Here is a 57,671-nt window from a genome sequence, read left to right as displayed (position 1 = left end):
TCCAATTTTTTTACTAATGTTTCCTCGGGAGTTCACGTAGTTTATGTGAACGACAAAAATGGCTGTGGTTATGTTACGCAAGAAGTTGTACTTGTAGGCGTTTCCAAATATTTTACCCCAAATAATGATTCTTTCAATGATGTATGGGAAATTAAAGGAATGATAAAGTATCCAAATGCTGAAATCACCATTTTTGACCGATTTGGCAAATACATAACTAGCCTAAATTCCAAAAACAAAAGCTGGAACGGGACATTAAATGGTGCATCTTTACCCGCAGATGATTATTGGTATACATTAAATTTAGGAGATGGTAACGCAGAGATAAAAGGTCATTTTAGTTTAAAACGCTAAACCGTTTTATACTGTTAAAATCGTAACAATAAATAGTTTACGAATACTAATTTTAATAATTCCATTTGAGAAAACGATTTAAAACATGAAATTTTTAAAACGCAGCTGTATTTTCATATCATTTCTAGCTCTTGCTTATACTAGTTCTGCGCAAAATTTTAAGGAACAAATCAAAGCCACGTCTGATTCGATAGTAAGTATTTCATCGCTTTCATTTCAAAAAAAAATGACCAATGCTTTAGCAATTTTAAAAGCTACTGGAGATCAAATATATTGTCCACAAACGAGCCTGCCTATTGTTACTGATTTCACTATTACTGACCCCGATAATACTAGTACAGATACCATTTTTATTCAAATTTCCATAGGATATAACGAACAATATGATCTTTTATCGCTTACTGGAAATCATCCATCAATAGTTTCAAAGTGGGATTCTAATTCAGGACGTTTAACCTTAACGAGTCCAAATCCAGGAGCATTAGTAGCATATTCTGACTTTATAAAAGCAATTAAAGACGTAGTATACATCAATTCATCGCTAAAACCAACAGGCAATCGTTCTTTTTCTATAAGTATAGACAAAGCTAGTTATTTCCCAACCAACAAACATTTTTATGAATTTGTAGACGCTAAAGATATCCTTTGGGATGGTGCACTAAAAAATGCTGAAACCAAAACGTATTTTGGATTAAAAGGATATTTAACAACTATAACATCTACAGACGAACAACAATTAGTGGGCGGACAAATTGATGGAGCAGGTTGGATTGGTGGTTCTGATTTAGAGGTTGAAGGACAATGGAAATGGATGAGTGGCCCAGAAAAGGGCACCGTTTTTTTTGACAATCGACAAACGACTCCAGCACCTGGTGTTCTAATATCGAATCCGAGATATATTGGGAATTATCCAGGATACGCCTTTTGGAATAGAAGTAGCCCTAGATGGTATGAAGGAATACCTATTTACGAACCAAATAACGATACAGACTTGTTTGGATTTAGCGAAAATTTTGCACACATTTGCGAACTGGGAACTGGCGAAAAAGGGTCTTGGAATGATTTGAGTTACAACGGCTCTCCTAGCGGATTAAACCAACAAAAAGGCTATATGATCGAATATGGCGGCATGCCCAATGACCCAAAAATAGATATCGCAACTAGCACCTCGATGCGCATTCCTCAAATTACACAAACAACTCCAGATTCTAGATGTGGAACAGGAAGCGTTACCCTACAAGCAAGTACTAATTTAGGAATTGTTAATTGGTATGAAAATGAAACTGGAGGTACCGCCATAGCAACTGGAAACATTTTTACAACTCCCAATATAACAAAAACGCAGACGTATTACGTGGAAACAAAATATTCTGGTTGCGAAAAAACATCTTTAAGAACCCCTATTATAGCTACAATATATAATGTTCCTGTTCTAATTCCAACAAAGTCAACATTCAAATTATGTGGCTCAGGTACCATTACAATGGAAGCCAAAACTACTGAAGGAACCATATATTGGTATGAAGATCCACTAGGAAGTAGTCTAATATCAGTTGGAACTACTGTGACAAGATATGTTACCGCAAACACCACTTTTTATATAGAAGCCGTAAATCAATACTGCAGCAACGGAGTTAAAATACCTATTGACGTAATTGTATACGATTTACCTCCTACAGAAAATCAAGAAGTTGTCATTTGCACACCAAATCCTCTCACCATTGAAACCAAGTTGAGTGGCGAAAAATACCTTTGGTCTACTGCGGAAACAACCAAAACCATAACTGTTACTGCGCCCGGAATTTATACTGTATCCATTACAAGACCAGATCCAGCAAGCTGCACCATCACCGAGACCATTAATGTAATAGAACATCCTGCGCCTGAAATAAAACAAATAAACATTGAAGACAATACCATAACTATTCTCTTGAAAAACAAACAACCGTTTTTCGAATATTCAATTGACAACATTCATTATCAAGCATCAAATGAATTCACAAATGTACCCAGCGGATTGCAAACAGCCTATGTGCGAGAAATAAATTCCTGCAGTATCGATACTGAAACTTTTATTATTGTACTGGCACCAAAGTATTTCACCCCAAATAATGACAATTTCAATGATGTCTGGAAAATTAAAGGAATCGAAAACTATCCAGAAGCCCAAATTACAATTTTTGACCGTTACGGAAAATTCATCACTACTTTAAATGCAACAAATCCTTCTTGGAACGGGACACTAAATGGTGCTCCTTTACCTGCTGACGATTATTGGTATGTTCTAAAGCTTGACCCAAATAGTCCAGAAAAAAGAGGTCATTTTACTCTAAAAAGATAAGTGTTTATCCAATTAATTTTTGTTGAATTTCATTTAAAATAAAAGTATAATCTTCCTGTTTTTTTACAAAATCAAGATCTGAAACATCTATAATCAAAACATTCAAATCGGTTTGGGATTTAATATAATCGAGATAGCCCGTATTTATTTTATCTAAATATTCTTCGGTGATCGTTTGCTCGTAACTTCTACCGCGGCGTTTTATATTTTGCAACAAACGGGCGGTGTTTTGATATAAATACACATACAAATCTGGTTTAGGCATTTCTTTGTAAATAATATCAAACAAGGTGCGATACAAGCGAAACTCGTCTTCCGCCAAGGTAATCTTGGCAAAAATCAGCGATTTAAAAATATGATAATCAGCTACAATAAAATCTGTAAACAAATCAAATTGTGCCAAATCATCCGATACTTGCTGGTACCGATCTGCTAGAAAAGACATTTCCAGTGGGAAAGCAAACCGGTTTTGATCCTTATAAAACTTGGGCAAAAAAGGATTGTCAGCAAACCGTTCCAAAACCGTTTTGGCATTAAAATCTTGAGCAATTCTGGTAGTCAAAGTAGTTTTTCCAGCGCCAATATTCCCTTCAAAAGATATGTAATTGAATTTTTGTAACGGAATAGCGTCCAAAGGATTTTCTAAATCCCGAATGGCAACACAGCGACTTTCATCAGGAGAAATAGCCAGTAAATCAGCAATAGATTTTTTTAAAATGGGATGTTTCCAATCTAAATTCAAATCTTGAAAAGGCAACAAAACAAAATTTCGATTTTGCATCGACGGATGCGGAATTTGAAGTGTTTGGGTCGCTATAATTTCATCATCAAAAGCAATCAAATCAATATCAATTACTCGTGCTTCATAGCCTGTTATTCCTGATCGAATACGCCCTAGTTTTTTCTCTATTTTCAATACCTGACTCAAGACTTTGGTCGCCGAACTAAAGGTGTGCAACAGCAAAGCACAATTGTAAAACGCATCACTTTCAAAACCCCAAGACGGCGTTTCGTACAACTTGGAAACCTTGATTATTGTCCCTATTTCTTGATGAATAATCTGTAAGCAAGTCTCGATATTCCTGAATCGATCTCCTTGATTACTGCCTAACGATAAAACGACTTGATGCTGTGCTTTCATATTAAGCACAAATTAAGTAAAACAATTTTAGAATTACAGTATATTTGTAGCAGGTGTTGATAATTAATTCTATCACCATAATTGTAACACAACAAGTGTTTTTGCGACTTATTTAAAAAAAATAATATGAGATTTTTAGGAAATGTGCTGGCCACGATTATTGGTATTTTTGTGTTTTTTATGTTATTCTTTTTCGGAATCGTACTCATCGGAGCTATTTTTGGGGGCGAATCCGAAGGTGTTGAAGTAAAAAACAATTCGGTAATCGAGCTTAATTTAAGTGATATTACCAATGATTATGCGGGAAAATACAAAGATCCTTGGATGGATGTTTTTTCTAAAAACAAAAAAATTGGTGTTACTGATGTTATAAACGCCATCGAAATAGCACAATCAGACGATGCTATCAAAGGCATTTCGATTCTCAACAACAACTCCGAATTGGGAATGGCGCAAAGCAAAGAATTGCGAAATGCACTAGAAAGTTTCAAGAAATCCGGAAAATTTGTCATGGCCTATGCCAATGCCTATTCGCAAAAAGAATATTATTTGAACTCGGTTGCCAATACCATTTATCTCAATCCTGTGGGCGAATTAGATTTCAAAGGACTGTCTACCGAAGTGATGTTTTTTAAAGATTTTCAAGATAAATCTGGTTTAAAAATGGAAGTCATTCGCCACGGAAAATATAAAAGTGCCGTTGAACCTTTTCTAGAAAATAAAATGAGCGATGCCAATAGAGAACAAACCACGGCATTATTAAACTCGGTTTGGAGCAGTGTTGTTACTGATATTTCAAAAAGCCGTAATATTCCCGTAACCAAGCTAAACGAAATTGCAAATGGACTTTTGGCACGCACACCCGAAATGGCAAAAGCGCAAAAACTAGTCGATGTTGTCGCCTATGAAGATGTTTATCATGACGCCATCAGGAACGCCTTAAAAGTAGCTAGCGACGAGGACTACAATAGCATTTCAATTTCGGATTATACCCAAAATACAATAACTACGGGCACGGATACGGATACGAGCAACCAAATTGCCGTTATTTACGCCCAAGGCGAAATACAAAGTGGCGAAGGCGACGTAACCGTTATTGGCGAAGGTTCTATGCGACGTTCGTTGCAGGAAGCTAGAAAAAACAAGGATGTAAAAGCCATTGTATTGCGTATTGACAGTCCAGGCGGGAATGCGTTGACCTCTGATTTGATTTGGAGAGAAATAGAACTGACCAAAAAAGTAAAACCTGTAGTAGTTTCTATGGGAAATTATGCAGCTTCGGGCGGGTATTACATTGCTTGTAATGCCAATACCATTTTTGCCGAAGAAAATACTATAACTGGTTCGATAGGCGTTTTTGGAATTTTACCTAATTTTGCCACTGCCGCAAACCGCTACGGAATCAATACCGAGCAAATACGAACACACGAAAACGCTCCTAATTACAGTCCGTTTGTACCCTTGGACGAAAAGTTTAAAGCCGTTACTCTTGCAGGTGTCGAACAGATTTACAAAATATTCGTGACCCATGTTGCCCAAGGGCGAAAAATGACTTTTGCACAAGTAGATGCAATCGCTCAAGGGCGAGTTTGGACTGGTGCCGAAGCATTGAAAATAGGTTTAGTTGACAAAATTGGAGGTTTGAATGATGCCATTAGCCAAGCGGCGGCTCTTGCCAAAATTAAAACGTATTCGACTCAAAATTATCCTGAATACGAGAAAAACTTCAACGACCTTCTAGCAAACTTCCCTTTCGCACAATCAAAAGAAAACTTTATAAAAGAAGAAATTGGTAACGAAAATTATAAATTAATGCAACAAGTAAAACAATTTCAATCTCGAACAGGAGTTCAAGCCTTGATGCCGTTTGAAATTGACATCAATTAAATGTAATATAAAAACGAAAAAGTCCGTTCGAGAAATTCTTAAACGGACTTTTTTATTACTATTTCCCATAAAAAGGCATCGTTTTTGTTTTAATGATAATCCAAAATTAAACAATTATGTTCAAGAAAATTTTAAAAGTAGTAGGAATACTAATCGTACTCTTCACAGTAGCTTTGTTTGCAATTCCGTATTTTTTTAAGGACGAAATCAAATCCAAAATTGCTAGTGCCATCAACGAAAAAGTAGATGCAAAAGTATCATTTGCAGATGCAGATTTAAGTCTTTTCAAGAATTTTCCAAATGCAACCATTACGTTAAACAAACTACTTATCATCAACAAAGCACCTTTTGAGGGAGATACGTTAGTTTCGCTTGGCGAATTGAATCTAAAAATGTCCATAAAAGAATTATTCAATGGCAAAGACGAAGCCATGCAAATTCAAGGAATAACTTCTAAAAATGGATTTATAAATATCCTTTTCAACAAAGACGGAATCGGGAATTATGATATCGCTTTGAAAGAGAAAAACCCCAAAGACGATGCGAAAAGTAAGCCTTTGGCACTTAAAATTCAGAATTATAAAATAGAAAATTTTAAGTTTCAGTATTTTGACGAAAGTTCTCAAATAAAAATGGTTATCGATAGTTTGAACCATCAAGGAACAGGCGATTTTACCAATTCGATATTAGATTTAGATACGAAATCGACTGCTAAAATCTCACTAAATATGGGAAAAGTTAATTATATGAACAAAGTACCCTTGACATTAAACGCAGTTTTGGGCATAGATTTAGAAAAAAGCAAATACACGTTCAAGCAAAACAAAGCACTCATCAACCAACTACCATTAGAATTGGACGGATTTATTCAAATGGTCGATGCAGGTCAGAACTATGACTTGAAATTTAAAACACCTACCTCATCGTTCAAAAATTTTCTTGGGCTGATTCCAGCAGCGTATGCTTCGAATTTAGACAATGTAAAAACAACGGGAGATTTTACCGTTATTGGCTTTGCAAAAGGACTGTATTCTGCAACAACAGTTCCTAAATTTAACATCGCAATTGCATCAAATAATGCGTCGTTTCAATATCCAGATTTACCAAAATCAGTCAAAAATATTATAATTGACACCAAAATTATTAATGAAACTGGAATTCTAAACGATACTTATGTTAATCTTGATAAATTGTCCTTTACCATAGATCAAGATATTTTTAATGCCAAAGCCAATGTCCGAAACATTACACAAAACGCACTTGTTGATGCCGCTTTGAAAGGGACAATCAATTTAGGAAATCTTTCAAAAGCGTATCCAATAAAATTAGACAAGCCTTTGTCAGGAATTTTAAAAGCTGATGTAACCACGAAATTTGACATGCAATCTGTTGAAAAAAGCCAGTATCAAAACATCAATAATGCGGGAACAATGAGCTTGTCAGGCTTTAATTATGCGGACGAAAACGGAAAAATAATCCAGATAAGCAACGCCTTGGTGCAGTTCAATCCAAGTCAAGTGAATCTAAAACAATTTAATGCCACGACAGGAAAAAGTGACATAAGCGTAACAGGAGTTTTAGAAAATTTTTATGGTTTTATGTTCCGAAACCAAGAATTAAAAGGGAATTTCAACATGAATTCAAATCAACTTGCGGTAGCTGATTTTATGACAACTGGAGCAACTACAGTAACCAAAAAAACCGAAGCTATGAAAATCCCAGCTTTTTTAAATTGTACGCTTACCGCCAAAGCCAAATCAGTATTGTATGATAATTTAACACTTAAAGACGTGTCTGGAAAACTAATTGTAAAGGACGAAAAAGCAACATTACAAAACATGAAAACAGCTATTTTTGGAGGAGTAATTGGTGTAAATGGGGACGTTTCTACAAAGGGGAAAACACCCATTTTTGATATGAATTTGAATTTGAGTCAAGTAGACATCGCTCAATCTTTTACACAACTGGACATCCTTAAAAGCATTGCTCCAATTGCAGGAATCATCAACGGAAAATTAAATTCGACTATAAAACTTAACGGAAACCTTGATGCCAATTCAATGACACCAGACTTGAAAACGATAACAGGAGATTTGCTTGGGCAACTACTTTCAACGACAGTAAATGCAAATAATTCGACTTTATTAACCGCTTTGACAGCTAATATTAAGTTTTTGGACTTGAAAAAATTGAATTTAAATGACGTGAAAGCAGCACTTTCGTTCAAAGACGGAAAAGTTACTGTAAAACCTTTTGATATCAAATACCAAGATATTAAAGCGACTATTGGAGGAACACACGGTTTTGACCAAAGTATGAATTATAGTTTAAAATTTGATGTTCCTGCAAAATATTTGGGTGCAGAAGCAAATGCTTTACTTGCTAAATTAAGCCCGTCCGACGCTGCAAAACTGGATAATATTCCAATAAATGCCTTGCTTACAGGAAGTTTTACTAACCCAAAAATTACAACCGATATAAAAACGGCTATTACTCATTTGACAACGCAAGTCGCCAATCAACAAAAAGATAAATTGGTAAAAAAAGGATCGTCAGCACTAACAAATTTGATTAATAAAAATACAAAATCAAGCGATACTACTAAAACTGGTGCTCAAAAAGAAGATATAAAAACCAAAGCAACCGACTTGATTAATGGTTTGTTTAAGAAAAAGAAAAAAACAGAAGAACCTAAAACGCCATAGCTTGCTCTTGTTTTAATCAAAAAGCCTAAAAGAACAATACCTTTCTTTTAGGCTTTCTTTTTTTATACTTCAATTTGTACCACATATCCTTCGGAACTGCGTACATTAAAAACAGTTCCATCCTCAAAAATCAAGTATTGCCCTTTGATTCCTTTGAGTTTTCCTGAAAAATCAGGCGTTTTATCAAGATTTAAACTCGTGACTTTTTTTGGATATTCAAGAACAGGAAAGTGCATTTGGGTAATGGCACTGCTATTCATGTCGTAAAATTCCTGGGCTTCTTTTGGAATTAAAAATTTCAAACTAGCTTTTTCTTTAAATAAATCGGCTGGAGCGACATCGTTTTTAAGCATTTTTTGCCAATTGGTTTTGTCCGCATACACTTTTTTTAAGGCAACTTCGGTAATTCCTGCTAAATATCGGTTGGGAACTTCTACAACGGGAATCGCTTGCGTTGCGCCTTGGTCAATCCATCGAGTTGGCACTTGCGAGCCACGAGTTACCCCCACTTTTACTTCGCTTGACAAAGCCAAATACACAATATGCGGTTGCAATTGTACTTTTTGTTCATAGACCAAGTCACGATCTTCAATCCCTAAATGTGCTGTTGAAAGTTCAGGGCGCATAATCCAATCGCCTGCTGATGCACTCGACATAAAACAATCGTAACAAAATCCTTGACGAAATATTTTCTTTTTTTTACCACAATGCAAACATTGATACCCAATAAAATGAATCGCAATATCTTTGTCAAGCAACTGATTTACATTCAAAAAACTATGCTCAAAAACCAAATAATATTGAATTGGATTTCCAAATTCGGTTTGCATTTTTGTCAAAACACCTTCGTATGTCATTTTTGATTTTAGATTTTAGATTTTTTTAAAATTGGAAATAGAAATTGGAAATTTCCATAACTTTAAAAAAAAATACTATTTTTGATAACGATGTAAAGTTAGTATTTGTTCCTCGTTTTACAAATCTAAAATCCTAATTCCTAAATCTAAAATCTGAATGCCTTTACCAATACTAAATTCTTTTGCTTCTTGGGTTCTTAAACAGCGAATTCATCAAATTGAACTTTTTATAAAATACCCAAATGAAGTTCAGGAAGAATTGTTGCTGAATCTCATTCGAGCCTCGGAAAACACAGTAGTTGGAAAGCAATATGATTATGAATCGATACATTCCTATGCCACTTTTGCCAAAAGGATTCCCATTTCGACGTATGAAGAATTGCAACCCATGATTGAACGTACGAGGCAAGGCGAGCAAAATGTTTTTTGGGAAACGCCTATCAAATGGTTTGCAAAATCCAGCGGTACAACTAATGCCAAAAGCAAATTCATTCCCGTAAGTTACGAAGCATTAGACGATTGCCATTACAAAGGCAGCAAAGATTTGTTGTGCATGTATTTGAACAACAACGAAGATTCTGAAATGTTTTTAGGAAAAAGTTTGCGGTTAGGCGGAAGCTCCCAAATTTACGAAGACAAGAATAGTTTTTTTGGGGATTTATCAGCTATTTTGATTGAAAATATGCCTATTTGGGCCGAATTTAGTAGTACGCCAAGTAGCAAAACCTCCTTAATGAGTAATTGGGAAACCAAAATTGCAGCCATTATAAACGAAACCAAAAATGAAAATGTAACCAGTTTTGCTGGCGTTCCATCATGGATGTTGGTCTTGATGAACAAAGTTCTAGAAGAGACTGGAAAAGGAAATTTGCTGGAAGTCTGGCCCAACTTGGAAGTTTATTTTCACGGTGGCGTAAATTTTGAACCCTATCGAGAGCAGTACCAAAAAATACTTCCCAAAAAAGAATTCAAATATTACGAAATATACAATGCTTCCGAAGGTTTTTTTGCCATTCAGGATTTGAATAATTCCAGTGATTTACTTTTGATGTTGGATTACGGGATTTTCTATGAATTTATTCCCATGGACACTTTTGGCACTCCAGAGCAAGAAACCATTCGCCTGGCAGATGTGGTGCTTTTCAAAAACTATGCTTTGGTAATTACCACTAATTCTGGATTATGGCGCTATTTAATTGGTGATACAGTGCGTTTTACCTCCTTAAATCCATATCGAATTCGAGTTACAGGAAGAACGAAACACCACATCAACGTATTTGGTGAGGAATTAATGGTTGAAAATACCGATCAGGCCATTGCCAAAGCCTGCAAAATAACCCAAACCGAAGTCGTCGATTATACCGTTGCGCCAGTTTTTATGAAAGAAAAGGAAAAAGGAGCCCACGAATGGATGATTGAGTTCAAGAAAAAACCTGCCGACATAGGCCTTTTTCATAAAGTACTCGACGAGACCCTACAATCCTTAAACTCGGATTACGAAGCAAAACGACACAATAACATGACTTTGAACCCTTTGATAATAAATATCGCTCGTGAAAATTTATTTTATGATTGGCTCAAAGAACGAGATAAATTGGGCGGGCAACATAAAATCCCGAGATTATCCAATCAACGAGATTATCTAGAACAACTAAAAAACATGTAATTCATTCAAATTGAAAAAACTATCCCTACTCCTACTTTTAATCCTGATCACTTCTTGTTCTACCTCGGGGAGAATTTGTGGTGGAAGTAACGGAAAACGTTGTGTTCAAGCGACTATTGTACGGCATTATACTAAAATTTCTTAATTTTTTTAACAGTAGTTGTAACATTTTTTGATTTTGAAAGTCTTGTAGGTAATCAATCAAAATCAATCAACTTATGAAATTACATTTTATCCCTTTGACTTTTCTTGTCACTGTATTTACCTTGGCACAAGAAACCAAAAACAATCCTGAAACCCCATCCAAAGTCGTCTTGGATACTGTAAAACCAAAAGCAAATTCGCTAAAAGAAGTTACTGTTTACGGCAACAAAAAGCAGTTTTTAAAGGTTGAATCAGACAAAACCACCGTTAGCGTAAAGGACAACGGAATGCTCAATAGCGGTAGCAGTCTCGATGCTGTAAAAAAACTACCTGGCGTAATTACTTCTCCTACAGGCAGTTTATCACTAAATGGCAAAAGCGTGAAAATTTATGTAGATGGTGCACCGAGTACGTTAAGTGGCACTGATTTACAAAATTATTTATCTAGCCTTCCGGCAAATGCTATCGAGAAAGTAGAATTAATTTACAATCCTGGTGCTTCCTTTGATGCTAATTCTAGTGGCTCTGTAATTAATATTATCACGAGTTCTAAACGATTAAAGGGAATTAATGCTAGCTTTAACATCAACTATAATTTTAATAAATACCAAAAACCAAGTCCGCAAATTTTACTCAACGGAAAGGAAAAGAATTTTAGCTGGCAAACTATGGCAGGTTTCAATTATATTGATAGTGATAATTTGTCTAGAAACGGCCAAGCTTTTACCGCATTTGCTCCAGTAAAAAACCTATTTCAAGAAAACTTTTCCGTTTCTACCAATAGGAATCAGTATTTTAGGGTGGGAGTAAATTATAAAGTAAGTACCAAATCCAATGTGTTATTTAATTACAACGGCAATTTTGGCAACGACCGAAATGTATACAACGCAACCACACTGGGCGAAGGCATTGATTACAAAGACAACGGAACAACCAAAAACAAAAACAACAACCACGAATTTAGTTTACAATACAAAACCAAATTGGATACCATAGGAAGAACGCTGGATGTAACCGCTTTCTTGAACACCTTTGGCAAAAATCCTTTGACCGAATCCAGTGGGTACAACACCACAAGTGGCAACTCCTTTAACAACGGAAATATCGATTTTGGATTGACGAATTATTACCTGAAATATGATTTTGCAATCCCTTTTGGGAAAAAAGATTTCTCGATTAATACTGGCGGAAAATTCAATTCAATACAAGTGAATGATTTAGGAAAGTATAACATTAACAGTCCTAATAATGCTATTTTTGGCACCAACCAATATGCTCAAATTATTAATTTTAATTACAACGAAACCAACTTGGCTTTTTATGCCGAAGCCCGAAAAAAAATAAAAAAATTCAATTTTACGGCAGGTTTGCGTTTTGAAGATTTTGATGTAAAACGGGACGCCAGCACCATTACGGATAAAATTGAATACAAAAATACCAATTTTTTCCCCAACATAAGTGCCTTGTACGAACTGACTTCGCAAGTAAACTTGAGTACTTCCTACTCCAAAAAAATCTCGCAACCCAATTACAATACAATTGACCCAAACAACAGTTCAAATTTTAATCAATACAATTCATCGAACGGAAATTTGACTTTGCAACCTGTTTTTTACGACAATTTTGAGCTAAAACTTACAGCATTTCAATTTGTACAATTAGGTGCCAATTATACCATTGCCAAGGACGATAGTCGGTTTATTTTTAGTGCCAAACCGGGCGAATTAATCAGCAATCAAACGTTTCAACAATTTGATAAAATCAAGACTTTTAGTGCCTTTGCGTCGTTTCCAATTCCGTTAGATTACTTTTTTAAAGGAAAAGAAGAATTCCAAAAACGCATGAATACCATTGACAAAATGAATTATATTTTCATCAATGTCAATTATGTCAAATCGAGTATTGACGGTTATACCTTTCCCTACACGAACAAAGCAATTACTAATTATAGCGCACAAGCACAAATTATGTTGCCGTGGGATATTACCAACTCGATCTCGTATTTTATTTTGCCAAAAGGGACTTGGGAAATTTACCAAATCGAAAAACCAATACAAGAATTTGACATTTCGTTCAACAAAGATTTCATGAACAAAAAATTGAAAATTGGCTTGCATTGTTTTGATGTTTTCAACAAAAACGAGGTAAACGCTTTGATTGCAGGCGAAAATTTGGATACGCGATTTTATCAAAAACAAGATTCAAGAACCTTCCGATTTTCATTAACCTACAATTTTGGAAACTTAAAACTGGAAAAAGAAAACACCGACATCTCTACCGAAAAAGTAAAACAAGGTGGTGGTATGATTAAATAAAGTTTATTTTAGTAAACACAAAAAGCCCTTCAAATTTGTCATTGAAGGGCTTTTTGTTTTTAGGAATACGAATCAAAGTTTACCTCATGGTTCACATCAGGAAATTTTATGCATTCGCCGTAACCGCTTCTTTATTAATTTTCCCAATTAATCCTGCTAATACTTTGCCTGGGCCTACTTCGGTAAACAAAGTGGCTCCATCGGCAATCATTTGTTGCACAGATTGCGTCCATTTTACAGGAGCTGTCAATTGGGTAATAAGGTTTTTCTTGATTTCGGCTGGGTCAGAAACTGCGCTTGCTGTCACGTTTTGGTATACGGGGCAAATAGGCGTGGAGAATGACGTTGCCTCAATAGCTGCGGCTAGTTCTTCTCTTGCAGGTTCCATCATTGGGGAGTGAAAGGCACCGCCAACAGGCAATAACAACGCCCGTTTGGCACCAGCAGCTTTCATGGCTTCGCACGCTTTTTCTACCGCGGTTGTTTCGCCTGAAATTACTAATTGTCCGGGACAGTTGTAATTGGCAGCCACTACAATCCCGTCTATAGAAGCACAAACTTCCTCTACTATATTGTCCGCTAATCCTAGAACTGCCGCCATAGTCGAAGGTTTGATTTCGCAGGCTTTTTGCATCGCCAAAGCTCGTTTTGAAACCAATTGTAATCCATCTTCAAATGACAAAGTACCATTAGCAACCAATGCCGAGAATTCACCCAAGGAATGTCCCGCTACCATTTCAGGATGAAAATTTTCTAACGTTTTCGCCAAAATAACCGAATGCAAGAAAACCGCTGGTTGGGTCACTTTGGTTTCTTTCAACTCTTCGGCAGTGCCTTCGAACATGATATCTGTAATGCGAAAACCTAAAATTTCATTTGCTTTTTCGAATAACTCTCTTGCTAATGCGGAGTTTTCGTATAACTCTTTTCCCATTCCTGTAAATTGTGCGCCTTGACCCGGAAATACGTATGCTTTCATATTTTTAATTTAAAGATTGAACGGTTGTAAAGGATTGAAAATGGATTTCAATCCGGATGCAAAAATAGTATTTTTTGAGATAATGCTATTTTAAACTTTACTTTCTTTGCTTATAAGTAAGTCGAAAGTTTTAATGTCGTAAAGTCAAAAGAAGCAATAGTGTCAATAATAATTCAAAATCAATCCATTACTCCATTTTGTCTAATTTTTAAGACACGTCATCATACGATGATTGTTACTTAAAAGTACCACTATTTTAATACATTTACTACTCGGTTTGAACTCCTTAAAAATTGTAAAAAATGACTGAAAAAGAGAAAATGCTTTTGGGCGAAATTTACTTTGCCAATGACAAACAACTTGCCGAGGAACGCAACAAAGCCAAAAAATTGCTTCACAAACTCAACGTTACCGAGTATTTGATGAACGGAAAATCACGTGCTATTTTAAGAGAATTACTCCCCAATTCGCACAAGCGTTTGTACATAGAACCGCCATTTCATTGTGATTATGGGTATAACATTCATTCCGGAGAGAATGTATATTTCAATGTCAATTGTGTGGTTCTCGATACTATGAAAGTAACCATCGGAAATAATGTTTTCTTTGCGCCTGGTGTGCATATTTACACAGCAACACATCCGCTTGATGCGCTAGAAAGACGAACGGTTGAGTTCTCCAAGCCCGTAACTATAGGCAATGATTGCTGGATAGGAGGAAATTCCGTTATTTGTCCGGGAGTTACTATTGGTGCGGGTTGCGTAATTGGTGCAGGATCAGTGGTGACCAAAGACATTCCCGAAAACTCCTTGGCAGTTGGAAATCCAGCTCGAGTAATCCGTAAATTAAACGAGAAAATCCTATCGAAAAGCTAGAATTCTAGGGTTTCAATAGGATTTATATTAAACTATATTCGTTATTACTGTGCCATTGGAATTTCCATTAATAAAAATTTCGCATCGGTTGATGCTTTGAAATCCAAGGTTTTAAAATCAGTAATTCCCAGACCATCACGAGTTTCTAATTCCTGACCGTCAACGGTAATTGTTCCTGAAATCACGAAAACATACATTCCGTTTCCTCCTTTTTTCAATTCATATTGTTTGGTAAATCCAGCGCTAAAATCAGCTAAATAAAACCAAGCATCTTGATGAATCCAAACGCCAGCATCATCAGGATTTGGCGATAGTATTTGAGCAAAATTATTTTTTTGTTCTGCTGTATCTAATGTAATTTGTTGATAACGAGGGGTTACGTTTCTCACTTTTGGAAACAACCAAATCTGAAATAATTTAGTACGTTGATCTGCATTTGGATTAAACTCACTGTGTTGAATTCCCGTTCCAGCACTCATTACTTGCACATCGCCTGTTTTTATAGTCGATTCATTTCCCATGCTGTCTTTGTGCGCCAAATCACCCTCTAAGGGAATGGTAATAATTTCCATATTGTCGTGTGGATGCGTGCCAAAACCCATTCCGCCAGAAACGGTATCGTCGTTTAAAACACGTAACATCCCAAACTGCACTCTATCCGGATTGTACCAACTGGCAAAACTAAAACTGTGATACGCGTTTAACCATCCGTGATCTGCGTGTCCTCTTGTAGCTGCTTTGTGTAAAACTGTAGTTGCCATAATAAAATTTTTAGTGATTATTGTTACACAAATTTACGATGGAAGTAAGCAAAAGGTACTTAATGTAGATTAAGAAAATAGTGGTCAGTGTTCAGTAATTTAGTGACAAAACTGTCTGTTTTCATGAGACTGTTTACTTAATACTAACCACTGATCACTTCCTTAAAAGCTTACTTTTCATTTTACTGAAAAATTCGGGGGTTACTCCTAAATAGGAGGCAATTTGTTTTTGAGACACTTTCTGGATTAAATCTGGATTTTTTTTGCAAAATTTCTCAAACCGTTCCTCCGCCGAAAGACTCAAATTATCCATCAAACGCTCCTGATGGGCTACCAACGAATTTTCGGTCAAAATCCTAAAAAAGCGTTCCAATTTGGGAATTTCTTGGTACAGGATTTCCTGATTTTCTTTAGATAACAAAACAATTTCGGCATCTTCTAGGACTTGTATAAAAAGGTTTCCTGGCTTTTGCGAAAGCAAACTGTACATATCCCCAATCCACCAGCCACTACACGCAAAACTCAAAACGTGTTCTACTATATTGTCATTGATGTTAAAACTCCGCAAAACACCCGAATTTACAAAATACGAAGTTTTACACACTTCGCCAGCATGGAGCAAAATGGTTTTGGCTTTGTAATGGCGGATTTCAGTTTTAGACAAAAAAAGTTCCTGCTCTTGGGGAGTCAGCGCAATATGCTTGGAGAGATTGTCTATTATTTGAGGCATTGTTTTTATTTGACCACAAATTACGAGAATTCGATTGTTATTTTGTTTTCCTGCAAGGTCTTTTTCAGACCTTGTAGGTGTTTTAGTTTTAAATAACATACCTACAAGGTCTGAAAAAGACCTTGCAGGAGTATAAACAGAATTGAAAATCAGTATTGTAAAATCGAATTCATGCCTTTATAATCCATGTGAAATCTTTTTAATAATTGATTTGTACCAATGCAGCAGCATTTTTAGCTTTTTCGATAACTTCCTCCAAAGGAGTTCCGAGACTGTCGTTGACTAATGCGACTCCCATGCGACGATAGGGGCGCGAACTTGGTTTTCCGAAGATTCTGAAATCGGTTTTGGGTAAAGCAGCAATTTCTCCTATTCCCGTGAATGTTGGATTTGTAGAGTTTTCCGAGGCTAGAATAACAGCACTCGCAGCTACTTTTTCTAGAGTGATTTCGAAAATAGGCAAGCTCAATATCGCTCGCAAATGCAATTCGAATTCGTTGAAGTTTTGTGTTCCTGCCAAAGTCACCATTCCGGTATCGTGAGGTCTTGGAGATAATTCAGAGAAATAAACGCCATCATCGGCAAGGAAAAATTCGACTCCAAAAAGTCCTGCGCCACCCAAGGCTTCGGTTACTTTTTCGGCCATATCCTGCGCTTCGTATAAGTCTTTGTCGGAAATCAGTGCGGGTTGCCAGCTTTCTTGATAATCGCCACGTTCTTGACGGTGACCAATTGGTGCACAGAAAAGAGTAGGATTATTATTTTGAGTAACGGTCAATAAAGTAATTTCGGAATTGAATTTGACAAATGCTTCTACAATAACTTCGATCACATCGCCACGTGAACCTTCAACGGCATAATGCCACGCTTTTAGAATGTCTTCGGGAGTTTTGATAGTCGATTGTCCTTTTCCTGAAGAAGACATCAAAGGTTTTACTACACAGGGAATACCAACTTCTGCAACAGCTTTTGTTAATTCTTCGGCGGTGGTGGCGTAACGGTAATTGGCTATTTTTAGTCCGAGTTCTTTGGCAACCAAATCCCGAATGGCTTTACGGTTCATAGTAAAGTTGGCGGCTTTTGCAGATGGAACTACAGTAATGCCTTGTTTTTCGTAATCATAAAAACGTTCGGTGCGAATGGCTTCTATTTCGGGAACGATAAAATCGGGTTGGTGTTTGGCAACAATGCGGTCTAATGCCTCGCCATCTAGCATATTGATGACTTCAAAACCTTGAGCTACTTGCATTGCAGGTGCGTTTTCATAATTGTCTACTGCAATTATGGTTTGCCCGATGCGTTGGGCTGCGATTGTAAATTCTTTTCCTAATTCGCCGGAGCCGAGAAGTAGTATTTTCATTGTTTTAGTGTGTTGTGCGATACCTATTTGTATTTTTTTATTATTTTTTTTCTTTGTTGCAAGGGATTAATTTCGCTTACTTCGTAGTTAATTAATGGATAGTAGTCTTTAGCAAGAATACAATTAATAATTTTTTCATTAGGAATGTTTTTTACTAAATTATATTTGGTAATCAATCCTTTGTTGATTTCATCATAGTTATCTAATTCCCATTTCCTTCCAATTGATGAAATACTATTTAAAAAAAGTAATATTTGCTCATAATTTGAAAAATGAACTCTTAATAATTTTATGTATGAGTATTTTTCGTCGTAGGTAAGATATATTTGATTATTTATGAAGTTTATATTTTGAAATATATTTCTATAATAATGTCCTAATCGAAATTGATGTCCTCCATAATATTTTTCGTAGTAATCGTTATAAAAAACTGTTTTTCCTTGAGGATTTAAGAATAAATCATTTATTGGATTCAATTTTAAATTGTCATCCCTTTGCTCATAAAAAGATTTTATAATCTCACATTTAATTCCGAAATCATTAATATCATTAATTCTTATCCATTGGTTCCAATATTTTGATTCTCTTTTCGGCTTTAGAATTGCAATTAAGATGATGTTTTCAAGAAATTGTTCTTTATATTTATTTTTAAATAATGTTTTGATTGTTATAATATCTTCTTTCCCTAACCCAAAAAAAACTATTAAATAGACTATATCAATTTGTGCTAATTGTTTGTAATCTTTGAATATATTTTTTGCTTTTACTTCATTTAAGTATGTGGTGCTATAAATTCCTTCTATTTCGGTATTTTTAAAAACAGAATTTAATTCTTCCCATAATTCTTTAAATTGAGAATAAATAATTTTAAAAACTTTTCGTTTTTCTGCGGTTACTTTTGTTTCTTTATTTTCATAGTATGAAAATTGTAGCTCATTAACGTTTTCTCTATGAAATTTTATCATTTCAAAAAAATTGTTTTCAAGTCTTTCTTTATTAAAATTTTCTCTTTGCTCTTTTAAAGTTAGATACAGAAAAAATATACCTGCTAATGAAAATAAAGTACCTATAAATCCTCCAATAAAATCGCCAAAAGCACCAAAATTTGTAAGATTCAGTATTTGACCTTCTTTTGGTAAAGAATGTGATTGTGTAACTTTACATATGTAGTAGATGAGTATTACTATTCCAAAAAAAGTAGAAGAAATAGCGCCAAAAACCATAAAGTTTTTATTAAATTCACTTCTCTCTAATGGTGTATGTTCTTCACCGTAATTTTCTTCCATTTCGTTTTTTTAGTTATCGCAAAACTTGCGAGTTGTCTGTACTGAATGTGTTTTGCGTGAGGGATAGAAGCGACATCCTTTTGTGAAGCGATAGCGGAACAAAAGATATAGCGTATAGCCCGACCCTTGTGGTCACGCCCAAATTTAATAAAAAAACCGATGCCTTTTTGAAGTAAAGCATCGGTTTTAGTTTTTAATGAAAGTGGTCTTCCTCGATTTCGAATTCGGCATCTTTCTCCCAAATTTCCATTTCGCAGGGTTTGCATTTGAATTTGAGTTTGTATTCTAATTCGCCTTGCTTCAATACTAATGGTTCTTTTAGTTTTTCTCCCATTTTATCTTTTTGATGTATAGGACATTTTTCCAATTCGTATTTGATGCAATATTTAGTGGTCATTACACGAGATTTTCCGGGATCCCATTGCAATTCGAATGCTTTTTCGATTTCGGTAACACCGTGACGTTCGTAAAATTTACGCGCCATTTTATTGGAAACATTGTACATAAAATCCAATTTGGTTTCCGGATACGGATGCGATGTTTTAACCAATTGGTGTTCGTGGCGCTTGTAATTGTCCAAACGAATTTCGGATAATTGTTCGAAAGCAGTTCTTCGCATTTCGTTGATTTTAGAAATAGGAAGGAACCAATTTTCGGTAAACATAATCGTTATCTCATCGGCAGTGTAAGGCGTGAAACCTGTTTTTGCCAAATTAATTTTGAAATTTTCTGCAATTGATTCGTTGTTTTTGGTTTGCTCTTTTGGATGAACCAAATTCACGGTGCTAGCATTGCCATCTTCGTCGGTGGCTATTAATTCAAAACCAGTTTTGGTTTCGATCAGCAATAAAGTCGTGCTGATTTTCCGAACGGCACTGTCTTCACGTTCTACAATTTTGATGAAAGCCGTGTCGTTATTTCGGTAAATGAAGGTTCCGGGTTTGATTTCTTTCAATACATTTGGATATGCCAAGCCGTTTTCGACTTTGTTGACATAAATTCCGTCAGCTTCGTTGTTTTCGTTGATGAAACACAATCCGTCACCATTGTTTAGGAATTCGCCGTTTTCAATTTCATAGGCGTTTCCAGAGGTTTTTATTAGTTTACCAATGTATTGCCCTTTGGATTTTGGACTTTCCCAAGAACCAATCGCTTGGTGTCTTTCGTTGACAAAATAATCAGTATAACCACGGTTGAAACTTTTGTTCAAAGCCGAATCGAACGTAAAAGTACATTTTCCCGAAGAGGCTTTTTCGTATTTCCCGCTGGTGTCGTTTTCTAAAAAAGCATCCAGTTTTTGTCGCAAATACGACACGTTATTTTTTACATACACAATATCTTTCAAGCGACCTTCGATTTTAAAGGATACCACTCCCGCTTCAACCAGATTTGGAATTTGATCTGAAACGTCAAAATCTTTGATGGAAAGCAAATGGCTGTTTTTGATTAAAGTCTCGCCATTTCCGTCGATAAGATTGTATGGCAAACGACAGTTTTGGGCGCACGAACCGCGGTTGGCAGAGCGTTCGCCATTGGCAACACTCATATAGCAATTTCCGCTGAACGATACGCAAAGCGCACCAGTTACGAAAAATTCCAATTCCACATCGCTCGCTTCGCTGATTTGTTTGATTTGATGCAGGTTCAATTCGCGTGCCAAAACCACACGTTTCATTCCGGCATCTTTCAGGAATTTGATTTTGTCGGCATTGCGGTTGTTGGCTTGTGTGCTGGCGTGCAAAACGATAGGAGGCAATTCCATTTCCATAATCGCCATATCCTGCACAATCAAGGCATCGACACCAATGTCGTACAATTGATAAATCATTTGGCGGCAGGTTTCGAGTTCGTTATCGTACAAAATGGTGTTGATAACCACAAAAACCTGTGCGTTGAACAAGTGTGCATATTCTACCAATTTCGCCACATCTTCAATCGAATTGGTGGCATTGGAACGGGCTCCAAATTGTGGCGCTCCTATATACACGGCATCGGCACCGCTGTTGATAGCGGCCATTCCGTGAATTAAATCTTTGGCTGGAGCGAGTATTTCTATCTTTTTCTTCATCGGGTTGCTGCTGATTTTTGCTGTTTTTATTTTATTTTCCCTTTTACTTAAAAGCTGCACTAATTTTGCTAAAAAACAAAACAATTGGGATTTATACTATGCTTTTTTGGATAAAATACCACTTGAAAAGTAAGTCCAAATAGCGTTGGCTTTTTGGGAGACCTGTACCTTTTGCTAAAAAAATTACTCTTGTGTCATATCAATATGACGGTCATGATAGCCCAATAAATACAAAATACCATCAAGACCCAAACTAGAAATCGAGGTCGAAGCACTTTCCTTTACTTTGGGTTTGGCATGAAAAGCAATGCCTAAACCCGCCAAATTCAGCATGGGTAAGTCATTAGCGCCATCGCCCACCGCGATAGTTTGGTTGATGTGAATGCCTTCTTTTTCGGCTATGGCTTTTAGGTATTCGGCTTTCTTTTGACCATCTACGATTTCGCCAAGGTATTTGCCTGTTAATTTACCGTCTTTAATTTCCAATTGATTCGCATAAACGTAGTCAATTCCCAATTCTTTTTGCAAATATTCCCCAAAATAAGTGAATCCTCCTGATAGTATTGCTGTTTTATATCCGTAGTATTTCAAGGCTTTCATCAAGCGATGGGCGCCTTTGGTAATGGGTAAATTTACCGCAACGTTGTGCAGCACCTCTTCACTCAATCCTTCGAGCAACGCCATTCGTTTTTTGAAGCTTTCGCTAAAATCGATTTCGCCATTCATCGCCGATTCTGTAATGGCTCGCACTTGCGCTCCTACTCCAGCCAACTCGGCAAGTTCATCAATAACTTCGGTTTGAATTAAAGTAGAATCCATATCAAAACACACCAAACGACGGTTTCTTCGGTAAATATTATCTTCTTGAAATGAAATATCCACATCTAATGCGCTAGAAATTTCCATAAAACTGGCCGTCAGTATCGTTTTGTCGACAATATTTCCTGTTACCGATAATTGCACGCAGGAACGAGGATATTCCTCTTTCTCGACCACCGAAACGCGACCTGTTAACCGAATGATAGAATCGATATTCAGATTTTGGTCAGACATGATTTTAGTCACTGCGGAAAGTTGTGCTGCAGTAAGCCTTTCACCTAAAATATTGATTATAAAACGTTGTTTGCGTTGCCCTTTGACCCAACTTTCGTAATCTGGAATTGTGATGGGGATAAATTTAACTTTGATTCCCAACTCATAGGCTTTAAACAATAAATCTTTTAAAACGGGCGCCGAACTGGAACCGGCTTGTATTTCGAATAAAATTCCCAAAGATAACGTATCGTGAATATCGGCTTGACCAATATCTAAAATAACGGCATCGTAATTGGCCAATATGGAGGTTAAACCAGCAGTTACTCCTGGCTTATCCTGACCAGAAACCTTTAATAAAATAATTTCTTTATCTTCTAATGTCATTTTTATTCCAATTGATTTATGTTGCGCAAAAATCGACAATCTAATGTAGATAAAAAAGGATATTGGTTGTTTTTTTGGGAAGAGGAAAATGCAGAAAAATAGGTGTAATTTATCCGCAAAAATTTAAGCTCACACCCTAAACGAATAAAGCTCAAAAACATCCGTTTTTGAGCTTTATTTTGCTTTTTATTGCGCTTGAAATTTACTTACGAAGCAATTTCCAAACGTTTCAATAAATTTTTATTCAAGGTTTCTTTGGCGTAATCCACGTCTATTTCGAGTGTTTTATCCTCTGAACTTGGCAATTCATACATCGCATCGGTTAGGATGGCTTCGCACAAAGAGCGCAATCCACGAGCTCCGAGTTTGTATTCCAATGCTTTTTCTACAATAAAATCCAAAGCTTCATCGGTAATGGTAAACGCGACTTCATCCATCAAAAACAACTTTTGGTATTGCTTGATTAACGCATTTTTAGGTTGTGTCAAAATCGCACGCAAGGTTTCCTTATCCAAAGGATCCATGTGTGTCAAAACTGGCAAACGTCCAATAATCTCCGGAATCAATCCAAAATCTTTGATATCTTTTGGGATAATGTATTGCAACAAATTGTCTTTGTCGATATTATCCACATTTTTAGATGTCGAATACCCTACTGCTTGGCGGTTCAAACGTTTGGATATGATTCTCTCAATTCCATCAAAAGCACCACCTGCTATAAACAAAATGTTTTGGGTATTGACCTCAACAAATTTTTGATCCGGATGCTTACGACCTCCTTTTGGCGGTACATTAACCACAGTTCCTTCTAATAATTTCAATAAAGCCTGTTGCACACCTTCGCCAGAAACATCCCGAGTAATAGAAGGATTATCGCTCTTGCGGGCAATTTTATCAATTTCGTCAATAAAAACAATTCCTCTTTCAGCTTTGGCTACATCATAATCCGCAGCTTGCAGCAGCCGCGTCAAAATACTTTCGACATCTTCGCCTACATAACCTGCTTCGGTCAAAACTGTGGCATCCACAATAGCCAAGGGTACGTCCAGCATTTTGGCAATGGTTTTGGCTACTAATGTTTTTCCAGTTCCAGTTTGTCCTACCATAATGATATTGGATTTTTCGATTTCCACATCATCGTCTAATTGCTGTTGCATCAAACGCTTGTAGTGGTTGTAAACTGCCACCGACATTACTTTTTTGGTTTGGTCTTGCCCTATAACGTATTGATCTAGGAATGCCCTAATCTCTTTGGGTTTTTTCAAAATCAAATCCCCAACTAGTTTCGAGTTTCCGTGTGATTTTATTTCTTCCAGAACGATTCCGTGGGCTTGTTCGATACATTTATCACAAATGTGAGCATCGATTCCTGCTATAAGTAAACTCGTTTCTGGTTTTTTCCTTCCGCAGAAAGAACATTGTAATACTTGTTTTGCCATTTTTAATGTGTCTAATGTCTTAATGTCAAATGTCTAAAGTCAAAAATATTTGTAGAAAATATTTTTTACGAACCATTATGACTTTTGTAAATACTTTATAAAACCACTTAATAATTTTGATATATTGGTAATTTCAATAAGTAAATCCTCCAATTCTTGTTGTGTAATATATTCTAAATCGAATGCTAAATATAATTGAGATCTAACTTCCCCTGCTGAAGCTTTGGCTACAAATAAGAAATACACAAATTCTTTGTCTGTATTTCTTTCAAAACCTTCGGCTATATTGGAAGTTACAGATACGGATGCTCGTCTAATTTGTCTAACAAAATCAAAATCTTTCTTGAAATTTACATTATCTGTAATTCTATAAATTTTTTTATTGAAAACCCTCGCTTTTTGCCAAGAGTTAATTTCCTCAAAAGAATTAAATTTTCCCATATCTTTAGCCAAATATCAAAAGTCTGAATGTCAAGTATCTAAATCTTTCAGCACTCGACATTCAGACTTTTGACGTTAAAACTTTCGACAAATTTATCTTCTTAAAACTTCATCAATCATTCCGTATTCTTTGGCTTCATCGGCAATCATCCAATAATCGCGCTCGGAATCTTTGTGCACTTTATCAAATGTTTGTCCAGAATGGTGCGAAATAATGGTATACAATTCGTCTTTTAGTTTCAACATTTCACGCAAATTGATTTCCATATCCGTTGCTACGCCTTGTGCGCCGCCTGATGGCTGGTGAATCATTACACGGGAATGTGGCAAAGCCGAACGTTTTCCTGCAGCTCCTGCACACAACAATACCGCTCCCATAGAAGCTGCCATTCCCGTACAAATAGTTGCCACATCTGGTTTGATATATTGCATCGTGTCATAAATTCCCAATCCTGCATATACGCTTCCGCCTGGAGAATTCAAATAAATCTGAATGTCCTTGGACGCATCAGCGCTTTCTAGAAACAACAATTGCGCTTGAACAATATTAGCAATTTGATCGTCAATTCCGGTTCCTAGGAAAATAATCCTGTCCATCATTAATCTCGAAAAAACGTCCAATTGCGAAATATTCAACTGACGTTCTTCTATAATATAAGGTGTCATATTAGTAGGATTCATTGCCGCAACGATTTTATCGTAATACATGGCATTTACTCCTTGGTGCTTTGTAGCAAATTTTTTAAATTCTTTACCGTAGTTCATTTTTTTATGTTTAAAAGTTTGAAAGTCTAAAGTCCGAAAATCACTTAACCACAAGGCAAAGTTCATACCTTTGTGTAAATGATGCCAATTTGTCTTGTTTTGTAAGTTAAAAAAAAATCAAGCTATTGCATTTGAAACCTGAAATTTTTAAACAAAAGAGCGTCAAAAAAATATTTTTCTGACGCTCAAATATAACTATTTTTTATTGTTTTGCATTTGTAATAAAATCATAAATTTTAACTCTTGACTTTTCGCACTTGGCATTAAGACTTTCGACGTTATGACTTTATGACTCCGTTTATTCTCCGTAAGAAGCTGCAATAAATTGGTCGTAAGTTACTTCTTTGGTGGTTGGATTTGCTTTTTCTTTGAACATTTCCAATAATTTCTCACCAACAACTTGATCCGATAATTTTTTTACTTCATCTTGGTTCGACAACACTCTTGCTACAATTCCTTGAACTTCGGCGTCAGTAGGATTGGTTTGCCCAAATTGTGCCATTTGCTGACGGATATTTTTGGCTGTAAATGTTTTCAAATCTTCAAAAGTGATTTTGATGTTGCTTTGCGCCATCGCCAAACCTTCGATTAATTGAAAACGCAATCCTCTTTCGGAACGTGCATATTCTATTTCGGCTTCTTCGGGAGTCAATTGTTTTTCACCAACCGTTTGCAACCATTTTTTTAAGAATGCGGCAGGCAAATCAAATTTGGTGCTTTCTATCAAAAAGTCTTGTACATCAGCCAATAATTTTTGGTCTGCTTGTTGTGCAAATTGCGATTCGGCATCTTCCTTGATTTTTGCTTTCAACTCCTCAAGAGTCGCTACCGTTCCAGCTCCAAAAAGTTTATCGAATAAATCTTGGTTCAATTCAGCCGCTTCGGCACCGTTGATTTGCTCGATGGTAAACGTTACATCCACTTCTAGACCATGAACATTGTCGTGTCCTACTTTTAGGTAATCCATCAATTGGTGATCATCCTCGAACAATCCTTTTGTGTTAACGGTAACCACATCACCTACTTGCTTGCCAATAAAAGCATCTGCAGTCGCTTTGTCTTTAAAAATGGACAATGCAATTGTTGTGGTATTAGTAATTCCTTCGGCTTCGTTAGCAAAAGTTCCAGTAATATCCGAGTCAGCAACCACAGCTTCTTGCGGAATTGCTTTCCCAAATTGTTTTTGGATGCGTTCCACTTGACCGTCAATTAACTTATCATCGGCAGTAACTACATATTTCACAATGTTGTTTTCGGCTTCAAGATTCAATTCAAAACTTGGCACTAAACCTATTTCATATTCAAAAGTCAACTCCTCGGCATCCCAGTCAAAGTTGTCATTTACTTTAGGAAGCGGCGTTCCCAAAAGGTTCAAACGCTCTGATTGCACAAAACGCTCCAAGGCCAAGTCAACTACCTTTTTTACTTCCTCTTGCTTAATCCCTTTACCGTATTGTTTAGCAACAAGATCTTTGGGCACAGCGCCTTTTCTAAATCCTTTTACAGTTGCCAAAGGCATTTTTTCGTTAATTCTTTTAGCTACTTGTCCTTTGTAATCCATGTGAACAACAGTCATTACAATCGTTTCATTCACAGCGTCTATTGCTACTCTTTTGATATCCATCTTCTTCGTTATTTTACATTATAAAATTGGGTGGCAAAATTAAGAATTTTTTGCAACCCAAACAAGTATTTTACCACATTGAATTTTAGACCATTCTTCGTCCTAACCCAAAGCACAATAAGAAACTCATTTTGGGCGTGACCCTTCGTAAAAACTTCGGGTCAGGCAGTACGTTCCCGCTTTTTTTTGACTACCCTGTCAGGGTTATGAACCCTGACAGGGTAGTCAAAAAAAGAGCTCCACTGCCATCCTTCACGCTACTCCCGTTGCCCAAAAACAGTACAAACATCCCCAACGACAACCGTACCTAACCCCAAACCAATTGCATTTTGACCAAACAATACTTTGTTTTCAAACTTTCGATACGTGGCCAAGGTTTTCAAGGGATCTTTTCCTGAAAGGGTTCCTTTTTCTTGGTCAACGGTGGTCATGATGCAACGCTCGCAAGGCTTTACCCCTACAAAATCAACACTACCAATCCGAAACTCGCGCCACGATTCCTCCTCAAAAGCGACTGTGTTCGTCATCACAAAATTAGGTCGAAACCGATTCATAGGAACAGGATTTGCCAATCGTGCATTCAAATCATCTAGCGCCGATTGCCCAATGAGTAAAAACGGATACCCATCCGAAAAGGAATTAATAGCACTAGGAGCAACAGCATATTCGGGCGCTACCAACCGCCTGCTTTCGTGGGGCATGTAGACCAATCGAGTAGGAAAACCTAGTTTTTGGGTAAACCAGCTCGAAATACTGCTGCTTACCTCAAAAGCCACAATGGAATCGTCCCAAACGGTAACTTCTGTTTTATTTTCTAAAGCAATGGGATGGTGCAAAAACGCAATAGAATCGCCTTGTTCTCGATCAATAACCTGCAAGAAATCACCAGCAATCTCGGGTTGAAAAAGCGCTAATTTGGGGTATTCTCTTTGTGACAAAAAACGGCTGTTACCATCCACAAGTAACCAACGGCGATCCAATTCCAGTCCGCGATCTGTGACTTTGGACTCCTGCAACGAAATGCCTCCCAACGATTTTATAGGATAAATCCAAATTTGAGAAAGTTGTATCATGCCTTATTTTTTTTCAAAAATACCAAAAAGGAATTAGTTGGTGGCTTGAAAATATTTTTTTCGGAACCAAAAAGCCACATTCACCAGCGCAATCAAAGCTGGAACTTCGACCAAAGGTCCTATCACTCCTGCAAACGCTTGACCGCTATTGATTCCAAAAACACCAATAGCGACGGCAATCGCCAATTCAAAATTATTTCCAGTAGCAGTAAATGCAATGGCAGTAGCCTTGGAATAATCGGCACCAAAATACTTGCCTATAAAAAAACTAATCACAAACATAATCGTGAAATAAATCACTAAAGGAATCGCAATCCGAACCACATCCATTGGGATTTGAACAATCAATTTGCCTTTTAAACTAAACATCAGTACAATGGTAAACAATAACGAAATCAGCGTTATAGGCGATATAAAAGGCACATATTTAGTTTGAAACCAAGTCGCTCCTTTCCAAGCAATCAAAACATACCTACTGATAATTCCAAGTGCAAAAGGAATTCCTAAATAAACACCCACACTTTGTGCAATTTGAGCAATACTAATGGCTACGGCAAAACCTTTGTAACCAAAATACGGAGGCAAAACGGTAATGAAAATATATGCATAAACGCTGTACAATAGCAACTGAAAAATACTGTTCAAAGCGATTAAGCCCGCAGCATATTCCCGATTCCCATCGGCCAAATCATTCCAAACGACCACCATGGCAATACATCGCGCCAACCCTATTAAAATCACACCAATCATATACTCTGGATAGCCGTTCAAGAAAAGTAAAGCCAAAGCAAACATCAAAATAGGCCCAATGATCCAGTTCAAAAACAAGGAAGCACCCAATACTTTTGTGTTTTGGAACACTTCGCCCATTTTGCCGTAATCGACTTTTGCCAGTGGTGGATACATCATCAAAATAAGTCCTATCGCCAACGGAATATTCGTAGTTCCGCTCGAAAAGGAATTGATAAAACCGCTACTTGACGGCATAAAATACCCAATAGCAACCCCAATTGCCATGGCCAAAAATATCCAAAGCGTTAAATTTCGATCTAAAAAACCTAGTTTTTTTCGTTCCACAACTGGAGCACAATTTGTTGCTGACATGATTATTTTTTTATTTGTGAAAAAACATAAAACAATTCGGTAGCAATTTGAATGCTTCTTTCTTGGTACTTTTCGGCTTGTTGTGGGGTGTTGTCAAAGGCTTTTGGATCATCATAAGTAATGGGAATTCGTTTATCGGCACCTGCTATAAAGGGACAACCCACATCAGCATTGGAACACGTCATGATAGCAGCGAACTCACTTTGCGGATTAAAATCGTCCTCAAATGTCTTGGAAAAACCCAATACAGCTGGCTCATTTTTATCGTATTTAATGGCATAAATAGGATTGTTGCCTTGCGCTATTATTTTTATTTGAAAGCCTTGTTGCGCAAGTGTTTGTGCCGCAACTGGAAATAGTGCCGTAGCCTCGGTACCGCCCGAATAGCAAAATACGCTTGGAATACCATAATAAGCAGCCGCCGTTTGTGCCCAAACTTGCGACAAATGACTGCGTCGCGAATTGTGCGTACAAATTAAATTGAGTCGCACTGGGAGTTGCTGACTGACTTTATCTTGAATGTAAGCAACAAGTGGCTGCAAAACGAGTTGGCGCGTTGCGGGAATCGTTTCAAAATTAAATGTGCGAATGGTTTCTTGTATTTCTGGAAAAATCGTTGATTGGATTACTTGCATTGGATGGTATTTATAAATTAGCAACAGCCTCCGCCAGGAGTGCAACTGTTCGATTGATTTTTTATCTCGGATAGAATTACGTTGGGCTTTTGCGCTGGAATACCGCACTGATTTAGAGCCAAACAAGCGGTTTTTTTGTTGACCAAAAGAAAGGTATTTCCATCAAAATCCAAATCGTATTTCCCTATGGTCGTGTCTTGGTACTCGACCTCAATCTCGTGATCGCCTATGCCTATCACTTTTTCGGATAACTCGATTATGTCAAGCAATTTTTGAGGTTTCAAGCGGTGTTCCCAATCATTGGCATCCCACAACTGAAAATTAACCACCACTTCTTCCCGAAGCGTTCCGCCACAATCAATGAATTTTTTGGTAATCAAACCCACTTCGGTAACATGAAAATGTTCTGGAACTGCGCTACCATTGGGCAATGTAAACTGTACCGTTGCTACAGTTTTTAAAATCGATTTAATTTGTGATAGTTTCATTTTTTAGGTATTTAAAATTAATAAGCAACTCGAAATGCTACCAAAGCAAGGTTGCTAAAACTGATTTTTTAAATTGGAAATGCAAAAACAATTTGTCGTTTTAGTCCTAACGAAAATTAACAACATTGCGTTTTCTTTTTCTCTAAATGATTGGTGATTTCCTGAAAAAAGCTTTTAATTTTTTCGAAACCCACTTCGTTAATGCAGTAGCAAATGCTGTTGCCCTCAATGCTTCCCTTAATTAATCCCGCATTTTTCAACTCTTTGAGGTGTTGCGAGACAGTAGGCTGCGCCAATGGCAATTCCGACACAATATCGCCGCAAATACAGGTATTCACTTTCAATAAATACTCCAGAATGGCAATTCGGGCGGGATGTCCAAGTGCTTTGGCGAGAACCGCCAATTGATTTTGCTCGTCTGTAAAATGTTCCGTTTTTGTAATTCCCATAGCAATATTATTATATTGCAATATTACGATATGATTTTAAATAAAAAAAGCTATTGCTAGTTTTTTTTAAAGTAAAGAGTTTGTCTTGTTTTCCAATCTGCCAATTTTTTTCGATAACTCCTAAAGGCTGGAAATCCGATTCCGTTTAACGGAAGTTTCATTGTTTATGATGCGAACGAAACTTTAGCCGTTGAGTAGCATTTATTTTTCGCTGGCTATTAAAATATTGTTTCCATTAATAGGAAGTAAAATAATATTCCTTTTATATTCAGCTTCAGTAACGGTCTTCAGGAAAGTTCCACAAAAAAGAAAGTTTTCTTTTTTATACTTTTTAAGACCAATATTACCTGAAAGAGCAATTATTGGATTTCCACTATCACAACTAATGCTCTGAAAACTTACGGTTTTTGTTGAATCTTTTTCTATTGTCCCCAAAAAAATATTTTCAACTGTAAGAGAATCAATCCTTTCTCCTGTATTATTTTTCAATAAAATTTTTACTTGAGCATTTAAAATTGTAGAAAAAAGTATAATTGAAGTGAAATATATCAATTTCATAATAGTTGTTTTTAAAGTTGCACAAACTCCCCATTAAAGCAATTACTTAAATCCGTTGTAGCGTTTATTAACGGTATTACTTTCAATTCGTCTATTCTTCGGTGTAGCTAATAGTTTCTTTAAATACAAAACTTAATAGTATTAAAATTGGTATTGCTAACCAAGCAGTGAAGACTAATTCTAGTCCATTTTGCCCATCACTTACATAACATAATGTATTGCTACTTGAAAAATAGCATCCAAGACTTGATTGAATACAAACATACTCCACTAAGTTAAATATTGTAAATTTTGACTTTACCTTTTTTAGCTTTTCATCAGTAATATTAGTAATATAATTTGCAAAAATAAAAGGCAAGCTTATTCCCAAAATTGTTGTTATAGTCCAAATTATTTTCCAAGACACTGTACATTCTATTCCAAAAGCACTTAACAACATTTGAATTCCAAGTAAAGCAACTGCTGTAAATCCAGGAATAAAAAGACCAAGTATTGAAAATTTAAGTGTTGATTTAATGAAATTTATGTTTTCCATTTATTACTTTTTAAAAAACTTTAGATGCTTAAATTCTATCATTTTTTGGACGTATTACCCCTAACGTTAGCATGCCTCACTAATCCCAGAAATTTTTAAATCTACAAATCCTAATTTAAACCCCTAACTTAATTATCGCTACCCGTTATTTTATAAGCAATCGATTCTAAAATGGATAATGCAATACTAAACAATAGGGCTGTCCAAAGGGAATCGACCGAAAATCCACCCACAATTTTGGTACAAATAAGGATTACAATTGCGTTGATAATCAATAGAAAAAAGCCTAATGTTAAAAGTGTTATTGGGAAAGTAAGTATCACCATGATGGGTTTTACAAATACTTTGAGCAGTCCCAAAACAACAGCTACAATAATTGATGTTGTAAAACTGGCAACATGAACTCCGGACATAACGTTTGAAATAAGCAAAACTAAACCTGCAGTAATCAGAATTCTAATGAGTAATTTCATAATATGAATTTTAAAATTTTTACTAAAAGTACTAAAAAAACGATTCTGTTTCTAACTCAAAAAAGAAATTGCGAGTTCAAAAAATAAAGCGGGATTTTCGGCATGAAGCCAATGACCTGCGCTGGGAATGGTTTCTAGTAGCGCGGCAGGAAAATGCTGCTTTATAGTTTGAAAATCGGAATCTAGAATGTAATCGGAATTTCCACCTCGGATAAAAAGGGTGGGTTTATTAAAAACAAAACCTTCGGGCAAGGCTACTCCAATGGCGCTGCTATTGGTGTTGAAAACCGCAAGATTAAACCGAAAACCCAATTGCCCCGGCTCTTGCCAATACAAACTTTTCATCAAGAATTGACGCGTTCCAAAATCAGGAATATAGGCAGTTAAAATGGTTTCGACATCGACACGAGATGGTTTTTGAGCAAAATCAACCGCATTCAATCCCGCCAAAATTGCCTGATGGTGCGATGCGTAATACTTGGGACCAATATCGGCAACTATCAATTTTTCGACCAAATCAGGATGCGATGTTGCCAAGAGCATGGCTACTTTTCCGCCCATAGAATGCCCAATGATGCTGATGGTATTCAAATTTTGGGCTTGGCAATACGCTACCACATCCTGCACCATAAGCGCATAACTAAACGCCTCCGAGTGGAAACTACGCCCGTGATTGCGCAAATCGAGCAGGTGAACCTGAAAACCTGTGGAGGCAAATTGTACGCCTAATGTTTTCCAGTTATCAGACATTCCTAAAAAACCGTGGAGAATTAAAAGCGGCTTCCCCGAACCTTCAATTTTTGAGTAGAGCATTGTGATTGTAGCTATTTATTGGGTTGTAATGGTGGCTTGCGTGAGGGATAGTAGTGGAGCTCTTTTTATTACCTACCCTGTCAGGGTTCAAAACCCTGACAGGGTAGGTAATAAAAAAGCGGGAACGTTTAGCCCGACCCGACCTTTTTGGGAGGGTCACGCCCCAATTATTTTATTTCAGTTTATGCAAGTACATATTCACGACATTGTCTAAACCGAGGTAAATTGCTTCGGAAATTAGGGCGTGACCTATGGAAACCTCCAATAATCCTGGGATATTTTGTTTAAAAAACTGAATGTTGTCCAGACTTAAATCGTGTCCCGCATTGATTCCTAAATCCAATTCGTTTGCCAAGACTGCGGCAGTCACGTAGGGATCTATTCCGTTTTTGTTGCCCAAACCGTATTGGTGCGCAAAGGCTTCGGTGTACAATTCGATTCGCTCGGTTCCAATTTTTTTAGCACCTTCAATCATTTCGAGTACAGGATCGACAAAAATAGAAGTTCGGATTCCGTTGCGTTGGAATTCCTGCACCATTTCGGTCAAATAACTGGCGTGTTTTAGGGTGTCCCAACCAGCGTTTGAGGTGATTGCGTCTATTGCATCAGGAACCAAGGTAACTTGTGTGGGTTTTATTTGGAGTACCAAATCGATGAAAGAGCCTTCGGGATTGCCTTCGATATTGTATTCCGTGTGCACAACGTCTTTTAAATCTCGGGCATCTTGGTAGCGAATGTGGCGCTCGTCAGGTCGGGGATGTATGGTGATTCCTTGCCCACCAAATCGCTGAATATCCGCAGCAACTAGTAATAAATCTGGCACATTGCCGCCTCGTGCATTGCGCAACGTGGCTATTTTGTTGATGTTAACACTTAATTTTGTCATTGCTGTTAGTATGTTGTGGGTTATATTTTGTGCTGTGGTTTTAATTTATGGGTTGTCGGTTTTTGGTTAGGTATTATGGGTTGCGTTTTTGGTTATTTACTACCTCACGTTTCAACTCTTAACCACTAACTTTTCCCCTGCAACACACTACCAAAATTTCACAAAAATACAAAGTAAAATCTAGGAGTTTTTACCTTTTTTTGATTATTTTGCAGGAAATATTCCAACCTGATTTATGACCGAAATTGCCAACTATATTACCAATGATTATAAAGCAATAGATAGCCAAGAAACCATTGCGGCTGCGCAAGGGTTTTTTGAGGAAATTAATTTTTCACATTTCCCTGTTATTGAAGACGGTGTGTATATTGGCAGCCTTATTGGCGATGATTTAGAAACCTTTGATTACGACAAAAAAGTAGCTGATTACAGGTATACCTTGGAACATTTTTTTGCCAGAACGACTATGATTTGGCTGGATGTTTTAGAGGTATTTGCCAAAAACCATACGAATCTAGTTCCCGTTTTAGACGACAACAACGACTACGTGGGCTATTATGAAATGGAAGACATCATCAAATTTTTTCATGAAACACCATTTTTGAAAGAACAAGGCGGTATTATGGTGGTTCAAAAAGAAGTTTTGGATTATTCGATGAGCCAAATAACCCAGATTGTCGAAAGCAATAATGGCAAAGTATTGGGTTTATTTATTTCGGATGCTACGGTGCAAACGGTGCAAGTCACTGTGAAAATTAGCTTGGGACCAATGAATGAAATTATTCAAACTTTTAGAAGATACAACTACGAAATCATTTCAGAACATCAGGAGGATAACTACATCAATAATTTAAAAGAACGTTCGGAATATTTAGACAAGTACCTTAATATATAGATTTATTAGTTGGTTTGAAAACGAATAAAAAAATAAAAAAACTATGAAAGTAGCCATATATGGTCAATATTACCTCGTAAGCACCGAACCTATTATTAAAGATATTTTTGTTTTTTTTAATAAAAACAATGTCGAAATGGCTATTGAATCGGATTTTCTAGAAATGTTATACGAAAAGAAAATCGTTCAAAAAGAATACAAAACATTTACATCGCATACGGAACTGGACAGCAGTTTTGACATGCTCATCAGCATAGGCGGCGACGGCACGATGTTGCGAGCGGTGACTTTGGTTCGGGATTCGGGCGTTCCTATTCTGGGGATCAATGCCGGACGATTGGGCTTTTTGGCAACGGTTCAAAAAGAAAATATTGCTGCCTTTATGCAAATTGTAATCGACAAAAAATACACTATTTCAAAACGAACGCTTTTGAGCTTGACTTGTTCTGAAGAAAATGAAAGTATCGAAAGTCTCAATTTTGCGTTAAACGAAATTACCGTAAGCAGGAAGGATTCGACTTCTATGATTACAATAGAAACCTATTTGAACAACGAGTTTTTGAATTCCTATTGGGCAGACGGTCTTATTATAGCCACACCAACGGGAACAACAGGCTATTCGTTAAGTTGTGGCGGTCCCATTTTGACTCCCGATGTAAAAAGTCTAGTCATTACTCCTATCGCTCCACACAACCTCAATGCCAGACCATTAGTAATTTCGGACGATACTGAAATAAGGCTAAAAGTAAGCGGACGAGAGGAACAGCACCTAGTTTCACTCGATTCCCGAATTGCATCGGTCAAAAACGAGTCGATATTGACGATTACCAAAACTCCTTTTGAAATCAACATGGTCGAAATCCCCGGCGAAACCTTCTTAAAAACACTTCGAACCAAATTGCTTTGGGGCGAAGACCGACGTAATTAAACGGTTATTTTAAAACTGCGGCATACTATACCCCTACCTTTTGACGTTTAGGATTTTACAAAACGACAATTTAATCCCTATATATAAACGTATGTATCAAAAAAACATACATTTAGGAATAGGAGTATTGAATCGAATTGATAATTATTATATTTGCACGCAATTTTTAATTTTATGACTAAATATTTTTATTTGTTTTTGCTGTTTTTCACTGCTATAACCCTTCAAGCTCAAATACACGAGATTGGTGTTTTTTTGGGAGGCAGTAATTATGTAGGCGACGTAGGATCAACGACTTATATTGATCCAAACGAACCCGCTTTTGGAATTTTATACAAATGGAATAAAAGCCCCCGTCATTCGTATCGCTTTTCGTACACGCAATCTACACTTTCAGCTAATGATTCAGATTCAAAAGAAGGAAGCCGAAAACAAAGAGGATTTCAATTTAAAAATAGCGTCAAAGAACTATCCGCAGGATTAGAATTCAATTTTTTTGATTTCAATTTACACGATTCTAGAAACAAAGTAACACCTTATGTCTATTCCGGAGTAAGCTACTTTAGATATGACGAGTTGTATGTTGATTTATCTGGCCAAACGCAAAAAGATAAAAGCGCAAGCTCCTTTGCTATCCCAATGATTGTAGGTATAAAATCAAATATCACACCTCATTTTATACTAGGTATAGAAGCTGGTGCAAGATATACGTTGATTGACAATTTAGACGGAAGCAATCCTAAAAACGAGAACTTAAAACCGTTACAATTTGGAAATATTAATAATAATGACTGGTATGTATTCACTGGTCTCACTTTAACTTATACCTTTGGCAATAAACCGTGTTATTGCCAAGATTAACAATATGAATTTACTTGAAAAAATAGACAAGACAAATTTACCCAAACATTTAGCCATTATCATGGATGGAAATGGGCGTTGGGCAAAAAAACAAGGCTTCTTGAGAGCATTTGGTCATGAAAGCGGCACCAAATCAGTAAAAAAAATAATCGAAGCCAGCGCATTATTAGGTATTGAATGCTTGACCTTGTATGCTTTTTCTACCGAAAACTGGAACAGACCCAAACTAGAAGTCGAAACCTTAATGCGTGTTTTGATAAATGCACTAAAAAAAGAACTCGTTACGCTCCAAGAAAATAACATCAAGCTAAATGCTATTGGCAATTTAGATCTTCTACCCAAAACTGCCCAAAAACAACTGCGGGAAGTAATGAATCTAACCCAAAACAACAATCGAATGACCTTGACATTGGCGTTAAGCTACGGTTCTAGGGAGGAAATTGTAAATGCCGTTAAAATCATAAGTGATAAAGTTAAAAATAATATAATTTCAATAGACAGTATTGACGATTCAATTATAAATGAGCATCTTTACACGCAAAATTTACCAGAGGTAGATTTATTAATACGAACTAGCGGAGAACATAGAATAAGTAATTTTTTGTTATGGCAAATTGCTTATGCCGAATTATATTTTACGGATATCTTGTGGCCCGACTTTAAAGACCAAGATTTATATGAGGCTATCCTTAGTTATCAAAAAAGAGAACGCAGATTTGGAAAAACAAGTGAACAAATTAAATAATTTTTTAGTGTTACATAAAAGTATAAAAATAGCCCTTACCCTACTCATTTTTGGAAGTTTTTCACAATTAAAGGCACAAGACCGAGTTCCTTTTGACCAAGGAAAAAAATACATTCTAGCCAAAGTAGATGTGATTGGCAAAATCAGTTTCAATAAACAAACCGTTGTTACCTTTTCGGGACTTCAAAAAGGACAAGAAATAACCATTCCAGGGGAAGAAATTAGTAGCGCTATTAAAAAATTAGGAAAGCTAGGACTCTTTGACGAAATTTCCTTTTATGTAAACAAAATCGAAAATGACAGCGTTTATCTCGACTTAAATATCGATGAGTTACCCAAACTTAATGAGGTAAAATTTGTAGGCATCAAAAAAAATAAAACCGAAGGTTTAATAAAAGACAACAACCTAACCAAAGGTAAAATTGTCAACGAAAACTTAATTACTACGACCAAAAACTACATCGAAAACAAATACAAAAAAGAAGGTTTTTACAACACCAAAGTTACCCTGAACACGGTAATTGACACTTCAACGGTCAACCAAGTAAACATGGTGGTAAAAATTGATAAAGGCGAAAAAATTAAAATTAATTCCATTGATTTTGTTGGCAACACCAAACTTTCGGACAAGGCATTGAAAAGTGCCATGAAAGACACCAAACAAAAGAAATTCACCCGAGTATTAAAAGCCTCAAAATTCATAAATGCCAAATACAAAACCGATTTAGAAAAAGTAATCGCCGCCTATAAAGAAAAAGGATATCGTGATGCCCGAATACTCTCGGATTCTGTTTGGTACAATAAGGAAAAAAACGGTCTGGATATAAAAATAAATGTAGAAGAGGGTAATAAATATTATTTTGGAAACATCAAATTTTTAGGAAATACTGTTTATTCGGATCAAGGATTAACCAGAGCTTTGGGTGTAAAAAAAGGAGATGTTTATAATGGTGTCCTTTTGGAAAAAAGAATCGCCGATAAATCAAAACCTGATGGCGAGGACATTACCAATTTATACCAAAATAATGGGTATTTGTTTTCCAATATCAATGCTGTAGAGGTAAAAACGGCTAATGATACCATCGATTTTGAAATTAGAGTTACCGAAGGACCCATTGCCTATTTCAACAAAATTACTGTTGTAGGAAATGATAAAACTAACGACCGTGTAATTTACCGTGAATTAAGAACCAAACCAGGAGAAAAATACAGCAAAGAAGAATTGGTTCGCACCATTCGGGAGATCGGACAATTAGGCTTTTTTGACCCAGAAGCAATAGACCCAAAATTCAAAAATGTAGATTCCGGAGCAGGAACTGTAGATATTGAATACAACCTTGTCGAGAAAGGAGCCAGCCAAATAGAGCTACAAGGTGGTTATGGCGGTGGTGGATTTATAGGAACATTAGGATTGTCATTTAATAACTTTTCGGCTCGAAATTTATTTAATAAGGAATCGTATCATCCGCTCCCAATGGGTGATGGACAAAAAGTATCCTTGCGATTACAAGCCAGCACCTATTTTCAAACCTATAGCGTTTCCTTTGCAGAGCCTTGGTTTGGTCAAAAAAAACCAGTACAATTCAGTTCATCACTTTCCTATAGCAAACAGTTTTTAAACAATTACGTAACTCGTAAAGCGGACAAAAGTAAGAGTTTTAACATCTTGACTTTATCTGTAGGATTGTCTAAAAGGTTAACGGTGCCAGATGACAACACGTATTTATCACAATCCGTAAGTTATCAAAACTACGATTTGAACAATTACAATACTGGATTATTTACCTTTGGTAACGGTTCTTCTCGTAACTTATCGTACACCATTGGCTTGACCCATACTAATAAAGGGTTCAATCCTATTTTCCCAACTTATGGCTCTGAATTTAGTATTTCGGCCAAAGTTACACCTCCCTATTCATTAATGAATGGTGTTGATTACGCCACATTGGGAGATAAAAAAGAGTATAAATATAAGTACGCTGGCACAACTTACACAGGAAGTAATGGCATACAAGTAAATGCCGGTGATTATCTGGAAGCAATACCAAGTACAACGACTCCAACACCTAATAGTGTTACTGATTACAAAGATGCCGTTGCTGACCCCGCATTAGTAGACCAGAAAAAATTTAATTGGCTAGAATATTATAAAATAAAATTCAAAGGCGATTGGTACACCAAAATTTATGGTAAATTAGTACTTCGAACATTGACTGAATTTGGATTCTTGGGAGCTTACAATCAAGACAGAGGAGTAGTTCCTTTTGAACGTTTTTATGTTGGTGGCGATGGATTAGCCAATTATTCTATGGACGGAAGAGAAACCATACAATTAAGAGGATACCCCAACAACTCCTTAACTCCCGTTAATAGTGCCGGAGAGCAAATTGGAGCCACGGTATACAATAAATTCTCTATGGAATTGCGTTATCCTATAACTCTAAAATCATCAGCATCGATATATGCCTTAACGTTTTTAGAAGCTGGATCTTCGTATCCAAATTTCAAAAGCTACAATCCATTTGATTTAAGTCGTTCGGCAGGATTTGGTTTGCGAGTATTTATGCCTGCATTCGGATTATTAGGGATTGATTTTGGTTATGGATTTGATGCTTTACCGGGTACCAGTAAACCAAATGGTTGGGAAACACATTTTATCATTGGACAACAATTTTAAAAAAAATCTGTTATATTTTTCTAAAACAAAATGTTATGAGAAAACAATTTTTATTTCTATTTTTGGCGCTTTTTGTATGGAATACAAATCATGCGCAAACAAAAAGTACACGAGTTGGCTATATTGATATGGAATACATTCTAGAAAATGTACCCGAATATACCGAGGCCAAAACACAATTAGAGCTAAAAGCTCAAAAATGGAAACAAGAAATTGATACCAAACAAAATGAAATCAATACCCTAAAGGAAGCTTTGAAAGCCGAAAAAGCATTATTGACTCGAGAACTTATTGAAGAAAGAGAAACCGAAATTAAGTTCCTTGAAACCGAAATGCTGGAATACCAACAAAAACGTTTTGGTGCCAATGGTGATTTAATAATTCAAAAAGCAGGTTTAGCAAAACCCGTTCAAGATCAAGTTTTCACAGCAGTTCAAGACATTGCCGAAGCAAAAAAATATGATTTTGTATTTGATAAATCATCCAGTTTCACGATGCTTTTTGCAGCCAAACGATTTGATATTAGCGACCAAGTGTTGCGCGTTATCAATCGAGCCGAAAAAAGACAAGAATTAACCAAGAAACAACTTGCCGCCGAGGAAGCCAAGGAAAGTAAAGAAGATGCCATAGATGCGAATCCTATTTTGGCCGAAAGACAAAAAGCATTAGACGCCAAGAAAGTAGCTCGAGATAAAATCATAGCTGATAGATTGTTGCTTCAAGAGCAAAAGAAAAAAGAATACGAAGAACGACGTTTACAGTTGCAAGCCGATAGAGAAGCTAAAAAAAGTGGCACAGTTTCTGCAACAACTCAAAAAACAACCACTGATGGAGCCAAAGAAGCGGTAACCAAAACAGTAGACCCAGCAATAGAAGAAGCCAAAATTGCCAATGCGGAAGCCAAAGCAAAACAAGCCGAAGATAGAGCCAACGCATTAGAAGAACGCAAAAAAGTAATTGAAGAGCGTAAACAAGCATTGGAAGAAAAAAGAAAGAAAACACTCGAAGATAGAGAAGCAATCAAAAAAGCAAAAGAAGAACAATTAAAAGAAAAAACAAACAATAATTAATTACTAAATATTTTAAAACGATGAAACAAATCAAAACTTTATTAATTGCTGCACTACTTGTTTTAGGAGCTAGCCAAACAATGAATGCACAAGCAAAAACTGCTCATGTCGATGTAAGTGATATTATGGCAAAATTGCCAGCCATGCTTGAAGCACAAAAACAATTAGAGAAATTAAGCACTACTTATGATGCCGATTATAAAAAAATGGTGGTAGAATACCAAACTAAATTGGCACAATACGAAAAAGAATCTACTACAGTTACCGAAGCGGTAAACGGAGAACGTTCTAAAGAAGTGCAAGACATGCAAAAAAGAATTACTGATTTTAGAGACAATGCTCAAAAAGAATTGCAACAAAAAGAATCCGATATTGTAAAACCAATCATGGAAAAAGTGAGACTTTCTATCCAAAAAGTTGGAAAAGCAAAAGGGTTTCAATACGTTCTTGATGGATCTACTTTATTACTTGCTGATGGACCAAACTTGACTGCAGACGTAAAAAAAGATTTAGGTTTCTAGCATTAATCGAATCAACATAAAAAAACTGCTCAACCAAATTTTGGATTCAGCAGTTTTTTTTGCGCTATCAGGAATACCATTTTACTACTGTATCCAACGCATCAATCCCAATAGCAAACAAAATAAGTTAGTCGAAAGTTTTAATGTCGTAAAGTCAAAAGAAGTAATATTGTCAATAATAGTTCAAAAATCTTTTACCAAATTCTTTCTAATTTTTAAAATACGTCATCATACTATAATTGTTACTTAGTGCTACCAATTGCTCTAAACAAAAACAAACATTACACAAAAAGAACCGTAGGTTCGGCACATTTTGTAGGGCTGGACTTTAGTCCAGTTTAACAATGCAAACCAGCATAAAAGAACCGTAGGTTTGGCTCATTTACAATTCCATATCAGTCACAAATCACAACAATCATTTGTTATAACCACCAATAATAATTTGAAAACCACATACTAAAACATTCGTTATTTCAAACCATCAACCGAGACTTTTACCGTTCCTTTTACAGCAATAAAAGCAATAATCGCCTGATTAGTCAACACCACTTTTTGAAACTCAATAGTTTCTGTTTTACCGTTTACAAACACACCTGGCAGAGGAGAATAATTATTCAAATATGTCTTCATACTGTTTTTTCCTTCTTCTAAATTGGGTGCGATAGAATACCTACAACTGGCCTCCATTTTTTTCAAAATCAATCCTTGTGCTAACCAATTGGCGGTGCGCATCAACTTATTTTTAGTATCCAAAACATAATCTAATTTATCAAAAAACAACTCTTTGGTTTTGTCATTATACTGCGGAAACCCTGATAAATAAATAGTTCCATTTACACTTCCTAGAAGCTCCAAAGCAATAACCATTTTGCCCTCTTTGTGCCAAATAGATACATTTTGAACCATGACTTTTTTACTTCCCGAACCAAATTCTTGTCCAACAAAATTTTTAGTCATTATTTTAGAAGCTTCTTGATAGGTCGAAACGGCAGCAATCGTACTCGTAATTTGTTCCGGGATTTGAGTTACGGGCTTGAGAACAATTTTAGTCTTATCAAATTTTGAAACTGGCTTTTGACCAATCAAAGTTTCCATGGTGCATTTCATTCCCATTTGCAGCAGGAAGGAATCGTTTTTGAGTTTGGCATTGGTGGTGTACAATTCCAAAGGCGTAATGCGAAGCCAACTAGAATAGGTATCACTCATTTCAAACGGGGTACAAATTTTCTCTAATGCATCGAGAACATTTGGTTTAAAATCCATAGATTTTGCAATTGCTTCGTCTATTTTTCTTTCGATTTTAGATCTAAAAAGACTTACCGCAGGATTAATCACATACGTAATTGGCATATTTTTGCCTAAAACAAGCATCGTTGGACTTTCGTTCCAATCCAATGCTTTTAAAGTTGTTTTGGTATTCAATCGCCAATTGGTCAAAGTAACATCACTTACCAAAGTTACTACTCCATTTAAATTAAACTCGTGCGTATCGTATAAAGAAACGCCAAATTTTTTGGTTCCAATTCTATATTTCACCCAGACTTTTAGAGGCAAAACTGTTTTAATTTTTTCGCCATCTTGGTTGTTAGTAATGGTAATTGGAGCTTGTTTCCAAACTTTCATGGCGATATCATCATCTTCAATAATGGCGTCTTCATAAATCAATCCGTTCAATAAAGTGTTGGTTTGGTTCTCAATATCTTTTAGTTTCACACTTATGGGCAAATTAATATAGGAAGGCACATTGTCATAAACCAAAGGGCTAGCATCATCGGGTTCGGGTTTTAAAGTGCCTATTTTATTGGATGTAGAGCAGCTAGCAATCAAAATAAATAGTACGAATACTAGTAGTACCGAAAAATATTTCATCATTTTGTTTTTGTTTTAAAAGTGTAAAATTAGCAAAACAAACTTTATTATGAATTCTACTGTAACATTTTCAACACAATAAAGTCTTATTACTTAAAAAGTCTCTTTTTTAACGTTTTCTTATCGTAATTTGGTATTCAAAATAACTATTATTGTTTCAAAATCAATACACTATGATTGCAATTAAAGACCTCCATAAATCCTATAAAATGGGAAATTCCGAATTGCATGTGCTAAAAGGAATTAATTTCAACATCAAAGAAGGAGAATTGGTGGCCATTATGGGTTCTTCGGGTTCTGGAAAATCGACTTTATTGAACATTCTCGGGATTTTGGACGAAGCAGATTCCGGAAGTTACACCTTGGATAATCTTGCTATCAAAAATCTTAACGAAACCATTGCCTCAAAATACCGAAACCAATTTTTAGGTTTTGTTTTCCAATCCTTCAATCTTATTAATTACAAAAGTGCGCTAGACAATGTAGCCATGCCACTATATTATCAAGGAGTTAAAAGAAAAGAGCGCAACGAAATAGCCTTATCCTATCTCGAAAAAGTAGGATTAGCATCGCACTCGCACCATTTGCCAAACGAACTTTCGGGCGGACAAAAACAAAGAGTTGCCATTGCAAGAGCCATGGCTTCCAACCCAAAAGTGTTATTAGCCGATGAGCCAACTGGAGCTTTGGACACTAAAACTTCTTATGAAGTCATGGAATTAATTCAAGCCATTAACGACGAAGGAAAAACCGTTTTAATTGTAACCCACGAACCTGATATTGCGGCTATGTGCAAAAGGAATGTGGTTTTAAAAGATGGATTAATCATTGATGACAAATTAGTAGAACAAGTAAGAGCCGCTACTTATGTTTAATCTAGAACGATGGCAAGAAATATTCGAGGCAATTGCCAAGAACAAGTTGAGAACCTTTCTCACGGGAATTTCTGTGGCATCTGGGATTTTTATTTTGGTAATCCTTTTGGGCGTTGGCAAAGGACTTCAAAACGGAATTGCAAAACAATTTGAACGCGATGCCGATGGTATTATCGAAGTGTGGTCTGGAACGACTACCAAAGAATACAAAGGAATGAATCCTGGTAGACAAATTCAGTTTAGAAATAGCGATTACGACATTAGCATTCAAAAATTCGACAATCAATTAGACAAAAAAGCGTCGACTTATAATTTTTGGGATGGATTGATTTCACACGGTAAAGAATCCGGAAATTATCAATACCGAGGCGTGTATCCCGATTATGGCGTTATCGAAAATGTGACCATCATTGAGGGGCGGTTTATTAATGCCAATGATTTAAAAAACACCGAAAAAGTGGCGGTAATTGGTCTTAAAATAAAACAAGACATCTTCAAGGACAAGGAAGCATTGGGCGAAGAAATCACCATCAACAACATCAACTTTAAAGTCATTGGAGTCTTTACAGATCCTGCAGGAGAGCGAGAAGAAACCCGCGCTTATTTGCCCATAACAACCACGCAACAAGCGTATGGCGGTGGCGATAAGATTAGTAATTTGTTTTATATTTTAAATAAAAAAGCAACTTACGAAGAAGCATTAGCCGCATCGACAAAATTTTCAACCGAGTTAAATCAATTACTCAAAAGCAAAAACATTGTCGCTCCAGATGATGATAGTGCCATTAGCGTTCACAATTCGATACAAGATGCCAAACAATTTTATGATTTGAATTTATACATTCGATTGTTTTTTTGGTGGGTAGGTATTTGTACCATAATTGCTGGAGTAGTGGGCGTGAGCAATATTATGTTGATTATTGTTAAGGAGCGAACCAAAGAAATAGGAATTAGAAAAGCACTTGGTGCCTCTCCCCTTTCTATAATAGGAATGATACTTCAAGAATCCATTTTCATCACTTCTATTTCGGGGTTTGTGGGTTTGCTTATGAGTTTATTGCTATTAGAATTCGTAGGCCCGCAAGTAAAAAGTGATTATTTCTTGAATCCATCGGTTGATTTTGGTGTCGCTTTAACCACATTGGTTTTGCTAGTATTAGCAGGAGCAATTGCAGGATTTTTTCCAGCGTACCGAGCCGCAAAAATAAAACCCATTGTAGCACTTAAAGACGAATAACTATGTTTGATAGAGACAAATGGAATGAAATTCTAGAGGCACTTACCGCCAACACTTTCCGAACGATTCTGACCGCGTTTGGAGTATTTTGGGGCATATTTATTTTAGTTATTTTACTCGCCGCTGGCAATGGTTTAGAAAATGGCGTAAAAAAAGGCTTTGATGGCATTGCTACAAACACCATGTTTATGTGGACGCAAACCACCTCAAAACCCTACAAAGGATTGCCTAAAACTAGAGATTACAATTTCAAAAACAGCGATGTTGATGCTTTAAAACAAGACTTCCCTGATTTATTATATGTGTCGCCTAGAAATCAACTGGGAGGATTTGAAGGTTCGAATAATGTGGTTAGAGGCACTAAAACTGCTGCTTATACCATTTATGGCGATTACCCAGAATTGATTTTGCAGCAACCCATGGACATTATAAAAGGACGTTTTGTAAACCAACAAGACATTCTTTTGAAACGAAAAGTAGCCGTAATTGGCCAAGGCGTTTTATCGGAATTGTATAGCCAAGCCGAGGAAGCCATTGGAACCTATGTAAAAATAAATGGTGTCAACTTTATGGTGGTAGGCATTTACCACTCCAAGCAAAACAATGGCAATTCAGAGTCGGAACAAAAAAATATTTTTGTGCCTTTTTCTACTTTTCAACAAGCCTTTAATTATGGCGACAGGGTAAGTTGGATGGCTATTACTGCCAAAGACGACGCGTCGATAACCAAACTAAAAGCGGGAATTATCAACGAAATGAAAGCCCGACACAGCATTCATCCCGATGATGATAGAGCCATAGGAAATTTCGACTTGTACCAAGAATTTAGTAAAGTGCAAGATTTATTTTTGATTTTAAAATTCATCGCCTATTTTGTAGGAACACTAGTGTTACTTTCGGGCGTCATTGGAATTTCGAATATCATGCTCATTGTTGTCAAGGAACGCACCAAGGAAGTTGGTATCCGTCGCGCCATTGGAGCTACTCCAGCAGCTATTCGATCCCAAATTCTATCCGAAGCTATCTTTTTGACCATCATCGCAGGCATGTTTGGCATTGCACTAGCAACAGGCGTGCTGGTAATTGTCAATATTGTACTCGACTCAATGCCCAGCGAGGGAATGATGTTTGCCAATCCAAGTGTTGATTTAACCGTAGTTTTTGTGGCACTTCTCATCTTGGTTGGTTCTGGTTTATTGGCTGGATTTATCCCTGCACAAACCGCCATAAATATCAAACCAGTAGACGCCTTACGAACCGAATAAATTGTAAAAAACAAGAAAATAAAAGAAAAAAAACAATCGATTAACCTAATACACTATGAAAAAAGGACTAACCATAACTATTTTAATTGTAATTGCACTAGTGTTTTTTGGTGCTTTATACTATTTGTACGCCAAAAACCAAGAATCACCCGTAGTTTTTGAAACAGACAAACCCGAAACCAAGACCATTATCAAAAACACCATTGCCACCGGAAACATCGTCCCTGATGAAGAGGTGCTCATAAAACCTAATATCTCGGGAATAATTGAAGAAGTCTACATCAAAGCGGGGCAAAATATCAAGGCGGGAGATTTGATAGCCAAAATCAAAGTGGTCGCCAATGTGTCTAATTTGAGTAACTCTCAAAATCAGGTTCAATCCAACAAAATTGCATTAGACAATCAAGAAAAAGTATTTCAGCGTCAAAAAACCTTGTTTGACAAAGGTGTTATTTCTGCTAATGATTTTGATGCTGCCCAACTGGCGTACAAACAAGCAAAACAAAATTATGCCGCATCCCAACAAAGTTTTGATATTGTAAAAACTGGAACAACATCAGGACTTGGCAATTATGCCAATACCCTAATTCGTTCCACAGTAAACGGAATGGTACTAGACGTTCCCGTGAAAGTAGGAAACCAAGTAATTGAAAGCAATAATTTTAATGAAGGTACAACCATAGCAAGCGTTGCAGATGTGGGACGAATGATATTTGTTGGAAAAATTGACGAATCCGAAGTAGGGAAAATAAAAGAAAAACTCCCAATCGAAATCACGGTAGGCGCCATCGAAAACAAAAAATTTGACGCCGTATTGCAATACATTGCCCCAAAAGGAAAAACTGAAAATGGCGCCATCCAATTCGAAATCAAAGCCTCGTTGACCAACCGTGATGATACTTTTATTCGGGCGGGTTTGAGTGCCAATGCCTCCATCATTCTCGAAAAAGCGGATGCCGTTTTGGCACTAAAAGAATCCTTAATTCAATTTGATAAAAAAACACAAAAACCATACGTAGAGATTGCAACTGGCCCTCAAAAATTTGTTCGAAAAGAGCTGGTACTTGGCGTTAGCGATGGCATTTATGTCGAAATAAAAAGCGGTATCAAAGCATCCGATAAAATAAAAGTTTGGAATCAAGGTCTAAAGACAGAGGAACCAAAACCATAAAAGAATGCCCTTAAAAAGAAGTATAGTTTTAAAAAAAATGTTAAATTTGTGTGGTAGCTTTGCTGCACTTTCATTCAAAGTATATGAAGAAAAATAATTATGTAAGTCTCGCTTTTATTTTGCTTGCCAGCTTTTCAATTCAGGCGCAAACCAAAAATTGGACGTTAGAAGAGTGCGTGAAATACGCCATACAAAACAATATTTCGATCAAACAATCGGAATTAGATACCAAAACAGCCGAGATTGATAAAAAAGGTGCAAAAGGTAACTTTCTGCCTTCGGTAAATGCTAATGCATCTCACTCTTGGAACATTGGTTTGAATCAAGACATTACAACGGGACTTTTGCGCAACCAAACCACACAATTTACCTCTGCAGGTGCTTCTGTAGGAGTCGATATTTACAAAGGCATGCAAAACCAAAATACGCTTCGCAAAGCCAATCTTTCTATTGTTGCCGCCAAATACCAATTGGTAAAAATGCAAGAAGATGTTGCGCTAAATGTAGCCAATGCTTTTTTGCAAGTACTTTTTAACAAAGAAAATTTAAAAGTACAACAAGAACAATTGGCCATAAACGAAAAACAATTCAAGCGTTCCGAAGAATTAGTAAAAGCAGGATCAATACCCCGTGGTGATTTACTGGATGTAAAAGCAACCGTGGCAACAAACAAACAAAATGTAATCACGGCCGAAAACACCTTGTTGATATCCAAATTAAGTTTGGCGCAATTGTTACAATTAAAAGAATTTGACAATTTTGATGTCATTGACGACACCAATATCAAGGATGAAAATAATATTATGGCACAAACACCAACTGCCATTTATGAAAAAGCCAAAGAAAACAGAACAGAGTTAAAAATTGCCAAAACCAATTTAGAAATTGCCGAGAAAAATGTAGCTATAGCCAAGGGAGCTTTTCAGCCAACTTTACAAGGCTTTTATAACTTTAACAGTCGTGTTTCTTATGCCGATGTTGTTTCGGTATCAAACGGACTGGTTGTAACAAATCCAGCACCACCATTTTGGACACAATTTAGCGACAATAAAGGACAATCTTTTGGAGCACAATTATCAATTCCTATTTTTAACGGATTTTCAACAAGAAATAATGTAGAACGCTCCAAAGTAAGTTTAGAGAAATCTAAAATTGCGCTGGAACAACAAAATCTCGACTTACAACGCAATGTATACACCGCTTTTACCGATGCCAAAGGAGCACTAAACGCCCATGAATCATCGATTGTAGCACTAGAATCCAGACAAGAAGCCTACAATTATGCCAAAGAAAAGTATGCCGTTGGGTTAATGAATTCCTTTGATTTCAACCAATCGCAAACCTTACTTACTAATGCACAATCAGAAGTAATTAGAACCAAATACGATTATATTTTTAAAATTAAAATCTTGGAATTCTATTTTGGAATACCAATTATCAAAAACTAATACATTATGTCAAAGAAAACAATTTATATTTTATTAGCTGTTGCCGTGATCATTATAGGAACATTAATAGGACTATCGAAAGCAGGAATAATAGGAAATAAAGACAAAGGAAAAGAAATAGAAATTGCCAATGTTAATCCATCTACTGTTATCGAAACGGTTTCGGCAACTGGAAAAATCCAACCCGAAATAGAAGTAAAAATAGCGTCGATGGTATCAGGCGAAATTATTTCGTTGCCTATAAAAGAGGGACAAGTAGTCAAAAAAGGAGATTTGCTAGTCAAAATAAATCCTGATTTATATACTTCGGGATTAAATAGATCCGAAGCCAATTTATCTGGAAGCAAAGCAGGATTAAATCAATCCGAAGCTTCGTTTAAAGAAGCCAAAGCCAGTTACGAACGAAACAAAACTTTATTCGACAAAGGCATTATTTCAAAATCGGATTGGGACAAAGCAATTGCCTCGTTTGAAGTAGCCAAAGCCAATAAACAAACCGCCTATTTTAATGTTCAAAGCGCATCGGCATCCGTAAATGAATCCAAAGACAATTTGGGTCGTACCGTGATCTACGCACCCGCTGACGGAACCATTTCGGTATTAAATGTAGAGTTAGGAGAACGTGTTTTGGGAACACAACAAATGGCTGGAACCGAGATTTTACGGGTAGCCAACCTCAACAATATGGAAGTTGAAGTAGATGTAAACGAGAATGATATTGTAAAAATAAAAGTAGGAGACCAAGCCAATGTTGAAGTTGATGCGTATCTAAAAAAACAATTCAAAGGCGTGGTAACGAGTATTTCTAATTCGGCTAGTTCTACTTTGACTGCGGATCAAGTAACTAATTTCAAAGTAAAAGTGCGCATCCTTAAAGAGTCCTACCTTGATTTATTAGAAGGAAAACCAGATACTTATTCGCCATTTAGACCTGGAATGACCGCTACAGTTGACATCATTACCAAAACAAAAACGAATGTTTTGACTGTACCCATTAGTGCTGTAGTTGTAAAATCAGATACGGCAGCCGTAAAAGAAATTAAAACGGATAGCCCCGAATCAAAAGACAATTCTGCTCCCAAAAAGGATAAAAAATGGGAATGTGTTTTTGTAAAAGTAGGCGACAAAGCCAAAATTAGAATTATTAAAACAGGTATTCAAGACGACACCAATATCGAAGTTTTATCAGGACTCAAAAAAGGGGATGTCGTAATTACTGGCCCGTATACTACGGTATCCAAAGACCTGAATTCTGGCGATAAAGTTGCCCTCAAATCAGAAACCCCTTCCGAAGAAACGAAAAAATAATAGCACACTACCACTGTAAAAATCACAATCTTAAAAAACAATTTTAAGATTGTGATTTTTGGGTTTAAATACAATCAAAGTTGACCTATATACTTAACATCGAAACCGCCACCAAAAATTGTTCTGTGGCTTTGGCCAAGGAAGGAAAAACCATTCTTTGCAAAGAAATTGCCGAAGAAGGCTACTCTCATGCCGAACGCTTGCACGTATTTATTGAAGCAATTATCCACGAAGCTGGAATTACCCTAAATGATTTAACAGCTGTTGCCGTGAGTCAAGGTCCAGGTTCCTATACGGGATTGCGTATTGGGGTTTCGGCGGCAAAAGGACTTTGTTACGCACTAGGCATTCCGCTACTGGCGATAGATACTTTGCAAACAATAGCCATGCAAGTAAACGCCACCGATGGTTGGATTGTTCCAATGATTGATGCCCGACGCATGGAGGTTTATAGTGCGATTTATGATGCTAATTTCGAAAATCAAAGAGCTGTTCAAGCAGAAATAATCACCGAAGATTCGTTTAGTGATTGCCAAAAAAAGCTCTATTTTGTTGGTGATTGCGCCTTAAAATGCCAAACGGTTTTGACCAAAGATAATTTTGTTTTTTTAGAAGAAATAAAATACCCTTCGGCAAATGAAATGAGTTTGTTGAGTTTTATAAAATACCAAAAAAGCGACACTGTTGATGTCGCTTATTTTGAACCGTATTATTTGAAAGATTTTATGATTACCACTTCCAAAAAAGTTTCCTAGTGGTGTTCTAATGCCACTTTGATTGTTTGAATCCATTCATCAATCGAGGAATGATCGGTATGAATGGCAACACTTTTTGGATTATAAGGTGCATATTTTTCGGTATCCGTAACCGAAAACAACCCCACAATAGGAATTTGAGCTGCACTAGCCAAGTGCATCATGCCACTATCGGCACCAATAAAAATGGCGGTATTCTTCAAGAATGCCGTAATTTCCCGTATATCTTTACTGTAATACGATGGAGCAGCAAAATCAATTTGCGAAACATTTTCAACTGGCAACACTTCGATTATATTATAGGCTGCAAACTCCATTTTAATTCTTTCATAAAAAACCGCCCACCACGCAACCGAATAACATTTGGCGCCTGTGGCAAAAGTAAAAAGGCAAATTGTTTTTTTATCGTTAGGAACCAATTGATCTAATAGCACTTTTCCGTTGGCAATTTCAACATCGCTTAACGCCAATAAAAGATTAGGAATTGGCTTTTTGACAACAGCCATTCCGACAGAGGTAAGGAAATTACGTAAATCATAAACTGGATATTTCGCTATGTGTGCATAATCCTTTGGTTGTTGGGCAATGTCCACTTCGAGATCCCCAAAACACTTATAGGTTGCTTGAGCAAGTTGCACAGACAATCTTCCAGAAGAAGAATTTTTATCGGCATTGATGGCCAAATCGTAGGGCTTATTTTTTAGTTGTAGCCAACCTTTGGCATAATTGCCTAACTCATCAAAATGCTTTTTTGGTAGTCGGATAATTTGGTCTATGCTTTTGTAATTTTCAAAAACAATAGGCCCTAAATTTCCTTTTATAAAAAGATCAATGGTACAATTGGGAAATAATTGTGTGACTTCTTGCACCAAAGGCGTAATCAATAACAAATTCCCTAATCGATGATTGGGTCTTGAAATTAAAACCCTTTTTATTTGCATGGGGTCAATGGCACTAGCCGTTTTCATAGCATTTGACTTTCCTATTCCAGCGGTGATTCCACGCATTGCAGCTCTTCGCCACGTATTTACTTTGATTTTAAAACTCATATTCGAAATGGCAAACACCACTATTTAGTATTAATTTTGGAATGAAAACACAAAAATAAGCTATTACTAACTTCAAATGCAATTTTGTCTATAACGTATTTTTTACAACGACTCCATTTTTGATAATCACCAAAAAGTTTTTAGCCGGATCTCCTACCAAATCAATATTTTGAAGTGGATTTCCATTTACTAAAATCATATCCGCATAAGCACCTTCCTCGATAACTCCCAACGCTCCAGCTTGATACGGATTGCGTTCCCCACTTAATGCCAAAACTTTAGCATTGTCATAAGTTACTAACTTTAAAATTTCAAAAGGAGAAAACCATTTTTTGAGTTTCAAAATATCGGTATTTTGATTCGCACTTTGTTTTGGATCAAAAAGATAATCGGTACCCCACGCTAATTTCACTTGATATTTTTTGGCCATTTGAAAAGCGAAATCAGTTCCATCAACTACTTTTTGCTTTTTAATTTTGGTAGTTTCTGGGGCTTTTTCGGGTGCAGGATCGAGTACTTGAAGGCTCAAATAAATTCCTTTATCGGCCATTAATTGAATGGTTTCTTCGTCCAGTAATTGTCCGTGTTCAATTACTTTTACACCAGCCTCAATAGATCGTCTTACAGCTCTTGCGGTGTAGGCATGCACGGTCACATAAGTTCCCCAATCCTCGGCGGCACCAACAGCGGCCTTCAATTCCTCCAAAGAATATTGGGTCACATCCAATGGATCATAAGCTGTTGCAGCACCTCCGCCAGCCATTACTTTAATTTGTGTCGCACCCGCACGTAAGTTTTCTCTTGTCGCATTCAGCACTTCGGGAACACCATCGGCAATGTAATTAACGCCCATTAATTCCCCACGCGAAACCTGCCCACCATAATGTTTTGACTTTTCATTAGGCAATCTCGAATCACCATGTCCCGAAGTTTGCGAAATCATAGCTCCCGACGGATATATTCTTGGACCAATTACTTTGCCAGCATCTATATCTTTTTTGACATTAAAAACAGGCCCACCTAAATCTCTCACGGCTGTAAAACCTCTTAACAACATATTTTTTCCTTCGATTCGGGTTAAGGAATCCATTTTGGCTTCCGTCAGTTTAGGATCTAATAATTCCATTTGACCCATTGTATTTATGGACAAATGCACATGATTATCAATAAGTCCTGGGATTAAAAATTTTCCTTTTCCATTGATAGTTTTTAAACCTAAAACATTTGATTTAATTGGAGTAGTCGCAATTTTTACAATTTTATTGTCGTTTATTAACACATCTCCAATGGTAATTTTGTTTTCTTTTCCATTAAAAATAGATACATTTTCAATTAAAATAGCGGTTTGTGCTTTTACATTCAAAAAAACTAAAAATGTAGCAAACAAAAGCAGTTGTTTTTTCATAATAATTCGGTTTAAGTTGGGGTTTTAGAGGAATAAATATATGAAAAAACTATAAAAAAACACATTTTTTAGGCCTATTTACTTTAGAATGTTTATTGAAGAGAATCATTTCAGAGCGATGTAATCCAAAAAAGGGAAACACAATTTAAAAAAACTATGGCATTCGGATTTAAAATTTTAGCTGCTAATTGTACCAATTATAATTAACTTTTAAATCCAATAATCTGTAGAAAATAAATAATTATTTAAGAAGAGACGTTGCAATGCAACGCCTCTACAATTATAATCTAAAAAACCAAACTGGCTATTTGATGAATATTATCTGATTTTCCCATCGAATAATAATGCACGCAAGGCACACCAAATTCAATTAACTCTTTGGATTGTTGCACGGCAAACTCAATTCCTACTTGACGGACTGCCGCATTGTCTTTGGCGTTTTCGATAGCACTAATTAAACTTTCGGGCATATCCAACCAAAAAACTTGAGGCAACAATTGCAAGTGACGTTTCACCGCAACAGGTTTGATTCCGGGAATAATAGGCACCGTAATTCCGATGGCACGAGCGGCTTCGACAAACTTAAAATACCGTTGGTTGTCAAAGAACATTTGGGTTACCACATAATCGGCACCCGCATCTACTTTTTCTTTTAGTCTTTTTAAATCGGCATCCAAGCTTGGGGCTTCAATGTGTTTTTCGGGATAACCTGCAACACCCACACAAAAATCGGGTGCGTTTTGCATAGGCAACACCTCGTGCAAAAACTGACCTGCATTCATCGCTTTGATTTGTTTTACTAAATCAACAGCATAATGGTTTCCGCCTTTTGTAGGTTCAAAATACTTCTCGCCTTTCATTGGATCGCCACGAAGTGCCACCAAATTATCGATTCCTAAATATTGACAATCCACCAATAAATATTCGGTTTCTTCTTTGGTAAATCCACCACACAAAACGTGCGGAATGGCATCAACGCCATATTTATGTTGAATAGAAGCGCAAATCCCAACCGTTCCGGGACGCATACGGGTAATGCGACGGTCAAAAAGCCCATCTTTCTCGATATATACATACTCTTCTCTAGAAGTGGTTACGTCTATAAATGGCGGATTAAACTCCATCAACGGATCTATATTTTCATATAAATCTTTAATATTAGTCCCTTTTTGAGGTGGAACAATCTCGAATGAAAACAAAGGTTTTCCGTTTGCGTTTTCTATATGTTGTGTTACTTTCATTATTATGTCTTAAAGTTTGAAAGTCGAAGGTCGAAAGTCTCCATCGTTAAGACATTAGGACATTCGACATTAGGACTATATTTTAATCTGCTATATTTGGGTTCAACCATTTCGTTGCCATATCGGTGGAGATACTTCTTCTTTTGGCGTAATCAATCACTTGATCTTCTTTTATTTTTCCGAGTCCAAAATACTTGCTTTCTGGATTTCCAAAGTAATAACCTGATACCGAAGAAGCGGGCCACATCGCCATACTTTCGGTCAACGTCACTCCAATTTCCTTTTCTACATTCAGCAATTTCCAAATCGTTGGTTTTTCTAAATGGTCGGGACAAGCAGGATAACCCGGTGCAGGACGAATTCCTTTGTACTCTTCGGCAATCATTGCTTCAGTGCTTATATTTTCGTCCGATGAATATCCCCAAACTTCTTTACGTACTTTTTCGTGCAGGTATTCGGCGAAAGCCTCTGCAAAACGGTCTGCCAAAGCTTTGACCATAATCGAATTGTAATCGTCTAAATCTTTTTCGAATTCTGCTGCCCATTCGTCAACACCAAAACCGGTGGTTACACAAAAAGCGCCCATATAATCGGTTACTCCGTTGTCTTTTGGGGCAATAAAATCCGCCAAAGCGATATTTGGCGCACCTTTTGTTTTTTGGGATTGTTGGCGCAAAGTCAAGAAGGTCTGCAATGGTTTTCCGTTTTCGTCTGTCAATTCAATATCATCATCATTGATTTGATTCGCAGGGAAAATTCCGAAGATACCTTTGGCTTGTAATTTCTTTTCTTTCAAAATAACGGCTAACATTTCTTGTGCATCTGCAAAAACCGAAGTTGCTTGTTCACCCACTACTTCATCTGTCAAAATCGCTGGATATTTTCCAAATAATTCCCAAGTTCTGAAAAATGGCGTCCAGTCGATGTACGGAACCAAAACATCCAAATCGACTTCAATCACTTGTTCGCCAATTACATTTGGTTTTACCGGAGTAAAATTGGCCCAATCCAACTGTAATTTATTTTTACGAGCATCTTCAATACTCAAGAAATTCTTGTCACGCGAACGATTCAAAAAAGTTTCTCTAAACGCATCGTAGTCCGCTCTGATATCGGTCGTGTATTTTTCTTTATTATCGTCTAATAAATTTCCTGCTACCGTAACGGCCCTCGAAGCATCGTTTACGTGAATAACCGTTTCTCTATATTGCGGTGCAATTTTAACGGCAGTATGCGCCCGAGAAGTCGTTGCACCCCCTATCATTACTGGAATTTTCATTCCACGCTTATCTAATTCTTTCGCCAAATATACCATTTCATCCAAGGATGGCGTGATCAATCCACTCAATCCAATAATATCGACGTTGTGTTCTATAGCGGCTGCAATAATTTTTTCGGGAGGCACCATTACACCTAAATCTACAATCTCGTAATTGTTACACGCCAATACCACCGAAACTATATTTTTACCAATATCGTGTACATCTCCTTTTACGGTTGCCATCAATATTTTTCCATTCCCTTGTTTGTCGCCCGCTTGTTTACTGGCTTCGATATAAGGCAACAAATACGCCACGGCTTTTTTCATTACACGAGCCGATTTTACTACCTGCGGCAAAAACATTTTCCCTGAACCAAACAAATCCCCCACGACATTCATTCCTGTCATCAAGTTGATTTCGATAACTTCAATTGGTTTTACGGCTGCTAATCGAGCCTCTTCTACATCTAGTTCTATAAAAGCATCTACGCCTTTTACCAACGAGTGCGTGATTCTTTCTTGCACGGTTCCGTTTCTCCATTCTTGAACCGCTTTTTCGTTATTTTTGACATCCCCTTTTACATTTTCGGCAAAGTCTAATAAGCGTTCTGTGGCATCATCTCGACGATTCAAGATTACGTCTTCTACGTGTTCCAATAAATCTTTTGGAATCTCATCATAAATAGAAAGCATCTCGGGGTTTACAATTCCCATCGTCATTCCATTTTGAATGGCGTGGTACAAGAAAACCGAGTGCATCGCTTCTCGCACCGTATCATTTCCTCTAAACGAAAACGAAACGTTACTCACACCACCACTAATATGTGCGTGTGGCAAATTCTCCCGAACCCATTTGGTTCCTCTAAAGAAATCCAACGCATTCAATCTATGTTCGTCCATCCCTGTAGCAACAGGAAAA

The 57,671-nt window shown here is 36.6% G+C and carries 49 protein-coding genes (2 of these 49 cut by a window edge); 21 read left to right on the top strand and 28 right to left on the bottom strand.

The genetic code is table 11. From position 1 onward, the window contains the following. Both FNW21_RS10705 and FNW21_RS10700 read left to right on the top strand, forming a co-directional pair. Positions 1 to 354 carry the 3' portion of a T9SS type B sorting domain-containing protein gene (locus FNW21_RS10705; RefSeq protein WP_144256739.1) on the top strand. Its footprint begins 4,137 nt before the window's first position, so the window shows 354 of its 4,491 coding nt (coding positions 4,138–4,491); its start codon lies beyond the left edge, outside the window; its stop codon occupies positions 352 to 354. 85 nt (positions 355 to 439) lie between these two features. Next, positions 440 to 2,695 carry a T9SS type B sorting domain-containing protein gene (locus FNW21_RS10700; RefSeq protein WP_144256738.1) on the top strand — a complete coding sequence of 752 codons (2,256 nt, stop codon included), beginning with the start codon at positions 440 to 442 and terminating at the stop codon, positions 2,693 to 2,695. Positions 2,696 to 2,699: 4 nt separating this feature from the next. Here the strand turns inward: FNW21_RS10700 and folK are convergent, their stop codons facing one another. Continuing rightward, a complete protein-coding gene (gene folK, locus FNW21_RS10695) occupies positions 2,700 to 3,836 on the bottom strand; it encodes a 2-amino-4-hydroxy-6-hydroxymethyldihydropteridine diphosphokinase (RefSeq protein ID WP_144256737.1) in 1,137 nt (378 codons plus the stop codon). A 126-nt stretch (positions 3,837 to 3,962) separates the two neighbouring features. Here folK and sppA point away from each other — a divergent pair, with 126 nt between their 5' ends. Both sppA and FNW21_RS10685 read left to right on the top strand, forming a co-directional pair. Next, positions 3,963 to 5,723, top strand: coding sequence for a signal peptide peptidase SppA (sppA, locus tag FNW21_RS10690; protein ID WP_144256736.1), 1,761 nt, complete (start codon positions 3,963 to 3,965; stop codon positions 5,721 to 5,723). Between the two features lie 116 nt (positions 5,724 to 5,839). Then, on the top strand, positions 5,840 to 8,428 hold the full coding sequence (locus FNW21_RS10685; protein WP_144256735.1) for an AsmA-like C-terminal region-containing protein: 2,589 nt from the start codon (positions 5,840 to 5,842) through the stop codon (positions 8,426 to 8,428). A gap of 62 nt (positions 8,429 to 8,490) precedes the next feature. Here the strand turns inward: FNW21_RS10685 and FNW21_RS10680 are convergent, their stop codons facing one another. Beyond that, complete coding sequence (locus tag FNW21_RS10680; protein ID WP_144256734.1) at positions 8,491 to 9,285, bottom strand: DUF2797 domain-containing protein; 795 nt, start codon at positions 9,283 to 9,285, stop codon at positions 8,491 to 8,493. Between the two features lie 157 nt (positions 9,286 to 9,442). On the opposite strand from FNW21_RS10680, the gene FNW21_RS10675 reads away from it, so the two are divergent. Together FNW21_RS10675 and FNW21_RS10670 are read left to right on the top strand one after the other, a co-directional pair. Continuing rightward, entirely contained in the window at positions 9,443 to 10,951 is a 1,509-nt protein-coding gene (locus FNW21_RS10675) for a GH3 auxin-responsive promoter family protein (protein ID WP_144256733.1), read from the top strand. Positions 10,952 to 11,169: 218 nt separating this feature from the next. Then, positions 11,170 to 13,410 (top strand): TonB-dependent receptor domain-containing protein, encoded by a 2,241-nt coding sequence (locus tag FNW21_RS10670; RefSeq protein ID WP_144256732.1) that lies wholly within the window; start codon positions 11,170 to 11,172, stop codon positions 13,408 to 13,410. Between the two features lie 106 nt (positions 13,411 to 13,516). Here the strand turns inward: FNW21_RS10670 and fabD are convergent, their stop codons facing one another. Continuing rightward, positions 13,517 to 14,389 (bottom strand): ACP S-malonyltransferase, encoded by an 873-nt coding sequence (gene fabD / locus FNW21_RS10665; RefSeq protein WP_144256731.1) that lies wholly within the window; start codon positions 14,387 to 14,389, stop codon positions 13,517 to 13,519. A 302-nt stretch (positions 14,390 to 14,691) separates the two neighbouring features. Here fabD and FNW21_RS10660 point away from each other — a divergent pair, with 302 nt between their 5' ends. Continuing rightward, positions 14,692 to 15,264, top strand: coding sequence for a sugar O-acetyltransferase (locus tag FNW21_RS10660; RefSeq protein ID WP_144256730.1), 573 nt, complete (start codon positions 14,692 to 14,694; stop codon positions 15,262 to 15,264). Positions 15,265 to 15,308: 44 nt separating this feature from the next. Here the strand turns inward: FNW21_RS10660 and FNW21_RS10655 are convergent, their stop codons facing one another. The 20 genes from FNW21_RS10655 to FNW21_RS10560 all read right to left on the bottom strand — a co-directional run bounded on the left by FNW21_RS10655 (position 15,309) and on the right by FNW21_RS10560 (position 34,171). After that, entirely contained in the window at positions 15,309 to 16,025 is a 717-nt protein-coding gene (locus tag FNW21_RS10655) for a pirin family protein (RefSeq protein WP_144256729.1), read from the bottom strand. A gap of 154 nt (positions 16,026 to 16,179) precedes the next feature. Next, a complete protein-coding gene (locus tag FNW21_RS10650) occupies positions 16,180 to 16,854 on the bottom strand; it encodes a Crp/Fnr family transcriptional regulator (protein ID WP_235889623.1) in 675 nt (224 codons plus the stop codon). A 100-nt stretch (positions 16,855 to 16,954) separates the two neighbouring features. Further along, positions 16,955 to 18,115, bottom strand: coding sequence for a formate-dependent phosphoribosylglycinamide formyltransferase (gene purT, locus FNW21_RS10645; RefSeq protein ID WP_144256727.1), 1,161 nt, complete (start codon positions 18,113 to 18,115; stop codon positions 16,955 to 16,957). 23 nt (positions 18,116 to 18,138) lie between these two features. Beyond that, complete coding sequence (locus tag FNW21_RS10640) at positions 18,139 to 19,401, bottom strand: putative phage abortive infection protein (RefSeq protein WP_144256726.1); 1,263 nt, start codon at positions 19,399 to 19,401, stop codon at positions 18,139 to 18,141. Between the two features lie 193 nt (positions 19,402 to 19,594). Further along, on the bottom strand, positions 19,595 to 21,469 hold the full coding sequence (locus FNW21_RS10635; RefSeq protein ID WP_144256725.1) for a peptidase U32 family protein: 1,875 nt from the start codon (positions 21,467 to 21,469) through the stop codon (positions 19,595 to 19,597). A 183-nt stretch (positions 21,470 to 21,652) separates the two neighbouring features. Then, a complete protein-coding gene (gene serB, locus FNW21_RS10630; RefSeq protein WP_144256724.1) occupies positions 21,653 to 22,888 on the bottom strand; it encodes a phosphoserine phosphatase SerB in 1,236 nt (411 codons plus the stop codon). A 206-nt stretch (positions 22,889 to 23,094) separates the two neighbouring features. Then, complete coding sequence (clpX, locus tag FNW21_RS10625) at positions 23,095 to 24,327, bottom strand: ATP-dependent Clp protease ATP-binding subunit ClpX (RefSeq protein WP_144256723.1); 1,233 nt, start codon at positions 24,325 to 24,327, stop codon at positions 23,095 to 23,097. A 75-nt stretch (positions 24,328 to 24,402) separates the two neighbouring features. Further along, positions 24,403 to 24,768, bottom strand: coding sequence for a four helix bundle protein (locus tag FNW21_RS10620; protein ID WP_144256722.1), 366 nt, complete (start codon positions 24,766 to 24,768; stop codon positions 24,403 to 24,405). Between the two features lie 93 nt (positions 24,769 to 24,861). Next, a complete protein-coding gene (gene clpP / locus FNW21_RS10615; RefSeq protein ID WP_144256721.1) occupies positions 24,862 to 25,533 on the bottom strand; it encodes an ATP-dependent Clp endopeptidase proteolytic subunit ClpP in 672 nt (223 codons plus the stop codon). A 298-nt stretch (positions 25,534 to 25,831) separates the two neighbouring features. Beyond that, positions 25,832 to 27,157 (bottom strand): trigger factor, encoded by a 1,326-nt coding sequence (locus FNW21_RS10610; RefSeq protein WP_144256720.1) that lies wholly within the window; start codon positions 27,155 to 27,157, stop codon positions 25,832 to 25,834. 257 nt (positions 27,158 to 27,414) lie between these two features. Further along, the gene (locus FNW21_RS10605; RefSeq protein ID WP_144256719.1) at positions 27,415 to 28,230 is read right to left on the bottom strand and encodes an MOSC domain-containing protein; all 816 of its coding nucleotides are present in this window, start codon (positions 28,228 to 28,230) and stop codon (positions 27,415 to 27,417) included. A 33-nt stretch (positions 28,231 to 28,263) separates the two neighbouring features. Beyond that, on the bottom strand, positions 28,264 to 29,334 hold the full coding sequence (gene arsB / locus FNW21_RS10600; protein WP_144256718.1) for an ACR3 family arsenite efflux transporter: 1,071 nt from the start codon (positions 29,332 to 29,334) through the stop codon (positions 28,264 to 28,266). A 2-nt stretch (positions 29,335 to 29,336) separates the two neighbouring features. Beyond that, positions 29,337 to 29,969 (bottom strand): arsenate-mycothiol transferase ArsC, encoded by a 633-nt coding sequence (locus FNW21_RS10595; protein WP_144256717.1) that lies wholly within the window; start codon positions 29,967 to 29,969, stop codon positions 29,337 to 29,339. A 17-nt stretch (positions 29,970 to 29,986) separates the two neighbouring features. After that, entirely contained in the window at positions 29,987 to 30,457 is a 471-nt protein-coding gene (locus FNW21_RS10590; protein ID WP_144256716.1) for a DUF6428 family protein, read from the bottom strand. A 116-nt stretch (positions 30,458 to 30,573) separates the two neighbouring features. After that, positions 30,574 to 30,906, bottom strand: a complete 333-nt coding sequence (locus FNW21_RS10585; RefSeq protein ID WP_144256715.1) for an ArsR/SmtB family transcription factor — start codon at positions 30,904 to 30,906, stop codon at positions 30,574 to 30,576. A 201-nt stretch (positions 30,907 to 31,107) separates the two neighbouring features. Beyond that, a complete protein-coding gene (locus tag FNW21_RS10580) occupies positions 31,108 to 31,464 on the bottom strand; it encodes a hypothetical protein (protein ID WP_144256714.1) in 357 nt (118 codons plus the stop codon). A gap of 91 nt (positions 31,465 to 31,555) precedes the next feature. Beyond that, positions 31,556 to 31,999, bottom strand: coding sequence for a hypothetical protein (locus tag FNW21_RS10575; RefSeq protein ID WP_144256713.1), 444 nt, complete (start codon positions 31,997 to 31,999; stop codon positions 31,556 to 31,558). 128 nt (positions 32,000 to 32,127) lie between these two features. Then, positions 32,128 to 32,472: a phage holin family protein gene (locus tag FNW21_RS10570; protein WP_144256712.1), complete on the bottom strand. Its 345-nt coding sequence runs from the start codon at positions 32,470 to 32,472 to the stop codon at positions 32,128 to 32,130. 51 nt (positions 32,473 to 32,523) lie between these two features. Further along, complete coding sequence (locus FNW21_RS10565; protein ID WP_144256711.1) at positions 32,524 to 33,285, bottom strand: alpha/beta fold hydrolase; 762 nt, start codon at positions 33,283 to 33,285, stop codon at positions 32,524 to 32,526. A 172-nt stretch (positions 33,286 to 33,457) separates the two neighbouring features. Further along, on the bottom strand, positions 33,458 to 34,171 hold the full coding sequence (locus FNW21_RS10560; protein WP_144256710.1) for a pyridoxine 5'-phosphate synthase: 714 nt from the start codon (positions 34,169 to 34,171) through the stop codon (positions 33,458 to 33,460). A 235-nt stretch (positions 34,172 to 34,406) separates the two neighbouring features. Here FNW21_RS10560 and FNW21_RS10555 point away from each other — a divergent pair, with 235 nt between their 5' ends. From FNW21_RS10555 to FNW21_RS10525, 7 genes are all read left to right on the top strand, one after another. After that, positions 34,407 to 35,066 carry a CBS domain-containing protein gene (locus FNW21_RS10555; protein ID WP_144256709.1) on the top strand — a complete coding sequence of 220 codons (660 nt, stop codon included), beginning with the start codon at positions 34,407 to 34,409 and terminating at the stop codon, positions 35,064 to 35,066. Between the two features lie 43 nt (positions 35,067 to 35,109). Further along, a complete protein-coding gene (locus FNW21_RS10550) occupies positions 35,110 to 35,994 on the top strand; it encodes an NAD kinase (protein ID WP_144256708.1) in 885 nt (294 codons plus the stop codon). Positions 35,995 to 36,168: 174 nt separating this feature from the next. After that, positions 36,169 to 36,855, top strand: coding sequence for a type IX secretion system protein PorG (porG, locus tag FNW21_RS10545; protein WP_144256707.1), 687 nt, complete (start codon positions 36,169 to 36,171; stop codon positions 36,853 to 36,855). Positions 36,856 to 36,859: 4 nt separating this feature from the next. Beyond that, a complete protein-coding gene (locus FNW21_RS10540; protein ID WP_144256706.1) occupies positions 36,860 to 37,600 on the top strand; it encodes an isoprenyl transferase in 741 nt (246 codons plus the stop codon). Next, entirely contained in the window at positions 37,533 to 40,277 is a 2,745-nt protein-coding gene (locus tag FNW21_RS10535) for a BamA/OMP85 family outer membrane protein (RefSeq protein WP_144256705.1), read from the top strand. Before FNW21_RS10540 ends, FNW21_RS10535 begins: the two co-directional genes overlap by 68 nt. Positions 40,278 to 40,312: 35 nt before the next feature. Continuing rightward, entirely contained in the window at positions 40,313 to 41,347 is a 1,035-nt protein-coding gene (locus FNW21_RS10530) for an OmpH family outer membrane protein (protein WP_144256704.1), read from the top strand. Between the two features lie 20 nt (positions 41,348 to 41,367). Continuing rightward, complete coding sequence (locus FNW21_RS10525; RefSeq protein WP_144256703.1) at positions 41,368 to 41,868, top strand: OmpH family outer membrane protein; 501 nt, start codon at positions 41,368 to 41,370, stop codon at positions 41,866 to 41,868. 468 nt (positions 41,869 to 42,336) lie between these two features. Here the strand turns inward: FNW21_RS10525 and FNW21_RS10520 are convergent, their stop codons facing one another. After that, entirely contained in the window at positions 42,337 to 43,737 is a 1,401-nt protein-coding gene (locus FNW21_RS10520) for a DUF4403 family protein (RefSeq protein ID WP_144256765.1), read from the bottom strand. A 173-nt stretch (positions 43,738 to 43,910) separates the two neighbouring features. Here FNW21_RS10520 and FNW21_RS10515 point away from each other — a divergent pair, with 173 nt between their 5' ends. The 7 genes from FNW21_RS10515 (at position 43,911) to tsaB (ending at position 51,796) form a co-directional block, all read left to right on the top strand. Further along, positions 43,911 to 44,612: an ABC transporter ATP-binding protein gene (locus FNW21_RS10515; protein WP_144256702.1), complete on the top strand. Its 702-nt coding sequence runs from the start codon at positions 43,911 to 43,913 to the stop codon at positions 44,610 to 44,612. Beyond that, a complete protein-coding gene (locus FNW21_RS10510; RefSeq protein ID WP_144256701.1) occupies positions 44,605 to 45,849 on the top strand; it encodes an ABC transporter permease in 1,245 nt (414 codons plus the stop codon). Before FNW21_RS10515 ends, FNW21_RS10510 begins: the two co-directional genes overlap by 8 nt. Positions 45,850 to 45,851: 2 nt before the next feature. Then, positions 45,852 to 47,114 (top strand): ABC transporter permease, encoded by a 1,263-nt coding sequence (locus FNW21_RS10505; protein WP_144256700.1) that lies wholly within the window; start codon positions 45,852 to 45,854, stop codon positions 47,112 to 47,114. A gap of 55 nt (positions 47,115 to 47,169) precedes the next feature. Continuing rightward, on the top strand, positions 47,170 to 48,285 hold the full coding sequence (locus tag FNW21_RS10500; protein ID WP_144256699.1) for an efflux RND transporter periplasmic adaptor subunit: 1,116 nt from the start codon (positions 47,170 to 47,172) through the stop codon (positions 48,283 to 48,285). 83 nt (positions 48,286 to 48,368) lie between these two features. Further along, the gene (locus FNW21_RS10495; protein WP_144256698.1) at positions 48,369 to 49,733 is read left to right on the top strand and encodes a TolC family protein; all 1,365 of its coding nucleotides are present in this window, start codon (positions 48,369 to 48,371) and stop codon (positions 49,731 to 49,733) included. A gap of 6 nt (positions 49,734 to 49,739) precedes the next feature. Continuing rightward, on the top strand, positions 49,740 to 51,041 hold the full coding sequence (locus FNW21_RS10490) for an efflux RND transporter periplasmic adaptor subunit (protein ID WP_144256697.1): 1,302 nt from the start codon (positions 49,740 to 49,742) through the stop codon (positions 51,039 to 51,041). A gap of 80 nt (positions 51,042 to 51,121) precedes the next feature. After that, positions 51,122 to 51,796, top strand: coding sequence for a tRNA (adenosine(37)-N6)-threonylcarbamoyltransferase complex dimerization subunit type 1 TsaB (gene tsaB, locus FNW21_RS10485; protein WP_144256696.1), 675 nt, complete (start codon positions 51,122 to 51,124; stop codon positions 51,794 to 51,796). Here the strand turns inward: tsaB and FNW21_RS10480 are convergent. The 4 genes from FNW21_RS10480 to metH all read right to left on the bottom strand — a co-directional run. Further along, positions 51,793 to 52,845, bottom strand: a complete 1,053-nt coding sequence (locus FNW21_RS10480; RefSeq protein ID WP_144256695.1) for a glycosyltransferase family 9 protein — start codon at positions 52,843 to 52,845, stop codon at positions 51,793 to 51,795. The genes tsaB and FNW21_RS10480 overlap by 4 nt on opposite strands. Positions 52,846 to 52,933: 88 nt before the next feature. Beyond that, the gene (locus tag FNW21_RS10475) at positions 52,934 to 54,250 is read right to left on the bottom strand and encodes a metal-dependent hydrolase family protein (RefSeq protein WP_144256694.1); all 1,317 of its coding nucleotides are present in this window, start codon (positions 54,248 to 54,250) and stop codon (positions 52,934 to 52,936) included. Positions 54,251 to 54,537: 287 nt separating this feature from the next. Next, complete coding sequence (gene metF, locus FNW21_RS10470; protein ID WP_144256693.1) at positions 54,538 to 55,491, bottom strand: methylenetetrahydrofolate reductase [NAD(P)H]; 954 nt, start codon at positions 55,489 to 55,491, stop codon at positions 54,538 to 54,540. 82 nt (positions 55,492 to 55,573) lie between these two features. After that, a protein-coding gene (metH, locus tag FNW21_RS10465) for a methionine synthase (protein WP_144256692.1) crosses the window boundary here: on the bottom strand, positions 55,574 to 57,671 show its 3' portion. The gene runs 584 nt beyond the window's last position; the window shows 2,098 of its 2,682 coding nt (coding positions 585–2,682); the start codon falls outside the window, past its right edge — the gene reads right to left on this strand; the stop codon is at positions 55,574 to 55,576.

Origin of the sequence: Flavobacterium restrictum (assembly GCF_007097245.1) — a bacterium.
Classification (GTDB): Bacteria; Bacteroidota; Bacteroidia; order Flavobacteriales; family Flavobacteriaceae; genus Flavobacterium; species Flavobacterium restrictum.
Note: the sequence above shows the minus strand (reverse complement) of the source record. Positions and strands in the feature narration are given on the sequence as shown.

Coding starts and splice junctions, on each gene's coding strand:
- purT (WP_144256727.1), bottom strand. CDS start 18,115: ATGAAAATACTACTTCTCGGCTCCGGCGAATTAGGAAAAGAATTTACA.
- arsB (WP_144256718.1), bottom strand. CDS start 29,334: ATGTCAGCAACAAATTGTGCTCCAGTTGTGGAACGAAAAAAACTAGGT.
- FNW21_RS10560 (WP_144256710.1), bottom strand. CDS start 34,171: ATGACAAAATTAAGTGTTAACATCAACAAAATAGCCACGTTGCGCAAT.
- FNW21_RS10505 (WP_144256700.1), top strand. CDS start 45,852: ATGTTTGATAGAGACAAATGGAATGAAATTCTAGAGGCACTTACCGCC.
- FNW21_RS10550 (WP_144256708.1), top strand. CDS start 35,110: ATGAAAGTAGCCATATATGGTCAATATTACCTCGTAAGCACCGAACCT.
- FNW21_RS10575 (WP_144256713.1), bottom strand. CDS start 31,999: ATGGAAAACATAAATTTCATTAAATCAACACTTAAATTTTCAATACTT.
- FNW21_RS10500 (WP_144256699.1), top strand. CDS start 47,170: ATGAAAAAAGGACTAACCATAACTATTTTAATTGTAATTGCACTAGTG.
- FNW21_RS10530 (WP_144256704.1), top strand. CDS start 40,313: ATGAGAAAACAATTTTTATTTCTATTTTTGGCGCTTTTTGTATGGAAT.
- folK (WP_144256737.1), bottom strand. CDS start 3,836: ATGAAAGCACAGCATCAAGTCGTTTTATCGTTAGGCAGTAATCAAGGA.
- FNW21_RS10525 (WP_144256703.1), top strand. CDS start 41,368: ATGAAACAAATCAAAACTTTATTAATTGCTGCACTACTTGTTTTAGGA.
- serB (WP_144256724.1), bottom strand. CDS start 22,888: ATGACATTAGAAGATAAAGAAATTATTTTATTAAAGGTTTCTGGTCAG.
- FNW21_RS10585 (WP_144256715.1), bottom strand. CDS start 30,906: ATGGGAATTACAAAAACGGAACATTTTACAGACGAGCAAAATCAATTG.
- FNW21_RS10580 (WP_144256714.1), bottom strand. CDS start 31,464: ATGAAATTGATATATTTCACTTCAATTATACTTTTTTCTACAATTTTA.
- FNW21_RS10605 (WP_144256719.1), bottom strand. CDS start 28,230: ATGATACAACTTTCTCAAATTTGGATTTATCCTATAAAATCGTTGGGA.
- FNW21_RS10565 (WP_144256711.1), bottom strand. CDS start 33,285: ATGCTCTACTCAAAAATTGAAGGTTCGGGGAAGCCGCTTTTAATTCTC.
- porG (WP_144256707.1), top strand. CDS start 36,169: ATGACTAAATATTTTTATTTGTTTTTGCTGTTTTTCACTGCTATAACC.
- FNW21_RS10510 (WP_144256701.1), top strand. CDS start 44,605: ATGTTTAATCTAGAACGATGGCAAGAAATATTCGAGGCAATTGCCAAG.
- FNW21_RS10680 (WP_144256734.1), bottom strand. CDS start 9,285: ATGACATACGAAGGTGTTTTGACAAAAATGCAAACCGAATTTGGAAAT.
- metF (WP_144256693.1), bottom strand. CDS start 55,491: ATGAAAGTAACACAACATATAGAAAACGCAAACGGAAAACCTTTGTTT.
- FNW21_RS10595 (WP_144256717.1), bottom strand. CDS start 29,969: ATGCAAGTAATCCAATCAACGATTTTTCCAGAAATACAAGAAACCATT.
- FNW21_RS10555 (WP_144256709.1), top strand. CDS start 34,407: ATGACCGAAATTGCCAACTATATTACCAATGATTATAAAGCAATAGAT.
- FNW21_RS10685 (WP_144256735.1), top strand. CDS start 5,840: ATGTTCAAGAAAATTTTAAAAGTAGTAGGAATACTAATCGTACTCTTC.
- FNW21_RS10650 (WP_235889623.1), bottom strand. CDS start 16,854: ATGTTATTTAAAACTAAAACACCTACAAGGTCTGAAAAAGACCTTGCA.
- FNW21_RS10515 (WP_144256702.1), top strand. CDS start 43,911: ATGATTGCAATTAAAGACCTCCATAAATCCTATAAAATGGGAAATTCC.
- FNW21_RS10700 (WP_144256738.1), top strand. CDS start 440: ATGAAATTTTTAAAACGCAGCTGTATTTTCATATCATTTCTAGCTCTT.
- FNW21_RS10520 (WP_144256765.1), bottom strand. CDS start 43,737: ATGAAATATTTTTCGGTACTACTAGTATTCGTACTATTTATTTTGATT.
- sppA (WP_144256736.1), top strand. CDS start 3,963: ATGAGATTTTTAGGAAATGTGCTGGCCACGATTATTGGTATTTTTGTG.
- FNW21_RS10660 (WP_144256730.1), top strand. CDS start 14,692: ATGACTGAAAAAGAGAAAATGCTTTTGGGCGAAATTTACTTTGCCAAT.
- FNW21_RS10535 (WP_144256705.1), top strand. CDS start 37,533: ATGAGGCTATCCTTAGTTATCAAAAAAGAGAACGCAGATTTGGAAAAA.
- fabD (WP_144256731.1), bottom strand. CDS start 14,389: ATGAAAGCATACGTATTTCCGGGTCAAGGCGCACAATTTACAGGAATG.
- FNW21_RS10540 (WP_144256706.1), top strand. CDS start 36,860: ATGAATTTACTTGAAAAAATAGACAAGACAAATTTACCCAAACATTTA.
- FNW21_RS10570 (WP_144256712.1), bottom strand. CDS start 32,472: ATGAAATTACTCATTAGAATTCTGATTACTGCAGGTTTAGTTTTGCTT.
- FNW21_RS10495 (WP_144256698.1), top strand. CDS start 48,369: ATGAAGAAAAATAATTATGTAAGTCTCGCTTTTATTTTGCTTGCCAGC.
- clpP (WP_144256721.1), bottom strand. CDS start 25,533: ATGAACTACGGTAAAGAATTTAAAAAATTTGCTACAAAGCACCAAGGA.
- FNW21_RS10490 (WP_144256697.1), top strand. CDS start 49,740: ATGTCAAAGAAAACAATTTATATTTTATTAGCTGTTGCCGTGATCATT.
- FNW21_RS10640 (WP_144256726.1), bottom strand. CDS start 19,401: ATGGAAGAAAATTACGGTGAAGAACATACACCATTAGAGAGAAGTGAA.
- FNW21_RS10590 (WP_144256716.1), bottom strand. CDS start 30,457: ATGAAACTATCACAAATTAAATCGATTTTAAAAACTGTAGCAACGGTA.
- FNW21_RS10610 (WP_144256720.1), bottom strand. CDS start 27,157: ATGGATATCAAAAGAGTAGCAATAGACGCTGTGAATGAAACGATTGTA.
- FNW21_RS10475 (WP_144256694.1), bottom strand. CDS start 54,250: ATGAAAAAACAACTGCTTTTGTTTGCTACATTTTTAGTTTTTTTGAAT.
- FNW21_RS10635 (WP_144256725.1), bottom strand. CDS start 21,469: ATGAAGAAAAAGATAGAAATACTCGCTCCAGCCAAAGATTTAATTCAC.
- FNW21_RS10655 (WP_144256729.1), bottom strand. CDS start 16,025: ATGGCAACTACAGTTTTACACAAAGCAGCTACAAGAGGACACGCAGAT.
- FNW21_RS10620 (WP_144256722.1), bottom strand. CDS start 24,768: ATGGGAAAATTTAATTCTTTTGAGGAAATTAACTCTTGGCAAAAAGCG.
- FNW21_RS10670 (WP_144256732.1), top strand. CDS start 11,170: ATGAAATTACATTTTATCCCTTTGACTTTTCTTGTCACTGTATTTACC.
- FNW21_RS10675 (WP_144256733.1), top strand. CDS start 9,443: ATGCCTTTACCAATACTAAATTCTTTTGCTTCTTGGGTTCTTAAACAG.
- FNW21_RS10480 (WP_144256695.1), bottom strand. CDS start 52,845: ATGAGTTTTAAAATCAAAGTAAATACGTGGCGAAGAGCTGCAATGCGT.
- clpX (WP_144256723.1), bottom strand. CDS start 24,327: ATGGCAAAACAAGTATTACAATGTTCTTTCTGCGGAAGGAAAAAACCA.